The following is a 56,069-nucleotide window of genomic DNA, read 5'->3' as shown; positions in this document are numbered from 1 at the left end:
GCGCGACCGTCCCAGAGGATCGGAAGCAGTGCCTAAGCATAGTGGCGCCGAACCAGCCCAGCCGTGAGATCGCGTGTTACTTCGACGTTGCAGTTGGCAGGTACATCTTCGGTGAGAGCAAGGAATCCCTTGTCCGATGGCTTCGGAATTTCGGGCTGAATCCGGCAGACAGGGAGATCTCTCCGACGTGGCTACTGAAGCTTTCTCGCCCATGGGTTCCTCAGGAGTTCCCAACGCTGGGACGGGATATCGCAAACGCCCTGCCGTCAGAAGTACAACGTCGCGTCTTCGTCGCTGGTAGAGCTACCGCCCTCCTATTCGAGGCGACCACGGAAACCGGGCCTGTTTTTGCTTCCGTTGTTCTTGAGGGCGCAAAGGAGCGCGAACTCTCGAATGGTTTTAGACACATCAGCCGGGTACCACTTGAGAACATCGTCGGATCCTTCTCGGCACGCGCCGTGAGTCGAATTCCGGTTTCGCGCGCAGACGGGGCGTGGATTCATGGGAGAGATCACAACCCTTCATACACCGTCCTCGCAACACGAATGGTGGCGATTGTCGGCTGCGGCGCAGTTGGCGCGGCTGTCGCCAAACTGCTCGCGCAAGCTGGCGTGGGGAAGATGCTCTTGATCGACCACGATAGTCTCACCACGGCGAACGTCGGACGACATCCGCTTGGTATCGAATACGCCGGTCTGAACAAGGCCATGGCCCTTTCGGCCGCGCTCCGCAAGAGCTTTCCGCACCTGCAATTCGACGATATCTTTCCAAAGCGTTTTGAACGCCTCTCTCGTCCCGACCGAGAGAAGCTGGGGAGTGTGGACCTGATCGTGTGCGCCGGCATCGACTTTGATGGGGAGTCCGCCCTCGATGCCTGGCGAACCAGCCTCGATCAACCGCCCGCCTTGGTGAGTACTTGGGCGGAAGCCTTTGGTACCGCAGGGCACGCCGTGCTTTTGTATGGCAAAACATCTATTCGTCCCGCCTTCGACGAGTCGGAACTGCCGCTCATGCGCCTTACCGATTGGCCTGACGGTAGCGGTACTTTGATCGTAGAAGCTGGGTGTGGGAACGTGTTTCAACCCCACGGCGTGGTCGACCTGCATCCAGTCATAGGCATGGCGGCAAGCCTGGTCGTGGATGCCCTCACCAACAGAGCACCTACGTCCTGCCGGCGCTATTGGCTTGGCGATCGAACTCAGGTTCTGTCAAACGGAGGTACGCCACTGCTCGCGTTCAACGAAAGCAAGGTAGTTCGGGAGGTGGCATGGTGATAAGCCGGCTTGGACGCAAGTTGCAACCTACCGGGGACGTTACAGCAACCTGCCCCGCGACCGACCAGCGAATCATCCTCCAAGTACCGGTGGTCGCGTACGTTCAGCGTCACCGCCAGATCAGTTCGGACGCAAGCGAAGCGGGAGGTCAACTCTTCGGAACACTCTCCGCTGAAGCACTGATCATTCAAGCTGCTTCGGGCCCCTACACAGGGGACGAACGATCGAGATATCGGTATCGCTCGAATCCGCGTGCCGCCCAAGAGGCGATCGAGCAGCACGCAAGGCTCGGCCGTCTATATCTCGGTGAGTGGCACACCCACGCCGAGGATAGGCCGAGTGCATCCTCACTGGATGTTGACGCCATGAAGCGGCTGATCGCGAATTCGGGCCTCAACAGCAGCGCTCTGTTGATGCTCATCGTGGGTCGCAGAAAAGGCGCCGAAGGACTTGCTCTTTGGACCGCGACGCGGGGCGGAGAGACCCAGTGGACCATTTCCAGCTAGTTCGCAGAACTCGACGCCTTGAAGGCGCCCGGCGCGCAGACCGCCTCCTTCCGATCTGCCCTACTAGGTGTTTGCTCAATGAGACTCCGCAATGGCCATGGCCCAGACACGGCTCATCGGGACTCCCTGTTCCAGGGCGATCCGCGGCGACAGCCCGTTCAGGGCCGACGCCGGAGTCTCCATGAAGCTGAGCACCTGCCATCCATCCGTCGTTCCGAGCTCATTACCGACAACTTGGATCGCGGGCCAAACCAAGGGATCGAACTGCCAGCGCGGGAAGGCCATCGCTCGTCCAAGAATTCCGATGCACCTCCCGGTTCGAACCCAGCCGACGACCGTCGACTCATCTATTTCCATCAACGACGCTGCTTCGCCAAGGCCGATCATGTCTGCGGCGCGCAGCCGATCGCGTTGGTACCGGCGCCCTGCCCGGAGCAATCCAGCGGTCGTCTTGGTGGTCGCGTAGAGATCTTTGGCAGCCATTGCGGCTCCTGAAAGTGCCGACGAACTGAAGACTACAACCGTGCCGGCCGCTGCAAGACTCTTTTTTGGGCGCACACAGCCCTAAGCGCAAGATGTCATCGCGCTCGTAGGGTCATCGGAGCCCAGACGTTCATCACGACAATTCTTCTTATTTATCAACCACTTAGAAGCGTCGTCGTCAAATTTAGGGCGTAAATTTGATGGATTTCCGGCCTAACTTTGAACGAACTCACCCGGTGAGATCTCGCTCGCGCACCACGGCGTGCTGTTCCTCGACGAATTCCCCGAGTTCTCGCGCACGGCGCTCGAGGCCCTGCGCGAGCCGCTGGAGACCGGCACCATCACGATCGCCCGCGCCGCGCGGCGCTCGGAATTCCCGGCGCGCTTCCAGTTGATCGCGGCGATGAACCCCTGCCCCTGCGGCTACCTCGGATCGACGCTCAAGGCCTGCCGCTGCACGGCGGATCAGGTGTCGCGCTACCAGGGCAAGCTCAGCGGGCCGCTGCTCGACCGCATCGACCTGCACATCGAGGTACCCGCGGTCTCGGCCGAACAGTTGCTGGGCACGCCTGCCGGCGAATCGACCGGCGCGATCCGCGAGCGCGCCGTCGGTGCGCGCGAGCTCGCGCTGGCGCGGCAAGGCAAGACCAACCACGCGCTGCAGGCCGCCGAGATCGACCGCCACGCGTCGCTCGCGCCCGACGCGCTGAAGTTCATGCATACGGCGGCGGCGAAGCTGGGCTGGTCGGCGCGCAGCACGCACCGGGCGCTCAAGGTGGCGCGCACGATCGCGGATCTGGCCGGATCGGAAGCCATCGAGGTCGCGCACGTCGCGGAGGCGGTGCAATACCGGCGCGCGTTGCGCGCTGCAGCTTAGTTAGGCGGCGGGGCCGCTAAAGTCGGCAGCCATGGGCTCGCCCGCAACGACAACCTCCGCATCCATCCCCTACGACCGCCGCCTCGTCGCCCTGCTCTCGGTGGGCCAGCTCATCACCTGGGGCAGCGTCTTCTACATCTTCGCGCTGCTGATGGAGCCGGTGGAGCGCGAACTCGGCCTCGGGCGCGCCCAGTCGTCGCTGGCCTTCAGCCTCGCGCTGCTGGCCGAAGGCGTGATGGCATGGCCGGTGGGCCGCTGGATCGATCGCGGCCACGAGCGCGCGGTGATGACCGGGGGCTCGCTGTTGATCGCCGTCGGCCTGCTGCTGCACAGCTTCATCGACAGCGCTGCCGCGTTCTACGCGGTGTGGCTGCTGCTCGGCGGCGCGCTGGCGGCCACCCTGTACAACCCGGTGTTCGCGATCGTGACGCGGCGCTTTCCGAATGACTTCCGGCGCGCGATCATCACGCTCACCTTTCTCGGCGGACTGGCCAGCACGGTCTTCATTCCGCTCGGCGCGTGGCTCATCGCGCAACTCGGCTGGCGGCACGCGCTGTGGGTGCTGGCGGCGATCCATCTCTGCCTCTGCGTCCCCTTGCACGCGCAAGTGCTGCGCGATGCGCCGAGGCCTGCGCATCGACCGGCTTCCGGCCCGGCCGCCACGACGCGCCCGGCTGCACACTACCTGCGCAGCCTTCCGTTCCTGATGGTGGGCCTCTTCACCGTGCTGCTGATGGCGGTGACCGCCGCGCTGCCGCCGCACATGGTGAGCCTGCTGCGCGGCACGGGGCTGCCCGAGGCCTGGGCGATCGCGGTGCCGGCCAGCATCGGGCTGGTGCAGGTGCTCGGGCGCGTGCTGCTCTTCTTCTTCGAGCATCACTTCGACCTGCATCTCGCGAACCGGGTGATCCCCTGCCTGATTCCGCTCGGCCTCGTCACGCTGATCGCGGGCGCGGGGCATCCCGGGGCGGCGCTGTGGTTCGTGCTGTTCTACGGCATGGGCAACGGGATGCTGACGATCGTCAAGGGCACGGCGATCGCGCAATACGTCAATCGCGAGCATGTGGCCACGCTCAATGGGGCACTCGGGCTGCCGAGCGCGATCGCCCGCGCGCTCGCCCCGTTGCTGCTCGGGCTGCTGTGGACGCCCGCCGGTGGCTACACGACCGGCCTCTGGATCCTGCTCGTGGCGAGCGTGATCGCGGTCTTCGCGCTGCTCGGTGCGCAGCGCTGGCGCCTGCGCCAGGGCCTGGGGCTGAGCTAGATCAGCCCTCGCCCCGCCAGATTGCGCATCAGCGCGCCGATGCCGAAGGTCCAGCGCGCCGCGTTTTCGGCATGCACCACCCGGTTCTCCAGCGCGCCGAGTTCGGGCGCGGAGATCGTGACCCGGTCGCCCACCACGTGCGTGAAGCCTTGACCGGGGCCGTGACGGTCCTGAGTGGGCGCAAACATCGTGCCGAGGAACAGCATCAGCCCATCGGGATAGGCATGGTGCGGGCCGATGGCCTGCGACACCAGGTCGAGCGGGTCGCGGCTGATCTTCGAGAGCGAGCTCGACCCGTCGAGCGTGAAGCCCTCGGGCCCGACGACGCGCAAGCCCACCGTGATGCGGCGCACGTCCTCGATGCCGAAGTGCTCGTCGAAGAGCCGGATGAAGGGGCCGATCGCGCAGGAGGCATTATTGTCCTTGGCCTTGCCCAGCAGCAGCGCGCTGCGGCCTTCGAAGTCGCGCAGGTTGACGTCGTTGCCCAGCGCCGCGCCGAGCGTCTGGCCGCGGCTGTTGACCGCCAGCACCACCTCGGGCTCCGGGTTGTTCCACACCGAGCCCGAATGGATGCCGACGTCCGCGCCGGTGCCCACCGCCGACAGCACCGGCGCCTTGGTGAAGATTTCCGCGTCGGGGCCGATGCCGACCTCCAGGTATTGCGACCACGCGCCCTGCGCGATCAGCACGTCCTTGACCTTCGCGGCCTGCGGCGAGCCGGGCACGATGCCCGCGAGGTTGTCGCCGAGCAGGGCGCCGAGCGCCGCGCGGATCGATTCGGCCTTGGACGCGTCGCCGCGCGCCTGCTCCTCGATCACGCGCTCCAGCAGGCTCGCGATGAAGGTGACGCCGCTGGCCTTTAGCGCCTGCAGGTCGCAGGGTGCGACGAGCCACGGGTGCCGGCTGTCGCGCTTCGCTTCGTCGCTGTTGGCGAGCGCGGCTTCCAGCGAGGCGACGCGCTGGGTCATCTCGTCGCGCAAGGCCTGGCGCACCGCGCCGAGCGGATCATCCTGCTCCAGCAGCTGGCTCATCGTCGCCGCGACACGCGACAGATCGTGCAGGCCGCCCTCGCGCACCGCCACCAGCACCGGGCCGATGCCGGGCATCCAGAGCCGGCCGACGAGGGTGGCGCGGGCGGCATCGCGAGGCAGGGACTGGGCGGACGAAAGCGGCGAGGTCATGCGGGAGTCTCCAGAAGTGATGGGCCGGTGCTTCGGCCTCTTGCGTTTGCGGATCGTACGGGAGAGCGCCGATTTCGTGGCGCCTCATGGTGCTTCATGGCGCCGCGTGGGCACCGCTGGCCGCACGCACCCGAGCGACGCTGCCGCGCAGGTCTTGCCATGGCGGCTCCTGCGGCGCGAAGCGCGCGCGCATGTAGCCGGCGAGTTCGGCGATCTGCGCATCGTCGAGCACCTCGCGAAAGGCCGGCATGAAGCCGATGTCGCGTGCGGCCGGCTCGCGCACGCCTTCGAGGATGGCTTGCACCAGGTTGTCGGGCCGTACGCTCGTCAAGTTGCTGTTGAGCGCGAGCGGCGTGTTCACGCCCAGCAGCGTGGGGCCGTCGCCATCGTGATGGCAGGCGGCGCAGGCGCCCTCGAACATGCGCTGGCCGGTGCCGAGCAGCTGAGCTTGCCCGGCAGCCGCGCGGGCAACCGCCTGCTGCGCCTGCGCGGACGCGGCCTCGTCCGACAGCCTGGGGTTGAAGGACGCGAGATAGGCCGCCATCGCGCGGATGTCCGAATCGGGCACGGCCGCGAGCTCGCGCACCACCTGCGCCATCGGGCCGCCCGCGACGCCGTGATGCCGGGCGTGGCCATGGCGCAGATAGCTGTAGAGCGCATCGGCATTCCACGGCACCGCCGAGGTCGAGAGCGCGCTCAACGCTGGCGCTTCCCAGCCTTCCACCATCGCGCCCGACAGGAAGGCCGCGCCGCCCTGCTCCGCGCCGAGCGCATTGCGCGGCGTGTGGCAGGCGCCGCAGTGGCCGAGGCCGTTGACGAGGTAGGCGCCGCGATTCCACTCGGCGCTCTGCGCCGCCACCGGCTGCATCGGCAAGGGATCGTGGAACAGCGCATTCCATCCCGCCATGAGCGGGCGGGCGCTGAACGGGAACTTCAGCTCGGCCGCCGGTGTTTCGGCCCGCACCGCCGGCAGCGACATGAGGTACGCGTAGAGGGCCTGCAGGTCGTCGTCGCTGGTCCTGGCGAAGGCGGTGTACGGAAAGGCGGGATACAGGTGATGGCCATCGCGCGAGATGCCTTCGCGCATCGCGCGCTGGAAGGCGCTGAAGGACCAGCGGCCGAGGCCCGTCTCTGCATCCGGCGTGAGGTTGGTGGTGTAGATCGTGCCGAAGGGCGTTTCCATCGCGCGACCGCCGGCGTTGGGCGCACCGCCCGGCGCGGTGTGGCAGACCGCGCAGTCGCCGAGCGCCGCGAGCATGCGGCCGCGCTCGATCGTCGCGTCGCTGTAGGCCGGCGCGCTGAACGACACCGGCGCGATCGCCGGGCGCCATCCGAGCAGGCCGGCGACGGCGCCGATCGCGCCGACGAGCAGCGCGCCGGCGCCGGCCCAGAGCCCGCGTCGGCGCGGCCATGGCGCATCGGCGGGCACCGCGCGCGGCTCAGCCTCGTGCGGTTCTGCTTCTGCGGGCGGCGGCAGCGGATGGAGCGCCGCCCGCACCACCTCCGGCGTGAACGGCGGCGCGCGAAAGCGCACACCCGTCGCATCGAAGATCGCATTCGCGATCGCCGCCGTGCCCGGCACCGATGCCGATTCGCCCGCACCCAGCGGCGGCTCGCCGGGCCGCTGCATGTGCACGACCTCGATGACCGGCACTTCGCGGAAATTGATGATCGGGTAGTTGCCCCACTCCCGGCTTGCAACCACGCCCGGGGGCGAGACGCCGGGCTGCAGCTGCGTGCCCGGCTCGGCCTGTTCCGCGAAGCGCACGCGCTCCTTCAAGGCGCGGCTGGTGGTCTGGATCACGTTGCCGTGGATCTGGTGCTCGACACCCGCCGGATTGACCATCAGCCCCGCGTCGTGCCCGACCACCACCCGGCGCACATGCACCTCGCCGGTCTTGCGATTGACCTCGACATCGGCGACCCACGCCGACCACGCGGCGCCGAAGCCGGGCCACTTGCTGTGCACGTAGCGCGCATAGGCGAAGCCCTGGCCGAAGAGGATGTCGCCGCCGGGCCCCACGCGCGCGTCAGCGCGCCTTGAAGGGTGATCGCCATCGGCATCCTCCTGCGGCCCGGTGCGCATGCGCCAGCCGGCCTTCTGCGCGGTCTCGCGCACCAGGTCCGCCGCGCGCGGATCGTGCAGATGGCGCAGCCGGAACGCGACCGGATCGACGCCGGCCGCGGTCGCCAGTTCGTCGATGTACGACTCGTGTGCGAACGAGCTCGGCAAGGCCGAGACGCCGCGCAGCCACGAGGCGCGCACGATCGGCGCCATGTCGTTGACCTTCACGCGCAGGTTGCCGTACGAATAGGGAGGCCGCGCGGTGCGGTCGCCCATCTCGAAGGCCTGCGCGACGGGTTCGACGGTGCGTGTCAGCAGCAGCGCGAGCGTCGGCGCGCCGTTCGACGGATAGGAGGTCTCGTAGTCGTAGCCGGCGACATTGCCGTCCGCATCGAGCCCGCCGCGCACCTGCATCAGCTGCGCCGCACCCTTGGGCTCCCAGGCATGCTCCTGCTCGCGCGTGAGCTGCACCCGCACCGGCGCGCCGACCGCACGCGACAGCAGCGCAGCGTCGGCCGCGACGTCGTCGGCGCCGTTGCGGCCATAGCAGCCGGCGGCCTCCATGCGCACCACGTCGATCTGCACGTCTTCGAGCCCCACGAGCTTGGCGAGATCGGCGCGCAGCACATGCGGGTTCTGCGAACCGGCCCACACGCGCAGCCTGATGCCACCGCCATCGCCGGGCTCCCAGTGCGCGAGCGCGCACGAGGGGCCGATCGACGCATGCATCTGGTAGGGCCAAACATAGGTGCGCGGCATCGGCTGCGCGGCCTGGGCGAGCGCGCCGTCCACGTCGCCTTCGTCGACCAGCAGGCGCTGCGTCGCGGGATTGGCGCGCAGCGCGCCTTCGAGGTCGTCGAGCGATGGAAGCCCGGGCCAGGGCTTCCACTGCACGCGCAGGTCGCGCAGCGCCTGTTCGGCCTCTTCCTCGCGCTGTGCGACGACGCCGACGAAGTCGCGAATGACCACCACCGCGCGAATGCCGGGGATGTGGGCGATCGACGATTCGTCGACCGACTCCAGCGTGTTGCCGATGAAGTCGCCATGGTCTGCGCCGGCGTACGGCGGCCGCACCACGCGCCCGTGCAGCATGCCCGGCACGCGCATGTCGTGCACGAAGACGAGCTCGCCCGCGAGCTTGGCCGGGATGTCGACACGGGGAATGCGGCTGCCGACGATGCGGTAGTCGGCCGGGTCTTTCAGCCGCGAAACGGTGTCGAGTTCGAGCACGGTGCGCGCATCGGCGACCAGTTCGCCGAAGCCGAGGCTGAACGCCGGATCGTCGCCCGCATGCACGCGACCATCGCGTACCGCGAGCAGCGAAGGCTGCACGCCCAGCCGCTCCGAGGCCTGCGCGACGAGCCATGCGCGCGCCTGCGCCGCCGCGTGGCGCAGCGGGCCGGCGTGGATCTGGATCGATGCGCTCGCGATCGTCGCGCCCTGGTTGGGCGCGCGCGCGGTATCGCCGAGCACCATGCGCACCTGCGCCAGCGGCACGTCGAGTTCCTCGGCCACGATCTGCGACAGCGCGGTCTGGATGCCGGTGCCGAGGTCGACATGGCCGTTCAGTGCGGTGACGCTGCCGTCGTCCCAGACCGCGAGCAGCACCTCCGGCCCCTCGGCCGGATTGCCGGCGATCAGCGCGGGCTGGCCCTTGGCCTGCGGCGGCGCGGGCGGCGTCTCGCGCATGATGACGAGCACGCCATCCGCATCCAGGAATTCGCTGCGCGTGCGTGGCAGGTCGGCGCGCCGCGTCACGAGTCGGCGCCTCCGGCCAGCGACAGTGCGGCGCGCTGCACCGCGGCCACGATCTCCACATGCGTGCCGCAGCGGCACAGGTTGCCCGAGAGTTCGCTGCGGATGCGCGCTTCGCTCGGATTCGGCTCGCGCGCGAGCAGCGCGGCCGCCTGCATCACCATGCCGTTCAGGCAATAGCCGCATTGCGCGGCCTGTGCATCTTCGAAGGCCTGCTGCACCGGGTGCCAGCGTTCGCGCGGCCGCGCCGCCGGGCCGCCCCAAGGCGCGGCAGCCCCCTTGGGGGGTGGCGAGGACACGAGAGTGCCGAGCTTGGGGGCCACGTCCGGAAGTCCTTCAAGGGTGGTGATTGCGCGGCCGGCAACGCAACGCGCCGGAATCACGCAGGCGCGCGCGGCCACGCCATCGACCCACACGGTGCAGGCCCCGCATTGCCCGAGCCCGCAACCGAATTTGGGGCCGTTCAGCCCCAGGTCGTTGCGCAGCACATGCAAAAGCGTCGCCTCGCGGGACGCGGGGAGATCGACGCTGCGTCCGTTGACCCTCACACGGTTTCGATGTCGGCGGACTGGATGCGCTTGACGCCCTTCGCGTTCATCTGCTTCCACGCGGCGGCCAGCGAGCCGTTGAGATCGATCGCGCGCGTGGCGTCCTCGATCACGTAGACGTCGAAGCCGGCCTTGCGCGCGTCCATCGCGGTCCAGGCCACGCAGAAATCGGTCGCGAGCCCGGTCACGAACACGGTCTTGATGCCGCGCCCCTTGAGGTAGCCGGCGAGCCCGGTCGCTGTCTTGTGGTCCGCTTCCTCGAAGGCCGAGTAGCTGTCCATCCCCTTGTGGAAGCCCTTGCGGATAATGAGCTGCGCGGTCGGCAGCTTCAGGTCCTTGTGGAGCGCGGCATCGTCGGTGCCCTGCACGCAGTGGTCGGGCCACAGCACCTGGTTGCCGTAGCTCAGCTTGGTGGTTTCGAAGGGCTTCTTGCCCTCGTGCGCGCTCGCGAACGACGCATGGCCTTGCGTGTGCCAGTCCTGCGTGACCACGATGTTCTCGAACGAACCCGCGAGCTTGTTGATCAGCGGCACCACCTCCGCGCCGCCCTTCACCGGCAGCGTGCCGCCGTCGACGAAGCAGTTCTGCACATCGACCACGATCAGCGCCGCATTGGCGCCGGGCTTGATCCTGGCCGCCGCGAACAACGGCGCCGAAGCGCCGAGACCGCCGAGCAGCCCCAGGGCTGCGGCCGACTTCAAGAGGGATCTGCGTTGGGTGTCGTGCATGTTTCGCTCCTCGGGTTGATGAAAAAAGAAATCAGACGCTCAGGTAGGCACGCCGCACTTCGTCGTTCGCGGCCAGCTCGGCCATCGTGGCCTGGTAGCGAATCTGGCCCTTCTCCAGCACATACGCGCGGTCGGAGACCAGCTCGGCGAAATGCATGTTCTGCTCCGACAGCAGGATGCTCACGCCCTGCGCCTTGAGCTCCAGGATCATGTTCGCCATCTGCTCGACGATCACCGGCGCGACGCCTTCGGAGGGTTCGTCGAGCAGCACGAGGTACGGGTTGCCCATCAGCGTGCGCGCCACGGTCAGCATCTGCTGCTCGCCGCCGCTCATGCGGCCGCCCGGGCGATTGGGCATTTCGCCGAGGTTCGGGAAGAGCTTGAAGAGGCGCTCGGGCGTCCACAGCGGCGCATCGGCGCCATCGCTCCAGCGGCGTGCGGCCTGCTTGCCGACTTCGAGGTTCTCCATCACGCTGAGGTCGGTGAACACGCGGCGGTCTTCCGGCACGAAGCCGAGACCGAGGCGGGCCGCCTGATGCGGCTCCGCCTTCGAGATGTCGTGGCCGAGGAAGCGCACGGCGCCGCGGCGCTTGGCAAGCATGCCGATCAATGCCTTGAGCGTGGTGGACTTGCCCGCGCCGTTGCGGCCCATCAGGGCAACGACTTCGCCGCGACGCACTTCGAGATCGACGTCATAAAGGATCTGCGCCGCGCCGTACCAGGCGCACAGCGCCTTGGCTTCGAGCAGGACTTCATGTGAGCTCATGCTGCTTCTCCCACCGCGGCATTCACTGCGGCCGCCTTCTCGGCGATCTTCTCGAAGGTCTTTCCGCTGCCGAAATAGACCTCCTGGACCTTCGGATGGTCGCGGATCTCCAGCGGCTTGCCCTGCGCGATGAGGCGTCCGCGCGCCAGCACGATCATGCGATCGGCATAGGCGAACACCACATCCATGCTGTGCTCGGTGAAGAGCACCGCCATGCCGCGGTCGATGACGAGCTGCTTGGTCAGCGCCATCAGCGAGTTGCGCTCCTTGGGCGCCATGCCGGCGGTGGGTTCGTCCATGAGCAGCAGCTTGGGGCTGTTGGCCATCGCGATCGCGAGCTCCACGCGCTTGACGTCGCCGTAGGCGAGCACGCTGCATGGGCGGTCGGCCTGCGACTTCATGCCGACCTGGTCGAGCAGCGCGAGCGCCTCCTCGCGCTTGTGGTCTGCCGCGCGGCGCCAGGTGGAGAACAGCCTGTGGTCGTGCGACAAGAGCGCCATCTGCACGTTCTCGACCACGGTGAGCGAGGCGAAGGTCTCGGCGATCTGGAAGGTGCGGCCCACGCCCAGGCGCCAGATCTCGCGCGGCTTCTTGCCGACGAGTTCCTCGCCACCCAGCAGGATCGAGCCGCGATCGGCCTTCAGCTGCCCGTTGACCATGTTGAAGGTGGTGGACTTGCCCGCGCCGTTCGGCCCGATGAGCGCCAGCAGTTCCCCCGGCGCGAGATCGAAGCTGATGCCGTCGACAGCCTTCACGCCGCCGAAGGACTTGCCGAGTTCTGCAACTTTGAGGAGGCTCATGCCTTCGCTTCCTTGAGTTCGGCGGCTTCCGCGGCATGCCGCTTGCGGTCGAAGAGCTGCTTGGCGAACCCCGCGATGCCCTGCGGGAACAGCAGCACGAGCAGCAGGATGATGCCGCCCAGCATCGCGCGCCAGTAGTCGGTGTTGCGCGCCACGGTGTCGTGCAGCCAGGTGAAGGTCACGGCGCCGACCACCGGGCCGGCCAGCGTCTGGATGCCACCGAGCAGCACCATCACGAGGCCATCGACCGACTTGCCGACGCTCAGCGATTCCGGCGAGATGCTGCCCTTGGAGAAAGCGAACAACGCGCCCGCCAGACCGGCGGCGATGCCGGCGATCACGAAGGCGGCCCATTGCATGCGCTTGACATCGATGCCGATCGCATCCGCGCGCAGCGCCGAGTCGCGCCCCGCGCGCAGCGTGTAGCCGAAGGGCGAGAACAGCACGCGGCGCAGCCACAGCACGCCCGCGCCGACCAGCAGCAGCGTGAGCCAGTAGTAGGCCCGCTTGTCCGCGAGCCATGCCGACGGCCAGACGCCGGTCAGGCCGTTGCTGCCGCCGGTGAAGCTGTCCCACTGGTAGGTGACGGCCCAGGTGATCTGCGAGAAGGCCAGCGTGAGCATCGCGAGGTAGACGCCCGAAAGGCGCACCGCGAACCAGCCGAAGACGAAGGCGCCGACCGCGGCCACCAGCGGCGCGACGATGAGCGCGAGCTCCATCGGCATGCCGCTCGCGCGCACCAGCAGCGCCGCGCCGTAGGCGCCGAGGCCGAAGTACGCCGCGTGGCCGAAGGAATGCATGCCCGCCGGACCCATGATGAAATGCAGGCTGGTCGCGAACAGAGCGGCGATCATCAGGTCGATCATCAGCACCGTGGTGTAGGGCGAGTCGGCCGTGACCAGCGGCATCGCGGCCAGCACCAGACCGAACACGCCGGCCGCGACGAGGTAGGTCCTGCTGGGACGGCGCAACGGCTCCTCCTGCATGCCCACGTAGCGGCTCGGCGCCTGCGGCCGGCCCATGAGCCCCCACGGGCGCCACACGAGCACCACCGCCATCACGAGGAAGTCGACCACCAGCGTGAGCTTGGAGAACGAGATGCTGAGGCCGAACACATCGACCACGCCGAGCCAGATGCAGATCGCCTTGATCTCCGCGATCAGCAGCGCGGCAACGTACGCGCCGGGAATCGAGCCCATGCCGCCGACCACCACGACGACGAAGGCGGCGCCGATGGTGTTGAGGTCCATCTCGAGCGTGGCCGGTTCGCGCGGCAGTTGCAGCGCGCCGCCGAGCCCCGCCAGCAATGCGCCGAGCGCGAACACCGCCGTGAAGAGCCACGCCTGATTCACGCCGAGCGCGCTGACCATCTCGCGGTCCTGGGTCGCGGCGCGCACCAGCGTGCCGAAGCGCGTGCGCGTCAGCAGCATCCACACGAGGCCGAGCACCACCGGCCCGACGACGATCAGGAACAGGTCGTACGAAGGAAACTGGCGCCCGAGGATCGACACCGATCCCGCGAGCCCCGGCGCGCGCGGGCCGAGCAGTTCGTCCGGCCCCCAGAGCCACAGCACCGCGTCCTTGATGACGAGCACGAGCGCGAAGGTCGCGAGCAGCTGGAAGAGCTCCGGCGCCTTGTAGATGCGGCGCAGCAGCACCACCTCGATCAGCGCGCCGAGCACGCCGACCGCGAGCGCCGCGAGCACCAGCGCAGGCCAGAAGCCGAGGCCGCCGCCCAGCCGGTCGACCAGCGTATAGGCCACGTAGATGCCGACCATGAAGAACGAGCCATGCGCGAAGTTCACGATGCGCGTGACGCCGAAGATCAGCGACAGACCCGCCGCGACGAGAAACAGCGACGACGCGCTCGCCAGCCCGTTGAGAAGCTGGACGATGAAACCGGAAAAGCTCATGACCCGTTCGCCTCAGTTGCTCAGTCAGCCCGGCCCTTCTTGATCTCGGCAGCGGAAGGCTGGTACTTCGCATCCGCGCCGTCGAGGTAGACGTAATCGACCATCACACCCTTGCCGCCTTCGTTCTTGGTGCGGCCGACGAACGCGCCCATGGTGGACTGGTTGTCTTCCGGGCGATAGGTGATCTTGCCGAACGGCGTGTCCACCTGCAGGCCCTTGAAGGCCGCGACCAGCTTTTCAGGCTCGGTGCTCTTGGCCTTCGCGATGCCCGCGGCAGCCGACTTGACCATCGTGTAGCCCACCACCGAGCCGAGGCGCGGATAGTCCTTGAACTTGGCCTGGTAGGCCTGTTCGAACTTCTTGTGCTCCGGCGTGGTGATGCCGTACCACGGGTAGCCGGTCACGATCCAGCCGGTGGGCGCTTCGTCCTTCAGCGGGTCCATGTACTCGGGCTCGCCGGTCAGCACGCTGACCACGTCGCGGTCCTTGAACAGGCCGCGCGTGTTGCCCTCGCGCACGAACTTCGAGAGGTCGGCGCCGAAGAGCACGTTGAAGATCGCATCGGGCTTGGCATCGGCGAGCGCCTGCACCACGCTGCCGGCATCGACCTTGCCGAGCGGCGTGGCCTGTTCGGCGACGAACTCCACATCGGGCTGCGCAGCCTTGAGCAGCTGCTTGAACGCCGCGACTGCCGACTGGCCGTACTCGTAGTTGGGGTAGACCACCGCCCAGCGCTTCTTCTTGAGCTTGGCCGCCTCGGGCACCAGCATCGCAGCCTGCATGTAGGTGCCGGGACGCAGGCGCACGGTGTAGGCGTTGCCGCCCTGCCAGGTGAGCTTGTCGGTCAGCGGCTCGCCGGCGAGGAAGAAGAACTTCTTTTGCTTGGCGAAGTCGGCGACGGCGAGGCCGGTGTTCGACAGGAAGGTGCCCGCCAGGATGTCGACCTTCTCGCGCGACACCAGCTCTTCGGCCACGCGCACCGCATCGCCGGGGTTGGCGTTGTCGTCGCGGCTGACGAGCTCGATCTTCTTGCCGTTGACGCCGCCTTGCGCGTTGATCTCGTCGATCGCGAGCTCCATGCCCTTCTTGTAGGGCTCGAGGAAGGCGGGCTGGGCCTTGTAGCTGTTGATCTCGCCGATCTTGATCACGCCCTGCGCATGCGCGGGAACGAGTGCGGTGACGAGCGTGGCGACGGCAGCCGCGGTGAAGGCGAAACGCAGTGGGGTCATCGGGAACTCCTCGAGGTCGATTGCAAAGAAACGAATGGTGGCATGCGGCTCAACGGAGGCCGTCGACGCCCTTGATCTCGGACACTTGCAGGCCGCCGATGCGCGGCAGCGGACGGCCGCTGTCGGTCACCGCGACCGCGACGACGATCTCGTTGGCGCGCGGCGCATCCGACACGCGCGCTTCGACCGCGTCGAAATGGCTGCGCACGAAGGCGGCGTCCTTGTGGCCCAGCGGCACGTCGATCGCGGTGCCGAGCGTGCCGCGCTTCTTGGCCGAGGGCACGAGCGCTGCGCCCTTCTCCACCGCCGCGCGCAGCGGTGCGCCGAGCTTGGGATGCAGGATCGCCGCAGCATGTTCGAGCTCGCCGGCCTCGCCGACGATCGCGGCCTTGCCGTAGCTTTGCGCCTGGCCGGGTTCGATGCCGAGCGCGGCGACCGCCTTCCGGCCGAGCAAGGCACCGAGTTCTTCGCCGATGTCGATGAGCTCGTCGAGCGATTCGCTGTAGCGGCCCGCGTACGGATTCTCGATCACGGCGATGGCGACGGCGCGGCGCGTCGGCGGCTCGATGGTCTTGCCCATTTCCTTGCGGGTCTCATCGACCTGGATGACGAGCTTGCGGATGTTGGCGGTCATGGTTTTCTTCCTTGTGTCTCTTGGATGCGGAACGGCGCGCTCAGCGCAGGCCATCCCATTTGCTGATGTCTTCGGCACGCAGACCACCGACGCGGTCGTGCACGCGGTAGCCGGTGCTCATCGCGAGGATGAAAACGATCTCGTCGGCCGCCGGTGCACCGGGCACACGCACTTCGAAGGCATCGAACTGGCCGCGCACGTAGCTGGCATTGATGTTGGTCAGCGGCACGTCGAGCGTGGCGCCGGGCGCGCCGACCTTCTTGGTGGACGGCACGATCGCGAGCGCATTGCCGGGCTGGCCGGTCTTTTTGGCGCCGGGCCGCCCCAAGGCAAAAGCGGCCCCCTCGGGGGGCAGCGAGGACACGGAGTGCCGAGCGTGGGGGCTCGCATCCTCGGCCTTGCCCTGGCGGTACGCATCGCGGTCGCCTTTCCAGCCGAGCAGCTCGCGCATCGCATAGCCGCCGGGCACGTGCCACAGCGCGCCGTGCTCGAGCTCGCCGGCCGCGCCGACGATCGCGCCCTTGCCGTAGGTGGCGATCCGTTCGACCGGCACGTCCATCGCGGCGCGCAGCCGGTGCGCCATCTCGAGGCCCACTGGATCGAGCAGCTTCATCATCGGAAGGATGTCGGGCTCGTAGCGGCCCGCGAAGGGATTGGTCAGCACCGCGGCGATCGCGCCACGCACCAGCGGCGTCGCGGCGCGGGGTCCGAACTCATGGTGGATGGTCTCGACCTGGGTGAAGACACGGCGTATATCGATCATGAAAACAAGTCCTGCTTTTCGTTAAGCAAATACTGAACCAACTGCATCGCCGGCGCCAGCGGCCGCCCTCTGCAGCGGCAGTGCCGTCGCCCGCGAGCTTAAGGGCTGAACCAGGCGCCATTGCCCCTGGCAAACCAGCACCGCCGACGCCACCAGACCCATGCGCTGCAAGGCCTCGGCACGTGCAACGCCCGCATCCAGTGCGCGCTGCACCTGGGCGGGCGCGAGGGCCTCGACGTCGCGCGTGACGAGCAGATCGCGAAGGTCGCTGTCGTCCTTGCATTCGTTGGCCGGAAGACGGTGGATGCCACGGTCCTCGACGTTCACCGCGTTCGCGATCACGGTCGCTGCGGCATCGGCTTCGGCCGCCGTGGCGGCGAGCACGGTCACGCTGTCCGCGATGCCGAGCGAGAAGCTGCGCCCGCGCCAGCCGCTGGTCGCGACGCCGCGCACCGGCATGTCCGCAGTGACCTCGAACTGGCCGTCGGTCGCGAGCGGACCGGTGTCGCGCAGATCGAATCGCGCGAGGTCCGCGAACAGCCCGACGCGCACCGAATGGCCCGGCGCGAGATGGAGCGCGATGTCGCCGCCGTTGTTGATCCATGCGCGCTCGATGCCCGGGCGATGAAAGAAGGCGATGAGTTCCTGCGCGACCGCCCCCGCCACCGCGGCCATCGGCGTGATGAAGCCGGCGCTGAACGGCGCGCAGGCCTGCCACATGCGTTGCGCGATGGGTCCGCGAAGCGGGCATTGCGCATCGACCGGCTGGCGCAGCAGGGCGAGCTCGCCGACGAGCTCATCGAGCACGGTGCCAAAGCGCCGCCACGCGAGCTCGTGCGCCACCGCCACTTCCACCGCATCGCCATGCGCTTCGGCCACGATGTCGATGGGGCCGTGATTCAGATGCCAGCGGCCACCATCGAGCGCGGTGCGTCGTGCGCTCATCATCAACCCAGCATGGGAGGTTGGCCGAGCGGCCACGGATTGGCCGCGTCGATGCGCTGCCACTGGCGCGCGAGCGGCGCGCCATCGTTGTGCCAGGCGCCGCGCGCCAGCGCCTGCTCGATCGAGAACACATGCTCCATGTGGCCGCCGAGCGCCTCGTAGTCGCCGCGCCGCATGCTGAACTCGATCGGCGCAACGATCGCCGGCGTCGGCACGGTGCCGAAGCTGTTGTCGGGCATGCGCATCACGTCGACCATCACCGTGATGCCGCCGCCGGGCCACACGTAGGCCGGCGCGCCGCCGCAGGTCACGTTGACCAGCGCGCGCTTGATGGCGCGCGTGAGCAGCACCGGGTTCTCGGTCACGCCCGCGCGCAGGCTGCCGCCGGCGCCACCCAGGAACAGCACGGTGCACAGCGAGGGCTCGCAGTTCTCGCCGATGCGGTCGACGATGCGGCGCACTTCCTCGGGCATCTCCTGCTCGACGGGGTGCAACTGCTCGTCGAGCACGTACCACTGCGCATGCTCGCCGGTGGTCGAGGTCATCAGGAGCTTGAGGCCCGGGCGCGCGACGCCCTCTTCCCAGCCTTCGATGATCGACAGCGGATCGCTGATGTCGGTGCCGCCCCATCCGGTGCCCGGATTCGCGACCTGGAAGTAGCGCCCCGGCGTCGATTTGCGCCCGCGCATCCGGATGCCCGAGGCCGGCATGTCGAGGCAGCGCCCGGCCTGGTGCTCGGTGAGCACGCCGGTGATGTGGTCGTCGACCACCACGACCTCGTCCGCATGGCCGAAGAGCTGGCGCGCGAAGATGCCGATCGCCGCCGAGCCGCAGCCCACGCGCATGCGCTGCTCCAGGACGCCGTTGACGATCGGCGCGCGGCCGGCCTGGATCACCATGCTGGCGCCGCCGTCGATCACGCATTCGACCGCCTTCTTGTTGCCGAGCAGCTGCATCAGCTCCGCGGTCATGCGGCCTTCCTTCTTGCTGCCGCCGGTGAGGTGGTGCACGCCGCCGAGCGAGAGCATCTGCGAGCCGTATTCGGCGGTGGTGACATGGCCGACCACCTCACCCTTGTAGCGGACGTTCGCCTGCTCGGGACCGAGGAAGCGGTCGGTGTCGATCTTCACCTTGAAGCTGCAGTAGCTGAAGATGCCCTCGGTCACCACGGTGACCATGTCCACACCCTGGGCCTTGGACGCGACGATGAAGGGCGCGGGCTTGTAGTCGGGGTAGGTGGTGGACGAGCCCACGCCGGTCACAAAGACCTCGTCGGTATGGAGGAGATCGCCGTTCCAGTCCGGCGACTTTTCGCCGGCGCCCGCATCGCCGGCGGCCTCGGCGCCGGCCTGCGCGAAGGGCACGAGCACCGGCGTGTCGCCGGACAGCTCGCGGCGCAGCAGCACCACCGGATCGATCCGCACCAGCACGCCCTCGCGGTTCGCGTAGCGGTCGCAGGCACCGGTGCGCCCCTCGGAAATCTGGCACAGCACGGGGCAGGCATTGCACTCGACCTTGCTCGCGCTCATGCGCTCGTTGCGCAGCGGCGAGCGGCCGGTGGCCTCGGGCAGCACGGGCATGTCCATGCCGGGCAGTCCGTCTGTTTTCGTGTGTTCGGTCATCGCGGGCTTCTCTTGAAAATCAGGCCGGCGGGAGTGCAACAACCGTGCCCGATACCCGCTTGTGCCGAAGGTGGCGTTTGTGTAGCATTCCCTAAACTTTCATGTGGCAAACACTACATTGAAGGTCAATGTAGCAAACGGGCCCGATGCTTGCAATGGTGTTTTCGTGAGCCTTGCCCGCGAGCCGACGGGCGTCGCCGACAATAGAGGGTTCGCTTCTTTTCAGTCCTTCACCATTTCCGACCCTTATGAGTGCATTCAGCGAAGAACGAGTGTTGAGCGTCCACCACTGGACCGACCGGCTGTTCACCTTCACGACCACGCGCGACCCGGCGCTGCGTTTCTCCAACGGCCACTTCACGATGATCGGGCTGAAGGTCAACAACAAGCCGCTGCTGCGCGCCTACAGCATCGTGAGCCCCAACTACGAGGAGCACCTCGAGTTCCTGAGCATCAAGGTGGAAGAAGGGCCGCTCACCTCGCGGCTGCAGCACATCCAGGTGGGCGACACCGTCATCGTCGGCCGCAAGCCCACGGGCACGCTGCTCATCGACTACACGCTGCCGGGCAAGCGCCTGTACCTGTTCGGCACCGGCACCGGGCTGGCACCGTTCATGAGCATCATCCGCGACCCCGAGACGTACGAGAAGTACGAAAAGGTCATCCTGGTGCACGGCGTGCGCCAGGTGGACGAGCTGGCCTATCACGACCTGGTGATCGACCACCTGCCCAAGCATGAATTCCTCGGCGAGATGGTCGAGAAGCAACTGCTCTACTACCCGACGGTGACGCGCGAGGAGTTCCGCAACATGGGCCGCATCACCGACCTGATCGAGAGCAACAAGCTCACCGACGACCTCGGCCTGCCACCGCTCAACCCGGCCGAAGACCGCGTGATGCTCTGCGGCAGCCCGGGCCTTCTTGTCGACTTGAAGCACATCCTCGAGGGACGCGGCTTCAAGGAAGGCAATACGAGCACCCCCGGCGACTACGTGGTGGAACGCGCCTTCGCCGAAAAGTAAATCGTCTGCCGCGAATGTCCGAGCGCAAGGCCACGACCGCCCGCCCCCAGCGCCGCACCGGCGTACGCGAAGCCGCGGCGCAGGCCACGCGCGAGAGCATCCTGCGCGCGGCGACGAAGGTGTTCGCCAGGTACGGCTACGACGGCGGCAGCGTCGAGAAGATCTCGAAGGCCGCGAAGTCGTACGACCGGATGATCTACTACTACTTCGGCAGCAAGGAAGGCCTCTTCATCGCGGTGCTCGAAGGCATCTACCGGCGCATGGACGAAGCCGAGGCGGCGCTGGACCTCGACGCCTCGCGGCCGGTGGAAGCGCTCACCGCACTGATCCGGTTCGTGCTCGGCTACTACCGCAAGAACCCCGACTTCGTCACGCTGCTCAACACCGAGAACCTGCACAAGGGTCGGCACATCGCGAAGTCGCTGCGCGCGCGCGAATACTCGTCGCAGGCGATCTCGATCATCCGCGAGATCATGGCCAGCGGCGTCGCGCAGGGCCTGTTCCGCGCCGACGTGGCACCGCGCGACCTCTACCTGCTGATCGCGTCGACCGGCTACTTCTACATGTCGAACCGGCACACGCTCACCGCCTTCCTCGGCGAGCCGCTCGAAACGCAGGAAGCCGTCGCGCATTGGGAAGACTTCGTGATCGAGACCGTGCTGCGCACGGTCGATGCCGGAGCCCCTGACGAAGCATCAGTTTCACCTCACGATCAGGAACAGAAATGGCAGAAGTCGCAAGCACCGCAAAGTCAGGCAAGGTCGTCATCCGGAACATAGGTCTGCTGCTCTCGGGCGACATCGACAAGCCGATCCTCGATGCCGACACCATCGTCGTCAACGACGGGCTGATCGTCGCGGTCGGCAAGGAGAAGGACTGCGACACCGAAGGCGCGAAGACCCTCATCGACGCGAAGAAGACCTGCGTCGCGCCGGGACTGATCGACAGCCACGTGCACCCGGTCGCGGGCGACTGGACGCCGCGCCAGAGCCAGCTCAACTGGATCGAGTCGAGCCTGAACGGCGGCGTGACCACCATGATCTCCGCCGGCGAGGTGCACTACCCCGGCCGGCCCAAGGACATCGTGGGCCTGAAGGCGCTGGCCATCACCGCACAGCGCGCCTTCGACGCCTTCCGCCCGGCCGGCGTGAAGGTGCTGGCCGGCGCGCCGGTCATCGAGAAGGGCATGGTCGAGAGCGATTTCAGGGAACTCGCCGAAGCCGGCGTCGGCCTGCTCGGCGAAGTCGGGCTGGGCTCGGTGAAGGCCGGCTACGAGGCCAAGGAGATGGTCGCCTGGGCGCGCAAGTACGGCATCCAGAGCACCATCCACACCGGCGGGCCGTCGGTGCCGGGTTCGGGCTACATCGACAAGGACACGGTGCTGGAGGCCGACGCCGACATCATCGGCCACATCAACGGCGGCCACACCTCGCTGCCGGAGGCGCATGTGTGCGAGCTGTGCGAGAAGAGCTCGCGCGGCATCGAGATCGTGCACAACGGCAACGAGCGCACCGCCGTGGCCGCGGCCAGGGCGGCGATCGACCTGAAGTGCCCGCACCGCGTGATCCTCGGCACCGACGGGCCGGCGGGATCGGGCGTGCAGCCGCTGGGCATCCTGCGGATGGTGTCGCTGCTGTCGTCGTTCGCGAACATCCCGGCCGAGCTGGTGTTCTGCTTCGCCACCGGCAACACGGCGCGCATGCGAAATCTGAACTGCGGCCTGATCGAGGCGGGCCGCGCGGCCGACTTCGTGTTCCTGGATCGCGCACAGCACACCGCCGGCAAGACCCTGCTCGAAAGCGTGCAGCTCGGCGACATCCCCGGCGTGGGGATGGTGATGATCGACGGCATCGTGCGCTGCGGCCGCAGCCGCAACACGCCGCCGGCCACCGAAGTTCCAGAGGTGGTTTCAGGCGCGCACTGAGGCGCCTCTCCCCCTGTTCAGTGCTCGCGCGCGGCCCGGAAGACGAAGTACCGGGCCGAGAGGAAGTTCACCACCAGCCCGGCCCCGCTTCCGACCGCCACGCCGAGCGCCGGACCCCACGAGCCGCTGACCCAGTGCAGCGTGAGCACGTAGGCCGCGTAGTTGACCAGCGCGCCGCCGAGCATCGTCAGCATGTAGTGCGCATATTCGCGCACGATCGAGGCGCCTGACTGGCGCGCGCGGAAGGTGTAGTGCCGGTTGAGCAGCCAGGTGGCGGTCGCAGCCGCGATCCAGGACAGCACCCGCCCGCCATACCAGCCCAGATGCGGCGATGCGAGGTAGAGCACGCCCACGTCGACGACGAAGCCGATCGCACCGACGACCGCGAAGGCCAGGAACTCCTTGCCGATCTTCATGGCTGCACGCGGTGCCGCACGCCCGGGATCGAGAGGTAGCGCAGCCGCTTGGCCTCCTGCCGGCCGATGGTCACGGTGTGCAGCACGATGCCGCAGACGAAGGACAGCATCGCCATCAGCATGGTGCCGGTCACGAGCACGGCGGTCGGAAAGCGCGGGACCAGGCCGGTCTGGAGGTAGGTGACGACCAGCGGCTCGGCCAGCACGAGCGAGATCAGCACCAGCACGGCCGCCACGCTGCTGAAGAACTGCAGCGGCCGTTCGCTCACGAACAGCTTGAAGATGGTCCGCAGGATGCGCCAGCCGTCGCGGTAGGTCGACAGCTTGCTCTCGGAGCCCTCGGGGCGCGAACGGTAGAGCCCCGGCACTTCCGCGAAGGGCATGCGCAGTTCGAGCGCATGCACCGTGAGCTCGGTCTCGATCTCGAAGCCCTTCGACACCGCGGGGAACGACTTGGCGTAGCGCCGCGAAAACACGCGATAGCCCGAGAGCATGTCCTGAAGGCGCCCGCCGAAGAGGCGCGCGACCGCGCCGGTCAGCAGGCGGTTGCCGAAGCGGTGGCCCGGGCGATAGGTCTGCGAATCGTCGCCCGCGTCGACGCGCGAGCCGACCACCATGTCGAGGTTGCCTTCGACCATCCGGTCGATGAGGCCGCGCACGCCGCCGAGGTCATAGGTCGCATCGCCGTCGACCATGACGTAGATATCCGCCTCGACGTCCGCGAACATGCGGCGCGCGACGTTGCCCTTGCCGCGCAGCGGCACGTGGGTGACGAAGGCGCCGTGCGCGCGCGCCACGGCCGCCGTGTCGTCGGTCGAGTTGTTGTCGAACACATGGATCTCGGCCTCGGGCAGTGCCGCGCGGAATTCGTCGATCACCTGCCCGATCGCCAGCGCCTCGTTGAAGCACGGGATCACTGCGGCAATGCGCAGCGGTGGCAGATCAGGGTGTTCTGTCATTTCGATACTGGCGAATGCGATAGGCCTTTGCATTGTCTTTCTCGTACATGAGCGCGAATTGCTCGTGGAAGCCCGGCTGGGCCTCGAGGTAGGTCGCCGTGGGCAGCGACACGGCGATGGCCTCGAAGCCCTTCTCGGCAAGCTTTCGCGCATAGTCCGCGGGCGGGAAGAGGATGAAGTCCGAGTAGCGCCACGGCCCGATCGTGTCGCCCCAGACCGGGCTCGGCCCGTAGTAGGTCGCCTCGCTCAGCGCGATCTGGTAGACGTGGCCCGTCGCATGCTCGCGCAGGTAATTCATCACCGCGTAGCCCGGCACGTTCTTGCGCAGGAAGGCTTCGCGCTGCTGTGGCGTGACCGCGATCATCGACACCTTTTCGCGCGTCTTGTGAAAGACAAGGCCTACGCCGGCTGCCAGCAACAGGATGGCGAACCAGCGGCCTGCACGGTCGAGTCCACCGCTGCGGTCGTGCTCGGGCATCTTCCGGCGCAGCCTGGCGGCAATGCCGCCGAACACCGTCTGCCAGCCCACCGCGGCCGTCAACGCGAAGAGCGGAAAAGCCGAGGTCAGGTAGCGCGGATAGCGCGAGGTCAGGCTCCAGACGAAGAGCGAGTAAAGGCAGAACACCGCAGCGGCCCGCAAGGCGGCGGAGCGCTTCCAGTGCGCGCTGAAGGGCACGGCCAGCAACGCCCAGATGAGCGGGCTCGGCAGCGCGGCGTGGTCGCGCACGTCCTGCAATTGCAGGCGATAGTCCGCGGCGTTCCAGTTGGTGAAGCCGAAGACGCGCGCGCCGATCGGGTTGAAGGGGTCGCCGGTCATGATCGCATTGCGCGCGTACCAGTACACGCAAGGGATCAGGAAGCACAGCAGCGCCAGCGCCAGCACGCGCGGACGGCGCTCGTGCCAGAGAACGAACACACCGACGAGCGGCAGCACCGTGAGCGCCTGGTACTTGGACCCGGCCGCGATGCCGAGAAAGAAGGCCGCGAGCGCGAGCCAGCGTGAACCATGGGGCGGCGGCGCTTCGCGCCACCACCACAGCGCCGCGCAGGCCGCGAGCACGAAGAGCGCCACGCTGGTGTCGATGAGCGCGCCCGTGTAGTCGCCCATGGCGAGCCAGATCGCCGCGCCCACGCAGGCCACCACGCGGTTGACGTGCAGCACGCCGAGGCGATAGACGATCAGCACCGAAGTCCAGCCCGCAAGCGCATTGATCAAGTGCGGAAAGACGTCGTTGCCGACCATCAGCGCGCCGGCATAGAGCAGGTTGTAGTTGTACGGGAACCAGGGATAGCGCAGCCACTCGTAGACGCCGAGCCTGCCGCTGCCCGCAACCTCGCGGGCGTACGGCAGGTGGTACATCAGTTCGTCGAACGCGGCCGGCGGCGCGAGCGGCGCGGCCAGCGTGGTGACCGCAACCAGCGCGAGCGCGATCATCCCCATCTTCTCGAGCCACGACAGCGCGGGCGGCACCTCGCGCATGCGCAACTGCCGCAGCCACGCCGGAAGCTGCGCAATCGCCACGGCGACGCCGAGCGCGACCATCGTCACCACGACCGTGGGCGTGAACCGGCCCGCGATGCCGAAGGCCTGGAAGAGGCAGATGAAGATGCCGAGGCCGGTCGTGACGGCCATCGCGGCCTCGAGCCAGACGTCGCTGCGCACGGGCGTGCCGAAGCGCGCGAGCACCGCCCGCCCCAAGCCCCAGCAACTGGCGACGAAAACGGCCAGCGCCGCGTAATGCGCGGCTGCAAAGATGATCATTAGGCTCGCCCCCAGGCTGCGCGCACTTCGTGTCGCTTCGCCAACCCCCTACCGGGGGCGCTGCCGGTGGCCCGGCAAAGCCGGTTCCACGGCAGCCTGCGAACGGGCGCGCGCTTCGCGCCGCCAAGAACAGGAACGGTCATCCTAGGTTCGAAGCCAGCAATCGCTGCAGGTCCGCCTCGCTTTGCTTGCGGCGCGCGGCCTGGTCCTGCAACTGGTCATGCCCGATTTTGCCGACGTTGAAGTAGGTCGCGTCGGGATGGCTCAGGTAGAAGCCGCTCACGCTCGCGGCCGGCAGCATCGCCAGGCTTTCGGTCAGCGTCATGCCGATCTCGGCGCAGTTCAGCAGTTCGAACATCGGCTGCTTCACGCTGTGGTCGGGGCAGGCCGGATAGCCCGGCGCCGGGCGGATGCCGCGGTACTTCTCGGCGATCATCTCGTCGTTGCCCAGCGACTCGTCGGGCGCGTAGCCCCACAGGTCGGTCCGCACGCGATGGTGCATCGCCTCGGCGAAGGCCTCGGCCAGCCGGTCGGCCAGCGCCTTGAGCATGATCGCCGAATAGTCGTCGAGGTCGTCGATGAAGTACTTCTCCTTCTTGTCGACGCCGATGCCGGCGGTCACCGCGAACAGGCCCACGTAGTCCTTCAGGCCGCTCTCGCGCGGCGCGACGAAATCGGCGAGGCAGCGGCTCGGGCGCATCACGCCATCGACCATCTGCTTCTCGGTCTGCTGGCGCAGGCCCCACCAGGTGAGGGCGGCCTCGGCGCGCGACTCGTCGGTGTAGAGCGTGATGTCGTCGTCGTTCACGGTGTTCGCCGGCCAGAAGCCGACCACGCCGCTCGCGGTGAGCCAGCGGCCTTCGATCAATCGCTTGAGCATGCGCTGGCCGTCGCCGTACACGCGCACCGCCTCGGTGCCGACGATCTCGTCTTTCAGGATCGCGGGGAAAGGCCCGGCCAGGTCCCAGGTCTGGAAGAACGGCCCCCAGTCGATGTACTTCGCGAGCTCGCTCAGGTCGAAGTTGCGGAACACCCGGCGGCCGGTGAACTTCGGCACCGGCGGCACGTAGCCCGACCAGTCGATCGGCGTCTTGTTGGCGCGCGCCTTCGCGAGCGGCCACAGCGGCACCTGCTTCTTGTTGGCGTGCAGTTGCCGGACCTTCTCGTAGTCGACGTTGATCTCGTCGATGTAGCTCGCCGCCTGCTCCGACAACAGCGACTGCGCCACGCTGACGCTGCGCGAGGCGTCGGGCACGTAGACCACCGGGCCCTCGTAGTTGGGCGCGATCTTCACCGCGGTGTGCACGCGGCTGGTGGTCGCGCCGCCGATCAAGAGCGGGATCTTGCGCACGCGGAAGTGGTCGTCCTTCTGCATCTCGCCGGCCACGTACTGCATCTCCTCGAGGCTCGGCGTGATCAGGCCCGACAGGCCCACGATGTCCGCGCCCTCGACCTTGGCGCGCGCGAGGATCTCGTGGCACGGGACCATCACGCCCATGTTCACCACCTCGAAGTTGTTGCACTGGAGCACGACCGTGACGATGTTCTTGCCGATGTCGTGCACGTCGCCCTTGACGGTGGCGATGATGATCTTGCCCTTGGTCCGCACGTCGCGGCCGGCGGCTTCGTCCTGGCGCTTTTCTTCCTCGATGTAGGGGATGAGGTGCGCCACGGCCGACTTCATCACGCGGGCCGACTTCACCACCTGCGGCAGGAACATCTTGCCCTGGCCGAAGAGGTCGCCCACGATGTTCATGCCGTCCATCAGCGGACCTTCGATCACGTGCAGCGGGCGGCCGCCCTTGGCGATCATCGCCTGGTAGGCCTCCTCCGTGTCCTCCACGATGAAGTCGGTGATGCCGTGCACCATCGCGTGCGACAGCCGCTGCTGGACCGACACCGGATGCTCCGCCGTGCCGCGCCATTCGAGCTTCTTGCCTTCGTCCTTGGCGCCGCTCTTGGCGCTTTCCGCAACTTCGACCAGCCGCTCACCGGCATCGGGACGGCGGTTGAGCACCACGTCCTCCACGCGCTCGCGCAGCTCGGGCTCGAGGTCGTCATAGACGCCGACCATGCCAGCGTTGACGATGCCCATGTCCATGCCCGCCTTGATCGCGTGGTACAGGAACACCGTGTGGATCGCTTCGCGCACCGGGTCGTTGCCGCGGAAGCTGAAGCTCACGTTCGACACGCCGCCCGACACCTTCGCGCCCGGCAGGTTCTGCTTGATCCAGCGCGTGGCCTCGATGAAGTCGACCGCGTAGTTGTTGTGCTCCTCGATGCCGGTGGCGATCGCGAAGATGTTGGGGTCGAAAATGATGTCCTCGGCCGGGAAGTCGACCTCGTCGACCAGGATGCGGTAGGCGCGCTCGCAGATCTCGATCTTGCGCTCGTAGGTGTCGGCCTGCCCCTTCTCGTCGAAGGCCATCACCACCGCCGCCGCGCCGTAGCGGCGCAAGAGGCGCGCGTGCTGCCTGAACTGGTCGACGCCCTCCTTCATGCTGATCGAGTTGACGATGCCCTTGCCCTGGATGCAGCGCAGGCCGGCCTCGATCACCTCCCACTTGGAACTGTCGATCATGATCGGCACCCGCGCGATGTCGGGCTCGCTCGCGATCAGGTTCAGGAAGCGCACCATCGCGGCCTTGCTGTCGAGCATGGCCTCGTCCATGTTGATGTCGATCACCTGCGCACCGTTCTCGACCTGCTGGCGCGCGACGGCCAGCGCGTCCTCGAACTGGCCGTTGAGGATCATCCGCGCGAAGGCCTTGGAACCGGTGACGTTGGTGCGCTCGCCGATGTTGACGAACAGTGCGCCCTCCCCGATCTGCACCGGCTCCAGGCCGGAAAGCTTCATGGGAGGAACGAGGATGGAAGAGGATTCGGAAGACATGCGCTCACCTGCGGAAACGAAATCAGGCGAGCGTCGTTGAACCCAAGCCTGACGCCTCGCCCTCGCGCGCAGCGCGAGGGGCGGTGGCGCTGCAACGCTCCTTGGGGAGCGCGGATTTTACGCCGGCTGGGCTTCTCCGGTCGCCGCTGCGGGCAGGCCGAACACCATGTCGAACGCCCAGTTGAAGACGAAGGTGTAGACGAGGAAGAACACGACGAGCCCCAGGTCCATCATCAGCGCCTCCCACAGGCTCACGTTCAGCCACCACGCGAACACCGGCACCAGGAAGGCCACCAGGCCGCCCTCGAAGCCGATCGCGTGCGCGATGCGGCGCCTGACGCTGCGGCCGCGCACCGCCTGGCGGGATTCCCAGCGCTCGAACAGGGCATTGAAGCCCAGGTTCCACAGCACCGCGATGACCGACGCCAGCGCCGCCACCACGCCCGAGTGGCCCATGCCCTGGCCCGACATCAGCGACAGGCCGGCGCTGGCCGCCACGATGGCGATGCCCTCGTAGAGGGTGATATAGACCACGCGACGCTTGAGCCCTTGCATGAAATCGATCCTGTTCTGGTTGCTGTCGGGCTGGACTTTATGTTTCGACGACTGACATATAAAGTCATCTTCTTTCAGTTTCATTGAAAGATCGACGCCATGAGCTTTTCGAGCGAGAACGTGGAGGTCTTCCTGGCGGTCATCGACCATGGCTCGTTCTCGGCCGCCGCGCGGGCGCTGGGCCGGGTGCCGTCGGCGGTCAGCATGGCCATCGCCAACCTCGAGGCGGAGCTCGATCTCCCCCTTTTCGACCGCAGCGGCCGCGAACCGCAGCCGACCGCTGCGGCACGCTCGCTGGAGCCGCAGGCGCGGCTGCTGGCCGCGCAGCTCAAGCAGTTGCAGGTGCAGGCGCTGGCCCTGACCCAGGGGCTCGAGAACCGCCTGACGCTCGCCATCGCCCCTGAGCTGCTGGCCGCGCCCTGGAGCGGCGCATTGGCCGCGCTGGCACAGGAATACCCGCTGCTGGAGGTCGAGGTGCTCGCCGCGCCGCAGGCCGACGCGCTGGCGCTGCTGCACAGCGGGCGCGCGCAGCTCGCGCTGGTCTTCGAGCGGCCCAGCCTCGATGGCCGCGAGGGTTTTCAGGAGGTGGCCAACGACACCATGGTGGCGGTGATGGCGCCCGACCACCCGGTGCTGGCGGCGGCCGGCGGGCGGCTGCGCGAGGCGCACCTGACGACCACGCGGCAGATCGTGGTCGCGGGGCGCGATCTGGCGACCAGCGATCCGCGCTTCGTCTTCGCGCGCCACGTCTGGCGCACCGACAACGCGCTCGCGGCGCTGAGCCTGATCACCGCCGGGCTCGGCTGGGGCTGGCTGCCGCGCAATTTCGCGCGTCCGCATGTCGCGGCGGGTGCGCTGGTCGAGATCCCGTTCGAGAACCTCTCGAACGGACTCGATCTGTGGGTCGACGTGGTGTGGTCCCGCGAGCGCCCGCTGGGACTGGGCGCCCAGCGCTTCGTCGAACTGATCGCGCGCAAGAAGACCTGAACTCGCGAATCAGCGGTCGCCGTGTCCGCGCCCCTGGCCGCGGTCGCCCTGATCGCCGCGGCCGCCGCCCTCGCCATGCCCGCGATGGTTGCCTTGGTCACCACCGCGGCCATGCCCGCCACCCTGATCGCCCCGCGGCTGACCGGCATTCCAATCCGGACGGCCCGGCCCACCCGCGCGGAAGCCGTGATCCGGCGCCGGAGGACGTATCCCGACAGGCGGTGACGGCGGCCGGTGACCCGGATCCACCGGCGGACGGATCCCCATCGGCGGCGCGGGCCTGAAGGCCGCTGCCGGCGGCCGGACCCCTGCGGGCGGGTGGCCACCCGGGCCGAACCCCGGCCAGGGATTCGGCCGCCATGCCGGCACCGGCGCCGGCAGCGGACGCCACCCGGCCACCGGCGGCGGTGGCGGCCTGCCGCCCCACCAGCGCGGCTGGCTGTACCAGGGCCGATCGCGGTAGTAGTCGCCCCAGTAGTTGCCGATCACGAAGGTCACGATCGGCACCCCGATCACCGCGCCATAGGCGGCCAGCGGTACGCGCTGTTCCTCGTAGGCGTAATCGAGGCTGCCCGCATAGGCCCAGCCGCGAAGCCCATCCGGCAACACGACGTCGCACCATCCGAAGCCGGCGGTGCAGCCCATCACCTGCAGCGGCTGGCCCGGCCCCAGCAGCGCGACCAGCGGATAGGCGCTCGAAGGGCCGGCCCGCAGGTTGACGCTGCCCCGCGTGAAGGCCTGTTGTGCCGCCGCAGCGAGCGGAAGCGAGAGTGCGATGGCGCCGATGCCGATCCACCGCCGGGTCAGTTTGTGCATGTATGCGAATCCTTTGCGAAAGCAGGTTAGGTGGGCCGCATTGCCGCTGTCAATCGGACGCGGCCGCCTGCGCCTCCTCAAGCCGCTTCGCGATAGAAGCCGGCGGGATTCAGCCGGCGCCCCGGCACCGGCGACACCGCCTGTCCGATCGCCGCGATGTGCTCGGGCGTGGTGCCGCAGCAGCCACCCACGATGTTGACCAGCCCTTCGGCCGCGAACTCGTGCAAGAGGCGCGAGGTCACCTCCGGCGTCTCGTCGAAGCCGGTCTCGCTCATCGGATTGGGCAGGCCGGCGTTGGGATAGCAGCTGATGAAGGTGTCGTCCGCGACGCGCGCCAGTTCCTGGATATAGGGCCGCATCAGCGCCGCGCCGAGCGCGCAATTGAGGCCGATCGCCAGCGGCTGCGCATGGCGCACGCTGTGCCAGAAGGCGGTCACGGTCTGGCCGCTCAGGATGCGGCCGGAGGCATCGGTCACGGTGCCGCTGATGATGATCGGCAGGCGCTCGCCGCTGGCCTCGAAATACTCGTCGATCGCGAACAGCGCGGCCTTGGCGTTGAGGGTGTCGAAGATGGTTTCGACCAGCAGCACGTCGGCGCCGCCCTGCACCAGCGCCTCGACCTGTTCGTAGTAGGACTCGCGCAGTTCCTCGAAGCTCACGTTGCGCGCGCCCGGATCGTTGACGTCGGGGCTGATGCTCGCGGTCTTCGGCGTCGGGCCGAGCGCGCCGGCCACGAAGCGCGGCTTGTCGGGCGTGCTGAACTTGTCGCAGGCGGCGCGCGCGAGCCTGGCGGATTCGAAATTCATCTCGCGCGCGAGATCGGCCATCTTGTAGTCCTCCTGCGCGATGCGGGTGGCGCCGAAGGTGTTGGTCTCGACGAGGTCGGCGCCGGCAGCCAGATAGCCTTCATGGATGTCGCGGATCACGTCGGGCCGTGTCAGCGACAGCAGCTCGTTGTTGCCCTTCACGTCGCGCGGGAAGTCCTTGAAGCGCTCGCCGCGGTATTGCGCCTCGGTAAGCTTGAAGCGCTGGATCATCGTGCCCATCGCGCCGTCGAGGATGACGATGCGTTGGGCGAGGATCTCGGGCAGCTTCTGGGCGCGGGTGTAGGCGATGGGCTTCATGGACGCGATTGTAGAAAGCGCCCCTTCGCCCGCGACGGCGGCGGGTCTTGTCGCTACGCGCCGAGGATCTCGCGCAGCGCTGCAACGAAGCGCGCGTTGTCGTTGGCGCTGCCGATCGAGACGCGGATGAAGTTCTCGAAGCCCGGCTCCTTCCACGGCTTGACGATGATGCCGCGCGCGAGCAGCGCCTCGTTGACCGGCCCGTTGGGTCGCGCCAGATCGATGAAGAGGAAGTTCGCCGCCGAGGGCGCGATGCGCATGCCGGGCACGGCCATGGCACGCAGCGCGCGTTCCATCGCTTCGCGCTCTTTCACCGTTTCGGCCACCGCCTGCGCCATGAAAGACGTATCGGCCCAGGCCGCCTGCGCGGCGGCCTGGGCGGCCTCGTTGACGTTGAACGGCGTGCGCACGCGATCGAGCCATTGGATCAGCGCGGCGTCCGAAGCGATGCCGTAGCCGACGCGCAGCCCCGCGAGCCCCCAGGCCTTCGAGAAGGTGCGCAGCACGATCCACGGACGCGACTGCTCACGCAGCATCGCCAGCGCGTCGGGGAAGCCGCTCGCGAGGCGGGCGTATTCGTAATAGGCCTCGTCGACGACCAGCAGCGTGCCGGCCGGCGTGGCTTCGAGCAAACGCGCGAAGGCTTTCGCATCGAACATGCAGCCCACCGGGTTCGAGGGATTGGCGATCATCGCCATCTTCGTTCCGCGCGCCAGCGCCTCGCACCAGGCATCGAGGTCGAACGCCAGCGTGGGCGTGAGCGCCAGCAGCTCGACCTGCGCGCCCATCATGCGCGGATAGATCTCGTGCAGGCCGAAGGCCGGCCGCTGGGTGAGCACGCGGTCGCCGGGCGACAGGAAGGCCTGGCAGAGCATCTGCAGGATCGACTCGGAGCCGTTGCCGATGACGATCTGTTCGGCACGCGCCCCCGTGCGCTCGGCGATGGCCGATCGCAGCGCGGTGCAGTTCGCGTCCGGGTACGTGCCCACGCGCAGCGCGAGATCGGCCAGGGCACGGCCCACCAGCGGGCTCGCGCCGAAGGGGTTCTCGTTGCTCGCAAGACGCGCGATGTCCAGGACGCCATAGCGCGAGCGCACGGCTTCCGACGACAGGCCGGCGTTGTAGGGCGGCAGCCCCGGCACTTCGGGACGGACGAGTTCCTGGATGGCGGATGCGTTCATGGGTGGAGAGCCTTTGCGAGCGTTCAGGACCGGCGCGCTTCGACGAACTGCAGCACCGCTTCGAGCATGCGTCGCACATGCGGCTGCACGCGCGCCGCGACCTCTGGCAGGTAGTCGAAGGGCAAGGCCTCCTGCATGTAGCTGCACTGCGTCATCTCGAGCTGCACCGCATGCACGCCCTCTGCCGGCTGGCCGTGGTGGCGCGTGATGTAGCCGCCGGTGAAGCGGCCGTTGAGCACGCTGGTGAAGCCGCTCGCTTGCTTCGCGATGCCGAGCAGGGTCTGGGCGAGCGCCGGATCGCAGCTCGCACCCTGCGCGGTGCCGAGATTCAGATCGGTCAGCCGGCCTTCGAAGAAGCGCGGCAGCACCGAGCGGATCGAGTGCGCATCCCACAGCGCCGCGATGCCGTGCTGCGCCTTGATGCGCGCCAGCTCTTCGGCGAGCTGCCGGTGATAGGGCTGCCAGATGGCTTCGCGGCGCGCGGCGATCTCGGCCTCGTCCGGAACGTCGCCGGCGGCATAGAGCGGCGTGTCGTCGAAGGTGTCGACCGGGCAGAGGCCGGTGACGCTCTGGCCCGGATAGAGGCTCGCGCCATCCGGCGGCCGGTTCAGGTCGACCACATAGCGCGAGTGCGTCGCGACCAGCACCGAGGCGCCCAGTTCGTCGGCGAAATCGTAGAGGCGTTCGAGGTGCCAGTCGGTGTCGGGCACCTGCCGGGCTTCGTCGGTCAGGCGTGCCGCGAGCTGCGGCGGAACATGCGTGCCGACGTGCGGCATCGAGATCAGCAGCGGGCGTGTCCCGCGGCGGAAGCGGAACGGCGGTTCGGTGGTGGTGAAAGGCATGGGATCAGTCCTTGGCAAGAAGTTGGCTGCGTACCGCCACGAAAGCGGCGGCCGCCTCGCGGTGCAGCGCGTGGCGGGCCGAAGTGACGCGCGGCTGGCCGCCGACGAACACCGCATCGAGCGCACAGCTGCGATGGCTCGCGAACACATGCGACGACAGCATCTCCGGCGCCGCGAGCCCCTGCAGCGCGACGTGCGATGCATCGAGAACCACGAAGTCGGCCTGCTGCCCCACCGCAAGCCCGCCAACCGGACGGCCCGCGGCCTGCGCGCCACCCTGTAGCGCGGAAAGCGTCAGCGCGGTCGCGACCTCGCGATGCACGGCATCGGCGCCCACGTTGCGTTGGCGTGTGGAGAGGCGCTGGCCGTACTCCAGCATCATCAGTTCCTCGGCCGCGTTCACGCAGGCATGGCTGTCGGAGCCCACGCCCCAGCGGCCGCCGGCCGCGCGCCACGCATTGAAGTCGAAGATGCCGTCGCCGAGATTGGCCTCGGTGGTCAGGCACAGGCCCGCGACCGCGCCGCTGGCCGCCGCACGCCGGTATTCGTCGGCATCCATGTGCGTCGCATGGACGAGGCACCAGCGCGCATCGACCGGCGCGTGGTCGAGCAGCCAGGCCACTGGACGCTGGCCGCTCCAGGCGAGGCAGGCATCGACCTCGGCCGTCTGTTCGGCGATATGGATATGCACCGGCGCGGAAGGGTCGATCGCATCGAGGCCTGCCAATGCATCGCGCAGCCCCTCGGGCGGCACCGCACGCAGCGAATGCGGCGCGAGGCCGAGGCGTGCGCCCTGCGCCTCGCAGGCGGGGCGCAGGCGTTCGAGCAGCCGCAGCATCGAATCGGTCGAACGGATGAAGCGCCGCTGGCCTTCGCTCGGCGCCAGGCCGCCGAAGCCGCTGGCCTGGTAGAGCACCGGCAGCAGCGTGAGCCCGATGCCGGCGCGCCCGGCGGCCCGCAGCAGCGCGAGCGACAACTCGGCGTCATCGGCGTACGGCCGGCCGTCGGCATCGTGATGCAGGTAGTGGAACTCGCACACCGAGGTGTAGCCCGCTTCGAGCATCTCGACATAGAGCCAGGTCGCGATCGCCTCCACCTGCCCGGGCGAGATCTTCGCGGCGAAGCGGTACATCCGCGTGCGCCAGCTCCAGAAGCTGTCCTGCCCCTCGCCGCGAAATTCGGTGAGGCCGGCGAAGGCGCGCTGGAAGGCATGCGAATGCAGGTTGGGCATGCCGGGCAGCACCGGACCGGCAGCGCGCGGCGTGTTGCCCGTCGGCGCGATGCCGGGCGTGACCGCCAAGAGCTTGCCCGCGGCGTCCCATTCGATGAGCACGTCGCGCGCCCAGCCGGTGGGCAGCAGCGCATCGGCTGCGAAGAGCCTCTGTGCGGTGTCAGCCAAGGGTGACCTCCTTCTTCGCGATGCGCCCCTGCCGGACGATGGTGCGCGCAGGCTGCTGGCCGAACCAGTACGCGAGCTCCGCGCTGTCGCGCAGTTGCCAGAGCACGAAGTTCGCGGGCCGTCCGACGCCGATCGCGCCGTGCGTGTCCTGCAGGCCCAGCGCGCTCGCCGCGTGCCGCGTGATGCCGGCGATCGCTTCGGGCACGGTCAGGCGGAACAGCGTGCAGGCCATGTTGGCCATCAGCAGCAGGCTCAGCGCGGGCGAGGTGCCCGGGTTGTGGTCGGTGGAAACGGCCATCGGGACACCGGCAGTTCGCAGCGCCTCGATGGGCGGCAGGTGCGTGTCGCGCAGCGTGTAGTAGGCGCCGGGCAGCAGGACGGCGACCGTTCCGGCCTCCCGCATCGCCGCGATGCCCTCGGCCGACAGGTGCTCGATGTGGTCGCACGACAGGGCGCCGTAGCGCGCCGCGAGGGCGGCGCCGCCCATGTCCGACAGCTGCTCGGCGTGCAGCTTGACCGGCAGCCCCAGCGCTTTCGCGGCCTGGAACACGCGCTCGGTTTCCTGCAGCGAGAAGGCGATGCGCTCGCAGAACACATCGACCGCATCCACGAGCCCTTCGGCCGCCAGTGCGGGCAGCATCTGCTGGCAGACGAGCTCGACGTACTCGCCTTGTCGGCCGGCGTATTCGGACGGCAAGGCGTGCGCACCGAGGAAGGTCGTGCGCACCGTCACGCCATAGGCTTCGCCGAGCCGGCGCGCGACGCGCAACTGCTTGCGCTCATGTTCGAGCGCGAGGCCATAGCCCGACTTGATCTCGATCGCGCAGACGCCTTCGGCCAGCAGTTGTTCGAGCCGGCCGGCCGCTTGCGCGTAGAGCATGTCCTCGTCCGCTTCGCGCGTGGCGCGCACCGAGGACACGATGCCGCCGCCGGCTTTGGCGACTTCCTCGTAGGTCGCGCCGGCGAGACGCATCGCGAATTCGTTGGCACGTTGTCCGCCGTAGACCAGATGCGTGTGGCAATCGACGAGGCCGGGGGTGACGAGCGCATCGCCGCCGTCGAAACGCGGCAGCGCGGCGAACTGGGCCGGCACGGCGTCGCCGCGGCCGACCCACGCGATCGTTCCTTGGGCCACGACGATTGCTGCATCGCCATCGATGGCCGGGCCGTCCGCCAGCGCGCCGGGCGCGACGCGCAGCCGCTGCCAGACGCCATCGGCCGAGGGGAGTTCGGAGTGCTTCATGGGGTTCAGCTCCCTGACGTGGTGAATCGCACCGCGACCAATGCGGCGCCGGAATCGAGAGGATCGGCCTGCCATTCCGCAGGCTCGCCATCCCACCAGACACCAGCGCCCGCTTCGCAGTCGATGTCGTTCAATCGCCACGCGCCGCGAAGCGCCAACAGAAGTCCGTGCGCTGCGACTGCGACGTCGCCGCGTTCCTGCAGCACGCGCACATCGGCGCGCAGCCGGCCCCGCCGCGACATCACGTTGAAGTCGGTCGACGGGCCGCCCAGCAGTTCGCCATCGAGCGCCACGCCGCCATCGAAGGCGAACGGCGCATGCGGCACGTCGAGCCGATGATCGATGCGGCCGTCCCGCGAGCGCAGCCGCACGCCCGCACCGTCCAGCAGCATGATCACGCGGTCCACGCCGTCGAAGGCCGAGAACGGCCCCGCCCGATCGATGGTCGCGATGCTGACGCGCCAGTCGAAGCGCTCCATGCCCGCGCCTGCCGGCGAGCACACGATCTCGCGCGTGACGCCGCCGCCGTTCTTCCACGGGCTGGCGGCGAGCGAAGCGATGTCGAAGCGGTGGACGGCCACGTGCTTACTTGATCATCGGCAGGTTCAGGCCCTGCTTCTTCGCGGTCGCGATCGCGATCTCGTAGCCGGCATCGGCATGGCGCATCACGCCGGTGGCCGGGTCGTTGAACAGCACCCGCTCGATGCGCCTGGCCGCCGCATCGGTGCCATCGCAGACGATCACCACGCCGGAGTGCTGCGAATAGCCCATGCCGACGCCGCCGCCATGGTGCAGGCTGACCCAGGTGGCGCCGCCCGCGGTGTTGAGCAGCGCGTTGAGCAGCGGCCAGTCGGAGACCGCATCGGTGCCGTCCTTCATCGCCTCGGTCTCGCGGTTGGGGCTGGCGACCGAGCCGGTGTCGAGGTGGTCGCGGCCGATCACGATCGGGCCCTTGAGCTCGCCGTTCTTCACCATCTCGTTGAACGCGAGGCCTGCCTTGTGGCGCTCGCCCAGGCCCAGCCAGCAGATGCGCGCCGGCAGGCCCTGGAATGCGATGCGCTCGCGCGCCATGTCGAGCCAGCGGTGGGTGTGCTTGTTCTCGGGGAACAGTTCCTTGATCTTCGCGTCGGTCTTGTAGATGTCCTCCGGATCGCCCGAGAGCGCGACCCAGCGGAACGGGCCCTTGCCTTCGCAGAAGAGCGGACGGATGTAGGCCGGCACGAAGCCCGGGAAGTCGAAGGCGTTCTTCACGCCTTCGTCGAACGCGACCTGGCGGATGTTGTTGCCGTAGTCGACCGTCGGGATGCCCATCGCCTGGAAGTCGAGCATGGCCTGCACGTGCACCGCGCAGGACCTGGCTGCCGCCTGCGTGAGGCGCGCGTGCTCGGCCGGGTCCTGCTGCGCGGCCTTCCATTGGGCCACGGTCCAGCCGATCGGCAGGTAGCCGTTGATGAGGTCGTGCGCCGAGGTCTGGTCGGTCACGAGGTCGGGCCGGATGCCGCCGGCCTCCGCGCGCTTCACCAGTTCCGGCAGGATCTCGGCCGCGTTGCCCAGCAGCGCGATCGAGACCGCTTCCTTTTTCGCCGTGTGGTGCTGGATGAGCGCGATCGCGTCGTCGATGTCCCTGGCCTGCTTGTCGACATAGCGGGTGCGCAGGCGGAAGTCGATGCTCGACTGCTGGCATTCGATGTTCAGCGACACCGCGCCCGCGAGCGTGGCGGCCAGCGGCTGCGCGCCGCCCATGCCGCCGAGGCCGGCCGTGAGGATCCACTTGCCGCTCAGGTCGTTGTCGTAGTGCTGGCGGCCGGCTTCGACGAAGGTCTCGAAGGTGCCCTGCACGATGCCCTGGCTGCCGATGTAGATCCAGCTGCCGGCCGTCATCTGGCCGTACATGAAGAGGCCCTTGCGGTCGAGTTCGTTGAAGTGCTCCCAGTTGGCCCACTTCGGCACGAGGTTGGAGTTGGCCAGCAGCACGCGCGGCGCATCGGCATGCGTCTTGAACACGCCCACCGGCTTGCCCGACTGGATCAGCAGCGTCTCGTCGTCATCGAGTTCCTTGAGCGTCGCGAGGATCTGGTCGAAGCATGCCCAGTCGCGCGCCGCGCGGCCGATGCCGCCATAGACCACGAGGCTCTGCGGGTTCTCGGCCACGTCGGGGTCGAGGTTGTTCTGCAGCATGCGGAACGGCGCCTCGGTGAGCCAGCTCTTGCAGTGGAGCTGGCTGCCGCGCGGCGCGCGGATCACGCGGGTCGGATCATGACGGGGGTCGGCGGGCTTGGCGGCGAGGAACTTGTCGGGAGCGTTCATGGCATGGTGTCCTTTCGTGTGACGGAGCTTGTTCGTTGAATCAGGCTTGGCTCGGCAGCATCGAGCGCACGGCCTCGGGCCAGTCGCTGCGGCGCGCCCAGCTGCGCATGGCTTCGATGGAGGGCGCGAGGAAGCGGTCCTGGTCGATGAAGGCGACGCGCTCGCGGATGGCGGCGAATTCGGCTTCGAGCAGCGGGGAAGACTTCGGACCGCGCTTGAGCTCGATGCCCTGCGCGGCGGCCATGGCTTCGATGCCCACGACGACGGCGGTGTTCTGCACCATGTCCGCGAGGCGGCGGCCGGCGAAGGTCGCCATCGACACATGGTCCTCCTGGTTGGCGGAAGTCGGCAGGCTGTCGACGCTGGCCGGATGCGCGAGCGACTTGTTCTCGGACGCGAGCGCCGCGGCCGTGACCTGCGCGATCATGAAGCCCGAGTTGACGCCGCCGTCGCGCACCAGGAAAGGCGGCAGGCCCGAAAGGCCGCTGTCGAGCAGGAGCGCCATGCGGCGCTCGGAGATCGCCCCGATCTCGGCGACCGCGAGCGCGATGATGTCGGCCGCGAAGGCCACCGGCTCGGCGTGGAAGTTGCCGCCCGAGATCACGTCGCCGGCACCGGAGGTGCCTTCCGGCCCAGCGAAGACCAGCGGGTTGTCCGAAGCGGCATTGGCTTCGGTGCGCAGCACCCGCGCCGCATGCGCGAGGTTGTCGAGGCAGGCGCCCATCACCTGCGGGACGCAGCGGATGGAATACGGGTCCTGCACGCGGCCGCAATCGGCGTGCGACGGGACGATCTCGCTGCCATCGAGCAGCGCGCGCATCGCGGCCGCCACCGCGATCTGGCCCGGCTGGCCGCGCGCGATGTGGATGCGCGCGTCGAAGGGCTTGACCGACCCCTGGATGGCTTCGAGCGACAAGGCGCCGGCCATGATGCCGGCCGCGAACACGTCCTCGGCGCCGAAGAGGCCCGCCAGCGCCAGCGCGGTCGACACCTGCGTGCCGTTGAGCAGCGCCAGGCCTTCCTTGGGGCCGAGCACGAAGGGCGCGATGCCGATGCGCTTGAGCGCTTCGGCGCCGCCGATCACCTCGCCCTGCGGCGTCGTGACTTCACCTTCGCCGATGAGCACGCAGGCCAGATGCGCGAGCGGCGCCAGGTCGCCCGACGCGCCGACCGAGCCCTTCGACGGAATGCGCGGCGAGAGACCCGCGTTGCACAGCGCCAGCAGCGCATCGACGATCTCCGGGCGCACGCCCGAATGGCCGCGCGCCAGGCTCACCGCCTTGGTCGCGAGCACCAGACGCACCACGCCGGCATCGAGCGGCTCGCCGGTGCCGCAGGCGTGCGAGAGCACGAGGTTGCGCTGCAGCTCGGCGAGGCGCTCGGTCGGGATGATGGTCTGCGCGAGCTTGCCGAAGCCGGTGTTGATGCCATAGACCACGGCCCCGGCATCGATGATCTTGCGGACCGTGGCCTGCGCGGCGACCAGGCCGGCACGCGCGGACGGCGCCAGTGCGAGCTGCACGCCGCCGGCATGCACGCGGCGCAGCGCCGCGAGATCGACCTCGCCGGGCGTCAGCACGATGGGTGCGGTGGTGAGAGAAGCGTTGTCCATACGATGATCCTGTCTATACAAGTAGGTGCGTCAAAAACTGGCGGCCGGGGATGCGCGGCCTAGCCGATGCTCGGATTGCCGTCGGCGCGGAATCGGCTGCCGAGCCGATAGCGCGAGGCCGGGTGCAGGCAGCGCACCATCGTCACGGGGACGGTGCGCGTCCAGGTGCGGCGCGTGAGCAGCAGGCAGGGGTCGCTCGCCGGCATGTCGAGGCGCTCGGCCTGCTCGGGCGTGGGCAGGACCGCATCGACCACATGTTCGATCTGGTCGAAGGGCACGTTGCGCACGAGGTATTCGCTCGGCGGGATCTCCGAGAAGTCCTGCTCCAGAAAGTCCGGCACCACGCGCGGATTGACATAGCGGTCCTCGAGCTGCACCGGCACATCGTTCTCGAGGTGCAGGCACACGGTATGGAAGACCGACTCGCCGGGCCGCAGGTCGAGCCACACCGCGATATCGGGCGATGCGGCGATGCGCTCGGCCACGAGGAACTCGCAGCGGTAGTCGTGGCCGCGCGCGCGGATCTCGCTCGCGATGTTGGCGATCTGCAGCAGCGTGGACTGCGGCTTGTCCTCGGCGACGAAGCTGCCCACGCCGGCCACGCGCACGATGCGGCCCTGCTCCACCAGCTCGCGCAGCGCGCGGTTCACCGTCATGCGGGCGACGCCGAACTGCGCGACCAGTTCGCTCTCCGAAGGCAGCCGATGGCCTGCCACCCACGAGCCGTCCTGGATCTTGTGCGTGATGAAGGACTTGATCTGCTCGTACAGCGCCATCGCGGGCTGCGCCGAATTCGCTGCAGCGCGCGGCTCGGCCCCCGCATGGCGGGTGGCGGTCGTGCGTGCATCGGCGGGCTTGCGAAGGCTGGAGGCGGTCATGGCTGTGGTTTCGTGAATGCGGACGGATCAGTGCTCGGCCGCGGCCATGGATTCGGCGCGGATCTCCTCGGTGAGGCGGGCCTTGATTTCCATGAACTCGGGCGAGGTCTTGATTGTGTAGTGGCGCGGATGCGGGAAGTCGACCGGGATCTCGGTCTTGATGCGGCCCGGCCGCGCGCTGAACACCGCGACCCGGTTGGCCATGAAGATCGCCTCGTCGATGTCGTGGGTCACGAAAAGCACCGTCTTGCGCGCCGATTCCCAGATCCCGAGCAGCAACTCCTGCATCAGCACGCGGGTCTGGTTGTCGAGCGCGCCGAAGGGCTCGTCGAGCAGCAGCATCTTGGGGTCGTTGGCGAGCGCACGCGCGATCGCGGTGCGCTGCTGCATGCCGCCCGAGAGCTGCTTGGGGAAGTGGTTCTCGAAGCCGCGCAGCCCCACCTTGGCGATGAAGAAGTCGCTGCGCTCCTTCTGCTCGGCCTCGCTCATGCCGCGCTCGCGCAGCCCGAAGCGGATGTTCTGCGCGATGGTGAGCCACGGGAAGAGCGTGTAGCTCTGGAACACCACGCCGCGGTCCGCGCCCGGCCCTTCGATGGTCTGGCCGTCGAGCAGCACGCGCCCTTCGGTCGGGTAGTCGAGCCCGGCGACGATGCGCAGCAAGGTGGACTTGCCGCAGCCCGAGGGGCCGAGGATGGTGACGAAGTCGTTCTCGCGCACTTCGAAGTCGATCGGCAGCAGCGCCTGCGTGGTCTGGCCGCGCGTGCCGGTGAAGGTGCGCGCGACACTGCGAATGGAAAGCTGGTTCATCAGATCGTGCTCCAGGCGAAGAGGCGGCGGTTGATGGCCTTGAATGCGAAGTCGGAGATGAGGCCGATCACGCCGATGACGATGATCCCGAAGATGATCTGCCCGGTGTTCAGCAGCGCCTGGCTGTCGGTGATCATGTGGCCGATGCCGGAGGACGAGCCGATCAGCTCGGCGACGATCACGTAGGTCCAGGCCCAGCCGAGCACCAGCCGAAGCGTCTCCGCAATGCCCGGCGCGGCACCCGGGATCAGCACGCGCAGCACGATGCCGCGGCTCTTGGCGCCCAGCGTGTAGGCCGCCTCGACCAGGTCGCGCCGCGCGCTGCCGACGGTGACCGCCACCATCAGCGTGATCTGGAACACCGAGCCGATGAAGATCACGAGCAGTTTCTGCGCCTCGCCGATGCCGGCCCAGAGGATCAGGAGCGGAATGAAGGCCGAGGCCGGCAGGTAGCGGCAGAACGAGACGAAGGGCTCGAAGAAGGCCTCGACGCTCTTCCAGGTGCCCATCGCGATGCCCAGCGGCACCGCGATGATCGCCGCGAGCACGAAGCCGCCGAGGACGCGCCACACGGTCATGCCGATGTCGTGCGAGAAGTTGAACTCGGTGAACAGGCTCACGCCTTCCTTCAGCATCGTGACCGGGCTGGCCAGGAAGGTCGGCGACACGAAGCCGCCGAGCGTGAAGAAGCCCCAGACGACCACGAAGGCCACGAAGAAGCCGAGGCCGAGCATCCAGCGCGCACGCGCGCTGACGGGCTCCAGCGGGGCCAGCGCCCGGCGCCGACGGGGCGCCGCCGCAGCGGCGGCGGACCCGGCAGCGATCACCGGCTTGGATGAGTTCATGACAGGCGTCGCGCTCATGATGATGCCGCTCTTTACTTGATGAAGCTGGTGTCGAAGGTGGCGTTGAGGTCCTCAGGCACCTTGCGGATCACGCCGGCCTCCAGCAGGATGCCTTCCGCGTCCTTCATGAAGGGCACGATGTCGCTGGCGAAGAACTTCTGGTTGGCCGCCTTGTCGGACCAGCGCAGGTAGGCCGAGGACTTGGCGAACTGCTCGCCCGACTGCTTCACGGCCGCGCCCATGATCTCGTTGGACTTGGCCGGATCGGCCTTGATCATTTCCACCGCTTCGAAGTACGAATCGGCCAGCGCCTTCGCGGCCTTGGGATTGGCCTTGAGCCACTTCGGCGCGCAGCCGACGGTGTCCATCACCATCGGGTAGTCGAGCGTGGTGGCGAGGATCTTGCCGGCGGTCGGGTTGGCGCGCACGGTCGAGAGGTACGGCTCGTAGGTCATGGCCGCGTCGTTCTGGCCCGCGACGAAGGCCTGCGCGGCCGGTTGCGGCTCGAGCGAGACCAGCTTCACGTCCTTCATGCTCATGCCGTTCTTGTTCAGCATCCAGGCGAGGCCGAAGTACGGCGCGGTGCCCGGCGCGCTGACGCCGATCGCCTTGCCCTTGAGGTCGGCGAAGTTCTTGACGTCGTTGCGCACCGCGAGGCCGTCGGCGCCGTAGGACTTGTCCATCTGGAAGATCTGCACGATCGGCACGCCGTTGGCGTTCCAGGCCACGTGCGTTTCGACGGTGGTGGCGGCGCACTGGATCGCCTCCGAGGCCAGCGCGAGGTGGCGGTCCTTCTGCGGAATCATGCGCAGGTCGACGTCGAGGCCGTTCTTCTTGAAGATGCCGGCCTTGTCCGCGAGCGTGAGCGGCGCGAAGCCGGTCCAGCCGGACATGCCGAGGGCGAGCTTGGTTTCCTGTGCATGGGCGCTTGCCGCCATGCCCGCGATGCATGCCGCTGCAGCGACCAGCGAAGCGATTTTTCCGACCGACTTGACCATCGAGGTTCTCCTGTTGCGTTTCAAAGGGTTCGGCTGGCTGGAGGCCGACGACGGGCGATTCCAGCAACGGGGCCGAGTTTCATTCCCTGCGATGCACCTGTATATACAGGTTAACCCGAAAAGCCCCGAAAGATCAAGAGCCGTTTCGCCCCTTCCCGGTGCGGGAAAGCGGTTTCACGCACCGAAAGTTGTCTAGACAGGATTGTCGCAACGAATTGCTTCCGACTGCGCAAGCCCCGTGCCAGAGATTCGGCGCGGCTCTTGCAGGGCCGCTCGCGTTCGCGATGCTTCGGAGACAATGGCGGTCGCGCGCACGGGAGGTGCGCGTGCGCTCGCGGTCCTCCCCGGCGCACAACCAAAGAATCGCCGCCACCGTGTCCGCCCAGCTCACACCATCCCCTGCCGTCGCGCCTGCACGAATCCTCCACGACGTCTTCGGCTACGCGCAGTTCCGCGGCCCCCAGCAGGCGATCGTCGATCACGTCACGGGCGGCGGCGACGCGCTGGTGCTGATGCCCACGGGCGGCGGCAAGTCGCTGTGCTACCAGATCCCGGCGATCGCGCGGCACCGCGCCGGCCAGGGCGTGACGGTGGTGGTGTCGCCGCTGATCGCGCTGATGCACGACCAGGTCGGCGCCTTGCATGAAGCAGGGGTGAGCGCGGCCTTCCTCAACTCCACCCTGGATTGGGAAGAGACGCAGGAGGTCGAGCGCCGGCTGATGCGCGGCGAGATCACGCTGCTCTACGCAGCCCCCGAGCGCGTCACCACGCCGCGCTTCCTCTCGCAGCTCGACACGCTCAACGAGCGCGGCAAGCTGTCGCTGTTCGCGATCGACGAGGCGCATTGCGTGAGCCAGTGGGGCCACGACTTCCGGCCCGAGTACCGCGCGCTCACGGTGCTGCACGAACGCTATGCCGGCGTGCCGCGGATCGCGCTGACCGCCACCGCCGATGCGCTCACGCGCGCCGACATCATCGAGCGACTGCAGCTCGAGGAGGCACGCCAGTTCGTCTCCAGCTTCGACCGGCCGAACATCCGCTACACCATCGTCGAGAAGAAGGACGCGACCACGCAGCTGCTGCGCTTCATCGAGCGCGAGCACGAAGGCGATGCCGGCGTCGTCTACTGCCAGTCGCGCAAGCGCGTCGAGGACCTGGCGCAGACGCTGTGCGACGCGGGCCTCAACGCCCTGCCCTACCACGCCGGCCTCGACGCCGCGGTGCGGCAGAAGAACCAGGACCGCTTCCTGCGCGAGGAAGGCATCGTGATGGTCGCGACCATCGCCTTCGGCATGGGCATCGACAAGCCCGACGTGCGCTTCGTCGCGCACCTGGACATGCCCAAGAACATCGAGGGCTACTACCAGGAAACCGGCCGCGCCGGCCGCGACGGCGATGCGGCCGACGCCTGGATGGCCTACGGCCTGCAGGACGTGGTGAACCAGCGCCGCATGATCGACGAGAGCCCCGCGGGCGAGGAGTTCAAGCAGGTCATGCGCGGCAAGCTCGATGCGCTGCTCTCGCTCGCCGAGGCCAGCGATTGCCGGCGCGTGCGCTTGCTCGGCTACTTCGGCGAGACGAGCAGGCCCTGCGGCAACTGCGACAACTGCATCACGCCGCCCCAGGTGTGGGATGGAACCGATGCCGCGCGCAAGCTGCTTTCGACCGTCTACCGCGTGCAGCAGCAAAGCGGCATCAGCTTCGGCGCCGGCCACATCATGGACATCCTGCGCGGCAAGACGACCGAGAAGGTCACGCAGTACGGCCACGAGCGCATCAGCACCTTCGGCATCGGCAGCGATTTCACCGAGCCGCAGCTGCGCGGCGTGCTGCGGCAGTTGATCGCGACCGGCGCGCTGTCGGTCGACGCGCAGGCCTACAACACGCTGCAGCTCACCGCGGGATCGCGCGCGGTGCTGCGCGGCGAGACGCAGGTGATGCTGCGCGAATCGGTCTCGCAGCCCGCGCAGCGCAAGAAGCGCGAGAAGACCTCCCGCGGCGTGCCTTCACCGGCCGCCGCGATCCTCGATGCGGCCGGCCAGGCGCGCTTCGCCGCCCTCAAGGCCTGGCGCGGCGAGGTCGCGCGCGAGCACAACCTGCCGGCCTACGTGATCTTCCACGACGCCACGCTCGCGGCCATCGCGGAACGCGCGCCCGCAACGCTCGAGGACCTGCAGGGCATCAGCGGCATCGGCGCCAAGAAGCTCGAGGCCTACGGCGCGGACGTGCTGCGCGTCTGCGTGGCGTTCTAGGGCGCGTTCGCCGGCGGCGACACAAGCCGGATTTCGCGCACCGGCGAGCGCACCAGGTACGGCGTGCCGCCCGCTTCCGCCTTGCTGCGCGTGATGTCGGCCTTGCTCGCCCCGGCGGCCGGGCAGGCGCCGGTGCCTTGCAGCGTCAATGCCGCGGCCAGCCTCCCCTCGGCCGGATCGCCCAGCGCATGGTCGAAGTCGTCCGCCACCGCGCAGGTCGGCGCAAAGCCATCGCCATAGTCGCCGAAGCCTTGCTGGTTGACGCCCTGGAACTGGATCGCGAAATAGGTGGTGCCGCAGTTGTCCTGCGGGAAGAAGCCGTAGGGCTTGCCGCAGGTCGCGCCGCCGACCAGGTTCACCGTGACGCCGACGCCGCGCAGGCTGTTGACCACCGATTCGCTCGCGGAACAGGTGTCGGGCCCGGTCAGCACGGTCACGCGCGAGAGGCCGAGCTTCGGCAGCGGCTGGCCCGCCGGCACCGAGTAGCCGCGCGAGGTCGAATAAAAGGGCAGCGTCGCCTGCGCAGGCGTCACGTGAAAAGGATTCTTGCGGTTGAACTGCATGCGCTCGAAGACGGTGCCGTTGGTCGCGGCGTCCGGCGCGACCATGTAGGCCAGCTCGCTCGCCACATCCAGGTAGCCGCCGCCGTTGTAGCGCATGTCGATCACGAGATCGGCGATGCCGGCGCTCTTGAGCTGATTGACCGCGCCGACGAGCTGCACCTCGGCCGTCGCGAGGTGTTCGTTGAAGAGCATGTAGCCGACCGGCCCACCGGCGGTCGCGATGGTCTTCACGTTCTGCACCGGGGTGCGCGTGATGCTCGTCGCGGTGAGGCTGAGGGCACGCTCGCTGCCGTCGGGCGCGCGCAAGCTGAAGCTGTGCGTCTCGCCCACCTTGGCAGGGTTGAGGGCGGCATTGAGGCCGGCCACATCCGTTCCGGCGGCGACGTCGATGCCGTCGATCGTGATGAGCTTCGTGCCGCGCACGATGCCCTGCTGCGCCGCCGGCGAACCGGGCTCCAGGAAGGCCACGCGCACGTCGCGCGGCGGTGCCGCGCTGAGCAAGGCGAGCTCGAAGCCGTAGCCGATGTCGATGCCGCTCTGCGTCAGCGCGCGATAGCTCGCGGTATCGGCAGTGAAGTGAAAGCGGTCCTTGGGCCGCCCGCTGGCGGTCAGCGCAGGGGTCTTGAGGACATTGAAGTAGTCGATCGGCGTGGCGTAGTTCGCCGCCACCAGATTGGTCGGCACTTCGTCGAACCACAGGTAGGTCTCGTCGATCCAGCCGCGGACCCAGGCCTTCTCGGTTTCGACCGAGCCCGGCTGATCGGGGAAGGCTGCGCCGGTGTCGGGGTCGACGCCGTTGCGCGGTGCGGCGCATTGGCCCGCGACGGTCGACGACGCGACGATGGGGTCGCCCGCGGTCGCGGCCGGTGCGGCGAGCGGCAACGCGACGCCGCCTCCACCACCGCCGCCACATGCGCCGAGCACTGCAAGCACGGCCAATCCCATGACGCGGCGCGCCGCGTCCCACATGCGGACACCTCTCATCGATGAATCTCCCTCTCGCAGCGGAAGCCGCGCGCGGATGGTCGTGGATGTGACGGCTTCAGTGAATGAAGCCGATGCCGCGCGATTCTCGCACCTCGGGCTTGATGCGATGTTCGGCATCGAGCTGGTCGAGGAACTCGGTCGGCGAGAACTCGGCGGCCAGGATGTCGACCTGGCGCTTCACGGCCGCGAAGTCGCCGGGGCACAGCTGGTGCAGTTTTGCGAGCCGGCCGCGGATCTCGTCCGTCATCTTCGACGCATCGCCGTCGAGCGCCTCGGTGATGAACATGCGCTCGCGCTGCAGGGCGGTGAGCGGCATGAACTTGATCTTGAAGGTGAAGCGCCGCAGCGCCGCCTGGTCGAGCCGGTCGAGCAGGTTGGTGGTGCAGACGAAGATGCCGTCGAAGCGCTCCATGCCCTGCAGCATCTCGTTGACCTCGGTCACTTCGTAGGTGCGCTGCGCGCCGCGGCGGTCCTGCAGGAAGCTGTCGGCTTCGTCGAGCAGAAGAACCGCCTTCTCCGCCTCGGCCTCCTTGAACATCGCCGCCATGTTCTGCTCGGTCTCGCCGACGTACTTGCTCATGAGGTCGCTCGCCTGCTTGATGATCAGCGGCCGGCCGATGGCCTTGGCGATGTGCTCGGCGAGCGCGGTCTTGCCGGTGCCCGGCGCGCCGTAGAAGCACATCGTTCCGTGGCCGCGCACCTTGAGCGCCTCGACGATGCGCGGTATCTCGAAGCGCGTCTCGACGTTGAGCATCTCGAGGTCGTAGGTGGTCACGCTGCGGCGCATGCCCAGGCCGTCGACATTGCCGAGCGCGAGGTCGGCATTCTTCAGCTGGCGCTCGATGAGCCGCTCCATCGAGCGGCCGTCGCTGCGCGCGAGCTCGGCGAAGCGGACTGCCGTGCGGATCTGCGCGGGCGTCAGGCCCTTGCGCGCGGCCAGCTTGGCGGTGAATTCGTCCGACACCGAAACGCCTTCGAGCGTCTTGCGCACCAGCTGCTCGCGCGCGCCCGGCGGCGGCGACTTGAGTTCGAGGTGGTAGGCGAAGCGGCGCCGGAAGGCCGGATCGATCTGCTCGATGCGGTTGGTGACCCACAGCGTCGGCACCGCGTTCGACTCGAGGATCTGGTTGACCCAGGCCTTGCCGCTCACGCTGCCGCTGGTGGGCGAAGGCACCTGCTCGGCGCGCGCCATGATCTGCGCGGCCTCGGTGCTGATCGGCGGGAAGACGTCCTCGACTTCGTCGAACAGCAGCGCCGCCTGCTCGCTGCCCTTGAGGAAGACCTGCGCGATCTGGAGCGAACGATAGCGGTCGCGGCCCGACAGCGAATTGCCGTCGCGGTCGGCGTATTCGACTTCGAAGAGCTCCAGCCCCGCGGCCTGCGCCACCACCTTCGCGAGCTCGGTCTTGCCGGTGCCCGGCGGACCGTAGAGCAGCACGTTGACGCCCGGCTCCTTGCGCGCCACCGCCGCGCGCAGCAGCGTGACGAGCATCTGCGCGTCGTCCTCGACGAAGGAGAAGTCGTGCACCGCCAACGCGCTCTTGGCCGAGGGCCGCGTGAACACCGCCATGAGTTCGTTGCGATCGCGGTATTCACGCATCAGCACCGGCGGCAGCTTCTCGCTGACCTTCATGAGATCGGCCAGGTCGGTGATGTTGTGCTCGGAGATCAGGTTCTCGACCAGCCCGATGCGCTCCAGCCGTGAACCGGCGCGCAATGCCTCGCCGACCTCGCTCGCATTGACGCCGGCCACCTCCGCGATCGCGGCATAGGCTTCGGGCGCGTTGTTGACCTTGAACTCCACGAGCAGCGAACGCAGGTCACGCTGGTAGCGCGCGAGCGTGCCGTACAGCAGCAGCGCGCGTTCGGCCTTGTTGAGCTGCAGCAGGCCCGCGAGCGCATCGATGTTCTTCTCGACCAGCGTCGACTGCTTGCGCAGCGCATGCGTGAGCCAGTCGCGGGTGACCGAGAGAACCGACAGCAGGTCCTTGGGCTGGTCCTTGGCGTACTCGTCGAGGTAGAAGAACAGCGTGCCTTCTTCATAGGGGCCGCGCCACACGCCGTGCCGCTCCAGCAGCGTGCGGCCGTCGTATTCCTCCACGCCCCTCCAGACGTCATTGCCCAGGCAGCGCCGCGCCAGGAATTCGCGCAGCCGCTGCAGCACCGGCAGGGGCCAGACCAGATGGCGCCCCGTCAGCGACAGGAGCCCGTTGAGGTCGCGGCGGATGTTGAAGCGCGGCCCCTGCTTGGCGGCCAGCGTGAGCACGAAGTGCGAACACATGAGCTCGAGCACCGGCGCTTCCTTGAGTCCGGGCGAAGGCAATGCATGGCCGCGGGAACCCGCAGCCACGACATCGACGCCGGAACGCTTGACCATCGGGCACCCTCCAGGGGGAGAAACTGAATCTGGAGCGACCATAGCGCAGACTTTTGGCTTCGTGAAGCCTGAGGCGGATTAAAAATCCCGAAGTTGCAATTCCGTCCACAATGCCCGCAATGGTTGAAATCCAAGACATCGAACGGGCTGCGCGGCGCCTCCTGGGGCAAATTCTCGAAACCCCCTGCGTCGAATCGCGCACGCTGTCGGAAATCGTGGGTGCCCAGGTCTTCCTCAAGTTCGAGAACCTGCAGTTCTCGGCTTCGTTCAAGGAGCGCGGCGCCTGTAACAAACTCGTCGAGCTCTCCGAGGCCGGCACACGCGGCGTGATCGCGATGTCGGCCGGCAATCATGCCCAGGGCGTGGCCTATCACGCGCAGCGCCTGGGCCTGCGCGCGCTGATCGTGATGCCGCGCTTCACGCCCGGCGTGAAGATCGAACGCACGCGCGGCTTCGGCGCCGAGGTCGTGCTGCACGGCGACACGCTGGAGGGCGCGCGCGCCCACGCGCTCGAACTGGCAGAGCGCGAAGGCCTGACCTTCGTGCATCCGTACGACGACGAGCTCATCATCGCGGGGCAGGGAACGATCGCCCTCGAGATGCTCGACGCGGTGCCCGACCTCGACACGCTGGTCGTCTCGGTCGGCGGCGGCGGCCTGATCGCCGGCATGGCCGTGGCGGCCCGGGCGCGCAAGCCGGACATCGAGATCATCGGCGTGCAGACGACGCGCTTTCCGGCCATGGTGAACGCGGTCAAGGGCACGTCGTACCCGCAGGGCACCAACACGATCGCCGAGGGGATCGCGGTCGGCACGCCGGGCGTGCTGACGCGGGACATCATCGCCAGGCTGGTGGACGACCTCGTGCTGGTCGACGAGGGCGACATCGAGCAGGCGGTGTTGATGCTGCTCGAGATCGAGAAGACGCTGGTCGAAGGCGCGGGCGCGGCCGGGCTCGCGGCGCTGATCCGGCATCCGGAGCGGTTCCAGGGCAAGCGGATCGGGCTGGTGCTTTCGGGCGGGAACATCGATCCGCTGCTGCTGGCGGCCATCATCGAGCGCGGCATGGTGCGGGCCGGCCGGCTGGCGCGGATCCGCGTGAGCGCCCGGGACGTGCCGGGCTCGTTGGCACACATCACGGCCACCGTGGCGCAAGCGGGCGCTAACATCGATGAGGTGCATCACCAGCGGGCGTTCACCCTGCAGACGGCGCAGAACGTGGATGTCGAGCTGGTGCTGCAGACCCGCGGGCGCGAGCACCTGTCGAGCGTGCTCGACGCACTCCGGGCCGCCGGATTCGAAGCCGACGAGCAGCACTGAGGGTCTCGCAACCCCCTAGACGCGCTATTGCAACCCGGCCGGTAAAATAGCGCGAGTCCCGAGAACCCGAGAATCCGAGGAAGAACATGTCCCAGACCACCCCCGTTGAGCCCGGTCACGCGGCCGCCGTCGAAAAAGACGCGGTCGAGTCGGTCGTCCACCTCATGCCCCTGGTGTTGCCGATCGCCGGCGGGGTCCTGATGCTGCTCCTGGCATCCATCGCCATCTACGTGGCCTGATTCTTCCGCGCGGGGCACTTCGTTCCCGCTCCGCGCTCCAAAAGAAGCGAGAGGCCGACAGACGGCCCTCGTTCAGGCGGGCATAACCGGCTGGTTGCGACCCCGGCTCCTCTCCCTAGACTGAAACGTTTTCTCCGATGGATCTCGCCGCGCTAGAGGCCGAGTCCCCTTTGAAAAGACGATTTTCAACTTAGGAGATATTGATGAACGCACCGCTGAAGGGTCTTGTCATGCAGGCACCTTCCTATGTCAGGAACGCAAAACTGATCGCCTGGGTGGCCGAAATGGCCGCGCTGTGCAAGCCCGCCGCGATCCACTGGTGCGACGGCAGCACCGAGGAATACGACCGCTTCTGCCAGCAGATGGTCGACGCCGGCACCCTGAAGCGGCTCAACCCGGCCAAGCGCCCCAATTCCTATCTCGCGACTTCCGACGCCAGCGACGTCGCCCGCGTCGAGGATCGCACCTTCATCTGCTCGGCCAGGAAGGAAGACGCCGGCCCGACCAACAACTGGATGGCCCCGGCCGAGATGCGCGCGACGCTCCAGCCGCTGTTCGACGGCTGCATGCAGGGCCGCACGATGTACGTGGTCCCGTTCAGCATGGGCCCGCTGGGTTCGCCGATCGCGCACATCGGCGTCGAGCTTTCGGACAGCCCCTACGTGGCCGTCAACATGAAGATCATGACCCGCATGGGCAAGGCCGTGTACGAGGTGCTCGGCGATGACGGCGAATTCGTGCCGTGCGTCCACACGGTCGGCGCGCCGCTCGAGGCCGGCCAGAAGGATGTCGCCTGGCCCTGCAACAAGACGAAGTACATCGTCCACTATCCCGAAACGCGCGAAATCTGGAGCTACGGCTCGGGCTACGGCGGCAACGCGCTCTTGGGCAAGAAGTGCTTCGCGCTGCGCATCGCCTCCAACATGGGCCGCGACGAAGGGTGGCTCGCCGAGCACATGCTGATCCTCGGCGTGACCAGCCCAGCGGGCAAGAAGCACCACGTCGCGGCGGCTTTCCCGAGCGCCTGCGGCAAGACCAACTTCGCGATGCTGATCCCGCCGGCCGGCTTCGACGGCTGGAAGGTCACGACCATCGGCGACGATATCGCCTGGATCAAACCCGGCGCCGACGGCAAGCTCTACGCGATCAACCCCGAAGCGGGCTACTTCGGCGTCGCCCCCGGCACCAACCTGAAGACCAATCCGAACTGCATGGCCAGCCTCGACCGCGACGTGATCTTCACCAACGTGGCGCTGACCGACGACGGCGACGTCTGGTGGGAAGGCATGGGCGAGCCGCCGGCCCACGCGATCGACTGGCAGGGCAAGGACTGGACGCCCGCCATCGCCAAAGAAACCGGCGCCAAGGCCGCGCACCCGAACGCGCGCTTCACGGTCGCCGCGACCAACAACCCGGCCCTCGACGAAGCCTGGGACGACCCGAAGGGCGTCGCCATCGACGCCTTCATCTTCGGCGGCCGCCGCTCCACCACCGTGCCGCTGGTGACCGAGGCCCGCGACTGGGTCGAAGGCGTGTACATGGCCGCGACGATGGGCTCCGAGACCACCGCCGCCGCCGCCGGCCAGCAAGGCGTGGTGCGCCGCGATCCATTCGCGATGCTGCCGTTCGCCGGCTACAACATGAGCGACTACTTCCAGCACTGGCTGAACCTCGGTCAGAAGCTCGCCGCTTCCGGCGCGAAGCTGCCGAAGATCTACACCACCAACTGGTTCCGCAAGGGCGCCGACGGCAAGTTCGTCTGGCCCGGCTACGGCGAGAACATGCGCGTGCTGAAGTGGATGATCGACCGGATCGAGAACCAGGCCCAGGGCGCCGAGCACGTCTTCGGCGTCAGCCCGCGCTACGAGGACCTCAACTGGACCGGCCTCGATTTCAGCGCCGCGCAGTTCGAGACCGTGACCAGCATCGACAAGGCCGCATGGCAGGCCGAGCTGAAGCTGCACACCGAGCTGTTCCAGCAACTGGCGCACCATCTGCCGAAGGAGCTGCCCGCGACCAAGGCCGCGATCGAGCAGCGCCTCGCCGCCTGAGCTCCGCCGAAGCAAACAAAAAGCCGCCCTCGGGCGGCTTTTTTCATGGGCCCGCGCGAGGCGGGCACGCGGCGATCCGGCTCAGCGCTGCGCGGTGGCCAGGGCCGCCTCGTGGCGGGTCGCGATCGCCTGCAGGTCGCGCAGGATGCGGGGATCGAACTTGGCGTAGGCCAGGAACTCCGCGTCGGCGCGGGCGGCGGCACGGCGGCGGGCGCTGTTGCGCGCGGCGACGAGCAGGCGGTCGGCCAGCTTGCGGGCGGTGCCGGCGAACAGCGCGATGGCGACGAAGGCCACGGCCCACAGCACGGCCCAGACGACCAGCAGGCCGCCCTCTTCCGTGGTGGACATGAGGCGGTCGGCGGCGACCAGCAGCGACGAAACGATGGCGGCCAGCAGCAGCGCGGCCAGGCCGCGGGCGCCGCCTTCGCTGCGACGGGCGGTGCGGACGCGCTCGATCACGGTCTCGGCGCGAACGACGCCGGGATGGGTGGCAGGAGTCTGTACGTGGACGAAGCTTGTCATGATGGTTCCCTCCAAAGTGGACGAAGGTCCGGAAATCGATGCTGGGATCTTAGGGGAAACCCTAGTGTTTTTCCACTTTATCTTCTTGATGTTTACCATTCATAGATGTGATGGACGTCAACTTTCGCACCCTCGACCTCAACCTGCTCCGCGTCTTCGACGAGGTGATGGCCGAGCGCAACCTCACGCGGGCCGCGCGGAATCTCGCCATCACCCAGCCCGCAGTCAGCAACGCCCTGCGGCGCCTGCGCGAGGTGCTGGGCGACGACCTTGTGCGCCGCTCGGGCGCCGGTGTCGAGCCCACGCCGCGCGCGCTGGCGCTGTGGCCCGCGGTGCGCGACGCGCTGCGGCAGTTGCAGCACACCCTGGCGCCCGGGGAATTCGATGCCGGCGTCGCGGACACCACCTTCCTGCTCGCGATGGCCGACGCCACGGCCGCGGAGCTCATGCCGGGCCTGGTCGAGATCGTCGAATCCGAGGCGAGGGCCGTGTCCCTGCGTGTGCTGCCGCTGACCACGCGCGATCCGCGCCGCATGCTCGAGAACGAGGAAGTGGACATGGCGATCGGCTACTTTCCGGCCGTGGTCGCCAGCCTCGCCGCCCGAGGCCAGTCGGAGGTCGCAGCGCCGTTCGAGACCATGCGCCTCTATGTCGGCGAGTACGTCTGCGTGATGCGCAAAGACCATCCGCTGGCGTCGGCGCCGCTGACGCTCGACGCCTATTGCGCGGCGCGCCACCTGCTGGTGAGCTTTTCAGGACGGCCCTACGGCCTCATCGACCAGACGCTCGGCGCGCTCGGTCGCGAGCGGCGCATCGTGGCCACGGTCAACCAGTTCTTCACCGCCGGTCGGGTGGTCGCCAATTCGGACCTGCTCACCGTGATGCCTCGCCACTTCGTACGCGTGACCGGCATCCAGGATCAACTGGTCCTGCGCGACCTGCCCTTCGAGCAGCCGCAGGTGCATGTGGACGCGCTCTGGCACCGGCGCGCGCAGCAAGGGCACGCGCATGAGTGGCTGCGCCAGGCCCTGTTGCGATCCGCCGCCGCGGCCTTCGCGGGGACGGCACCGCTATCGAGAAACCCCGCTTAGCGGATGACGCTCAGCCAGGCGCTGGCGGCTGCGCGCAATTCCTGCGCATGATGGGCGTCCATGCCGGCACGGCCGTCGGCGGCTTCCATCAGCGTGGTGGCCAGGTTGGCATTCGCCGGGCCGGAAGAACGGAAGAAACGTGCCACGTAGGCAAGCAAGCTGAACATGATGGTGCGCGATGACGCGCCCTGAAGAATGATGATGATTCATAGATTAAGGGTTTTCCCTAAATTTTCAAACCCCAATCTATGCACTCCATGCATAACAACCTCTTCTAGACTGCATTCATGAAGCTCCAGCTCCTCTCAGACCTGCATATCGAAGTCCATCCGAGGCTCGAGATCGCCCCGGCACCGGATGCCGACCTGCTGGTGCTCGCGGGCGACATCGGCTCCTACCAGCCGGGCTCGCGGCTCCTGGAAGCCGATTTCGGCCTCGCCCGGTTCTCGCCGCGTCACGGCTGGCCGGTGCCGGTGATCTACATACCGGGCAACCACGAGTACGACGCCGCTGATTTCGACGAGGTCCACAGCCGGCTGCGCGAACTCTGCGACGCGCTGGACATCGGCTGGCTCGAACGCGAAACCCGCGTCATCGATGGCGTGCGCTTCATCGGCACCACGCTCTGGGCCGATTTCGATGCCCTGGTCGAGCCGGCCGACACGATGACCGAAGCGCTCACGAAGCGCGGCAAGGCGATGCGCGCGGCCAACTTCTACCTGGAGAAAGCGGCCACGGTCCGGCA

The 56,069-nt window shown here is 68.1% G+C and carries 48 protein-coding genes, 1 pseudogene and 1 riboswitch (1 of these 50 only partly in view); of the genes and pseudogenes, 14 read left to right on the top strand and 35 right to left on the bottom strand.

The annotated features are described in order from the left end of the window. Positions 1–545: 545 nt before the first annotated feature. Both VAR608DRAFT_RS01020 and VAR608DRAFT_RS01015 read left to right on the top strand, forming a co-directional pair. Entirely contained in the window at positions 546–1,274 is a 729-nt protein-coding gene (locus VAR608DRAFT_RS01020; RefSeq protein ID WP_088952375.1) for a ThiF family adenylyltransferase, read from the top strand. Next, positions 1,268–1,780: a Mov34/MPN/PAD-1 family protein gene (locus VAR608DRAFT_RS01015; protein WP_088952374.1), complete on the top strand. Its 513-nt coding sequence runs from the start codon at positions 1,268–1,270 to the stop codon at positions 1,778–1,780. Before VAR608DRAFT_RS01020 ends, VAR608DRAFT_RS01015 begins: the two co-directional genes overlap by 7 nt. Before the next feature lie 75 nt (positions 1,781–1,855). On the opposite strand, the gene VAR608DRAFT_RS01010 is transcribed toward VAR608DRAFT_RS01015, so the two are convergent. After that, positions 1,856–2,263, bottom strand: a complete 408-nt coding sequence (locus VAR608DRAFT_RS01010; protein ID WP_088952373.1) for a hypothetical protein — start codon at positions 2,261–2,263, stop codon at positions 1,856–1,858. Positions 2,264–2,495: 232 nt separating this feature from the next. Here VAR608DRAFT_RS01010 and VAR608DRAFT_RS01005 point away from each other — a divergent pair. After that, positions 2,496–3,140 (top strand): annotated as a pseudogene (locus tag VAR608DRAFT_RS01005) (ATP-binding protein); the annotation flags it as partial. Between the two features lie 31 nt (positions 3,141–3,171). Further along, positions 3,172–4,404 carry an MFS transporter gene (locus VAR608DRAFT_RS01000; RefSeq protein ID WP_088952372.1) on the top strand — a complete coding sequence of 411 codons (1,233 nt, stop codon included), beginning with the start codon at positions 3,172–3,174 and terminating at the stop codon, positions 4,402–4,404. Here the strand turns inward: VAR608DRAFT_RS01000 and VAR608DRAFT_RS00995 are convergent. The 12 genes from VAR608DRAFT_RS00995 to VAR608DRAFT_RS00940 all read right to left on the bottom strand — a co-directional run bounded on the left by VAR608DRAFT_RS00995 (position 4,401) and on the right by VAR608DRAFT_RS00940 (position 19,353). Further along, positions 4,401–5,585, bottom strand: a complete 1,185-nt coding sequence (locus VAR608DRAFT_RS00995) for a fumarylacetoacetate hydrolase family protein (protein WP_088952371.1) — start codon at positions 5,583–5,585, stop codon at positions 4,401–4,403. The two genes, VAR608DRAFT_RS01000 and VAR608DRAFT_RS00995, sit on opposite strands and share 4 nt — an antisense overlap. 94 nt (positions 5,586–5,679) lie before the next feature. Next, positions 5,680–9,408, bottom strand: a complete 3,729-nt coding sequence (locus VAR608DRAFT_RS00990; RefSeq protein ID WP_088952370.1) for a molybdopterin cofactor-binding domain-containing protein — start codon at positions 9,406–9,408, stop codon at positions 5,680–5,682. Continuing rightward, positions 9,405–9,953, bottom strand: coding sequence for a (2Fe-2S)-binding protein (locus VAR608DRAFT_RS00985; protein ID WP_088952369.1), 549 nt, complete (start codon positions 9,951–9,953; stop codon positions 9,405–9,407). The genes VAR608DRAFT_RS00990 and VAR608DRAFT_RS00985 overlap by 4 nt, the downstream gene beginning before the upstream one ends. After that, a complete protein-coding gene (pncA, locus tag VAR608DRAFT_RS00980; RefSeq protein ID WP_088952368.1) occupies positions 9,950–10,681 on the bottom strand; it encodes a bifunctional nicotinamidase/pyrazinamidase in 732 nt (243 codons plus the stop codon). The genes VAR608DRAFT_RS00985 and pncA overlap by 4 nt, the downstream gene beginning before the upstream one ends. 31 nt (positions 10,682–10,712) lie before the next feature. Further along, entirely contained in the window at positions 10,713–11,447 is a 735-nt protein-coding gene (locus VAR608DRAFT_RS00975) for an ABC transporter ATP-binding protein (protein WP_088952367.1), read from the bottom strand. Then, positions 11,444–12,247 (bottom strand): ABC transporter ATP-binding protein, encoded by an 804-nt coding sequence (locus VAR608DRAFT_RS00970; RefSeq protein ID WP_088952366.1) that lies wholly within the window; start codon positions 12,245–12,247, stop codon positions 11,444–11,446. The genes VAR608DRAFT_RS00975 and VAR608DRAFT_RS00970 overlap by 4 nt, the downstream gene beginning before the upstream one ends. Continuing rightward, a complete protein-coding gene (locus VAR608DRAFT_RS00965; RefSeq protein ID WP_088952365.1) occupies positions 12,244–14,160 on the bottom strand; it encodes an ABC transporter permease in 1,917 nt (638 codons plus the stop codon). The genes VAR608DRAFT_RS00970 and VAR608DRAFT_RS00965 overlap by 4 nt, the downstream gene beginning before the upstream one ends. Before the next feature lie 20 nt (positions 14,161–14,180). Beyond that, complete coding sequence (locus VAR608DRAFT_RS00960) at positions 14,181–15,389, bottom strand: ABC transporter substrate-binding protein (protein ID WP_088952364.1); 1,209 nt, start codon at positions 15,387–15,389, stop codon at positions 14,181–14,183. A gap of 49 nt (positions 15,390–15,438) precedes the next feature. Then, complete coding sequence (locus VAR608DRAFT_RS00955) at positions 15,439–16,023, bottom strand: amino acid synthesis family protein (RefSeq protein WP_088952363.1); 585 nt, start codon at positions 16,021–16,023, stop codon at positions 15,439–15,441. A gap of 40 nt (positions 16,024–16,063) precedes the next feature. Continuing rightward, positions 16,064–16,786: an amino acid synthesis family protein gene (locus tag VAR608DRAFT_RS00950; RefSeq protein WP_088952362.1), complete on the bottom strand. Its 723-nt coding sequence runs from the start codon at positions 16,784–16,786 to the stop codon at positions 16,064–16,066. A 21-nt stretch (positions 16,787–16,807) separates the two neighbouring features. Next, positions 16,808–17,731, bottom strand: a complete 924-nt coding sequence (locus VAR608DRAFT_RS00945; RefSeq protein WP_088958536.1) for a UPF0280 family protein — start codon at positions 17,729–17,731, stop codon at positions 16,808–16,810. A gap of 2 nt (positions 17,732–17,733) precedes the next feature. After that, on the bottom strand, positions 17,734–19,353 hold the full coding sequence (locus VAR608DRAFT_RS00940; RefSeq protein ID WP_088952361.1) for a 6-hydroxynicotinate reductase: 1,620 nt from the start codon (positions 19,351–19,353) through the stop codon (positions 17,734–17,736). Positions 19,354–19,601: 248 nt separating this feature from the next. Here VAR608DRAFT_RS00940 and VAR608DRAFT_RS00935 point away from each other — a divergent pair, with 248 nt between their 5' ends. Genes VAR608DRAFT_RS00935 through VAR608DRAFT_RS00925 form a run of 3 tightly spaced genes read left to right on the top strand, consistent with a single transcriptional unit; the run spans position 19,602 to position 22,299 of the window. Next, positions 19,602–20,375 carry a ferredoxin--NADP reductase gene (locus VAR608DRAFT_RS00935; RefSeq protein ID WP_088952360.1) on the top strand — a complete coding sequence of 258 codons (774 nt, stop codon included), beginning with the start codon at positions 19,602–19,604 and terminating at the stop codon, positions 20,373–20,375. Between the two features lie 14 nt (positions 20,376–20,389). Beyond that, on the top strand, positions 20,390–21,154 hold the full coding sequence (locus VAR608DRAFT_RS00930) for a TetR/AcrR family transcriptional regulator (RefSeq protein ID WP_088952359.1): 765 nt from the start codon (positions 20,390–20,392) through the stop codon (positions 21,152–21,154). After that, positions 21,100–22,299: an amidohydrolase family protein gene (locus tag VAR608DRAFT_RS00925; RefSeq protein WP_088952358.1), complete on the top strand. Its 1,200-nt coding sequence runs from the start codon at positions 21,100–21,102 to the stop codon at positions 22,297–22,299. Before VAR608DRAFT_RS00930 ends, VAR608DRAFT_RS00925 begins: the two co-directional genes overlap by 55 nt. A 17-nt stretch (positions 22,300–22,316) precedes the next feature. On the opposite strand, the gene VAR608DRAFT_RS00920 is transcribed toward VAR608DRAFT_RS00925, so the two are convergent. The 5 genes from VAR608DRAFT_RS00920 to VAR608DRAFT_RS00900 form a co-directional block, all read right to left on the bottom strand. Then, positions 22,317–22,715: a GtrA family protein gene (locus VAR608DRAFT_RS00920; protein WP_088952357.1), complete on the bottom strand. Its 399-nt coding sequence runs from the start codon at positions 22,713–22,715 to the stop codon at positions 22,317–22,319. Further along, positions 22,712–23,674, bottom strand: a complete 963-nt coding sequence (locus VAR608DRAFT_RS00915; protein ID WP_088952356.1) for a glycosyltransferase family 2 protein — start codon at positions 23,672–23,674, stop codon at positions 22,712–22,714. Before VAR608DRAFT_RS00915 ends, VAR608DRAFT_RS00920 begins: the two co-directional genes overlap by 4 nt. Then, positions 23,658–25,436 (bottom strand): ArnT family glycosyltransferase, encoded by a 1,779-nt coding sequence (locus tag VAR608DRAFT_RS00910; protein WP_231973100.1) that lies wholly within the window; start codon positions 25,434–25,436, stop codon positions 23,658–23,660. The genes VAR608DRAFT_RS00915 and VAR608DRAFT_RS00910 overlap by 17 nt, the downstream gene beginning before the upstream one ends. A 139-nt stretch (positions 25,437–25,575) precedes the next feature. Further along, complete coding sequence (gene metH / locus VAR608DRAFT_RS00905; RefSeq protein ID WP_088952355.1) at positions 25,576–28,329, bottom strand: methionine synthase; 2,754 nt, start codon at positions 28,327–28,329, stop codon at positions 25,576–25,578. 21 nt (positions 28,330–28,350) lie between these two features. Further along, positions 28,351–28,436, bottom strand: a riboswitch (S-adenosyl-L-homocysteine riboswitch). A gap of 10 nt (positions 28,437–28,446) precedes the next feature. Further along, on the bottom strand, positions 28,447–28,884 hold the full coding sequence (locus VAR608DRAFT_RS00900) for a PACE efflux transporter (protein ID WP_088952354.1): 438 nt from the start codon (positions 28,882–28,884) through the stop codon (positions 28,447–28,449). A gap of 99 nt (positions 28,885–28,983) precedes the next feature. On the opposite strand from VAR608DRAFT_RS00900, the gene VAR608DRAFT_RS00895 reads away from it, so the two are divergent. After that, positions 28,984–29,871, top strand: a complete 888-nt coding sequence (locus tag VAR608DRAFT_RS00895; protein ID WP_088952353.1) for a LysR family transcriptional regulator — start codon at positions 28,984–28,986, stop codon at positions 29,869–29,871. Positions 29,872–29,880: 9 nt separating this feature from the next. Here VAR608DRAFT_RS00895 and VAR608DRAFT_RS00890 read toward each other — a convergent pair whose 3' ends face one another. From VAR608DRAFT_RS00890 to VAR608DRAFT_RS00830, 13 genes are all read right to left on the bottom strand, one after another. After that, positions 29,881–30,687 carry an SH3 domain-containing protein gene (locus VAR608DRAFT_RS00890; RefSeq protein ID WP_088952352.1) on the bottom strand — a complete coding sequence of 269 codons (807 nt, stop codon included), beginning with the start codon at positions 30,685–30,687 and terminating at the stop codon, positions 29,881–29,883. Between the two features lie 77 nt (positions 30,688–30,764). Then, positions 30,765–31,811, bottom strand: coding sequence for a homocysteine S-methyltransferase family protein (locus VAR608DRAFT_RS00885; protein ID WP_088952351.1), 1,047 nt, complete (start codon positions 31,809–31,811; stop codon positions 30,765–30,767). Between the two features lie 53 nt (positions 31,812–31,864). After that, positions 31,865–32,992, bottom strand: a complete 1,128-nt coding sequence (locus VAR608DRAFT_RS00880; RefSeq protein ID WP_088952350.1) for a histidinol-phosphate transaminase — start codon at positions 32,990–32,992, stop codon at positions 31,865–31,867. Between the two features lie 23 nt (positions 32,993–33,015). Next, positions 33,016–33,834, bottom strand: coding sequence for an N-formylglutamate deformylase (hutG, locus tag VAR608DRAFT_RS00875; RefSeq protein WP_088952349.1), 819 nt, complete (start codon positions 33,832–33,834; stop codon positions 33,016–33,018). A gap of 4 nt (positions 33,835–33,838) precedes the next feature. Then, positions 33,839–35,233: a formimidoylglutamate deiminase gene (locus tag VAR608DRAFT_RS00870; protein WP_088952348.1), complete on the bottom strand. Its 1,395-nt coding sequence runs from the start codon at positions 35,231–35,233 to the stop codon at positions 33,839–33,841. After that, positions 35,226–36,476 carry an imidazolonepropionase gene (hutI, locus tag VAR608DRAFT_RS00865; RefSeq protein WP_088952347.1) on the bottom strand — a complete coding sequence of 417 codons (1,251 nt, stop codon included), beginning with the start codon at positions 36,474–36,476 and terminating at the stop codon, positions 35,226–35,228. The genes VAR608DRAFT_RS00870 and hutI overlap by 8 nt, the downstream gene beginning before the upstream one ends. A 5-nt stretch (positions 36,477–36,481) precedes the next feature. Continuing rightward, positions 36,482–37,057, bottom strand: coding sequence for a HutD/Ves family protein (locus VAR608DRAFT_RS00860; RefSeq protein WP_088952346.1), 576 nt, complete (start codon positions 37,055–37,057; stop codon positions 36,482–36,484). Positions 37,058–37,061: 4 nt separating this feature from the next. Beyond that, positions 37,062–38,783, bottom strand: a complete 1,722-nt coding sequence (gene hutU, locus VAR608DRAFT_RS00855; protein ID WP_088952345.1) for a urocanate hydratase — start codon at positions 38,781–38,783, stop codon at positions 37,062–37,064. Positions 38,784–38,823: 40 nt separating this feature from the next. Further along, a complete protein-coding gene (gene hutH, locus VAR608DRAFT_RS00850; protein WP_088952344.1) occupies positions 38,824–40,395 on the bottom strand; it encodes a histidine ammonia-lyase in 1,572 nt (523 codons plus the stop codon). Between the two features lie 59 nt (positions 40,396–40,454). Beyond that, positions 40,455–41,171 carry a histidine utilization repressor gene (hutC, locus tag VAR608DRAFT_RS00845; RefSeq protein ID WP_231973635.1) on the bottom strand — a complete coding sequence of 239 codons (717 nt, stop codon included), beginning with the start codon at positions 41,169–41,171 and terminating at the stop codon, positions 40,455–40,457. Between the two features lie 129 nt (positions 41,172–41,300). Continuing rightward, positions 41,301–42,080 carry an ABC transporter ATP-binding protein gene (locus VAR608DRAFT_RS00840; RefSeq protein ID WP_088952342.1) on the bottom strand — a complete coding sequence of 260 codons (780 nt, stop codon included), beginning with the start codon at positions 42,078–42,080 and terminating at the stop codon, positions 41,301–41,303. Beyond that, entirely contained in the window at positions 42,080–42,925 is an 846-nt protein-coding gene (locus tag VAR608DRAFT_RS00835) for an ABC transporter permease (RefSeq protein WP_088952341.1), read from the bottom strand. The genes VAR608DRAFT_RS00840 and VAR608DRAFT_RS00835 overlap by 1 nt, the downstream gene beginning before the upstream one ends. A 32-nt stretch (positions 42,926–42,957) precedes the next feature. After that, positions 42,958–43,923 (bottom strand): ABC transporter substrate-binding protein, encoded by a 966-nt coding sequence (locus VAR608DRAFT_RS00830; RefSeq protein ID WP_088952340.1) that lies wholly within the window; start codon positions 43,921–43,923, stop codon positions 42,958–42,960. Positions 43,924–44,297: 374 nt separating this feature from the next. On the opposite strand from VAR608DRAFT_RS00830, the gene recQ reads away from it, so the two are divergent. Continuing rightward, positions 44,298–46,175: a DNA helicase RecQ gene (gene recQ / locus VAR608DRAFT_RS00825; RefSeq protein ID WP_231973098.1), complete on the top strand. Its 1,878-nt coding sequence runs from the start codon at positions 44,298–44,300 to the stop codon at positions 46,173–46,175. On the opposite strand, the gene VAR608DRAFT_RS00820 is transcribed toward recQ, so the two are convergent. Beyond that, on the bottom strand, positions 46,172–47,722 hold the full coding sequence (locus VAR608DRAFT_RS00820; protein WP_088952338.1) for a S41 family peptidase: 1,551 nt from the start codon (positions 47,720–47,722) through the stop codon (positions 46,172–46,174). The genes recQ and VAR608DRAFT_RS00820 overlap by 4 nt on opposite strands. Before the next feature lie 58 nt (positions 47,723–47,780). After that, positions 47,781–50,102, bottom strand: a complete 2,322-nt coding sequence (locus VAR608DRAFT_RS00815; RefSeq protein ID WP_088952337.1) for an ATP-binding protein — start codon at positions 50,100–50,102, stop codon at positions 47,781–47,783. A gap of 119 nt (positions 50,103–50,221) precedes the next feature. Between VAR608DRAFT_RS00815 and VAR608DRAFT_RS00810 the strand changes: the two genes are divergently transcribed. From VAR608DRAFT_RS00810 to VAR608DRAFT_RS00805, 3 genes are all read left to right on the top strand, one after another. Beyond that, positions 50,222–51,421, top strand: coding sequence for a threonine ammonia-lyase (locus VAR608DRAFT_RS00810; protein ID WP_172843786.1), 1,200 nt, complete (start codon positions 50,222–50,224; stop codon positions 51,419–51,421). An 86-nt stretch (positions 51,422–51,507) separates the two neighbouring features. Then, positions 51,508–51,660 (top strand): hypothetical protein, encoded by a 153-nt coding sequence (locus VAR608DRAFT_RS37375; protein WP_172843785.1) that lies wholly within the window; start codon positions 51,508–51,510, stop codon positions 51,658–51,660. A 203-nt stretch (positions 51,661–51,863) separates the two neighbouring features. Next, positions 51,864–53,711, top strand: coding sequence for a phosphoenolpyruvate carboxykinase (GTP) (locus VAR608DRAFT_RS00805; RefSeq protein WP_088952335.1), 1,848 nt, complete (start codon positions 51,864–51,866; stop codon positions 53,709–53,711). A gap of 81 nt (positions 53,712–53,792) precedes the next feature. On the opposite strand, the gene VAR608DRAFT_RS00800 is transcribed toward VAR608DRAFT_RS00805, so the two are convergent. Further along, a complete protein-coding gene (locus VAR608DRAFT_RS00800) occupies positions 53,793–54,233 on the bottom strand; it encodes a hypothetical protein (RefSeq protein WP_088952334.1) in 441 nt (146 codons plus the stop codon). A 110-nt stretch (positions 54,234–54,343) separates the two neighbouring features. Here VAR608DRAFT_RS00800 and VAR608DRAFT_RS00795 point away from each other — a divergent pair, with 110 nt between their 5' ends. Continuing rightward, complete coding sequence (locus VAR608DRAFT_RS00795; protein WP_088952333.1) at positions 54,344–55,324, top strand: LysR family transcriptional regulator; 981 nt, start codon at positions 54,344–54,346, stop codon at positions 55,322–55,324. On the opposite strand, the gene VAR608DRAFT_RS37370 is transcribed toward VAR608DRAFT_RS00795, so the two are convergent. Further along, positions 55,321–55,491, bottom strand: coding sequence for a hypothetical protein (locus VAR608DRAFT_RS37370; protein WP_172843784.1), 171 nt, complete (start codon positions 55,489–55,491; stop codon positions 55,321–55,323). The two genes, VAR608DRAFT_RS00795 and VAR608DRAFT_RS37370, sit on opposite strands and share 4 nt — an antisense overlap. Positions 55,492–55,611: 120 nt before the next feature. On the opposite strand from VAR608DRAFT_RS37370, the gene VAR608DRAFT_RS00790 reads away from it, so the two are divergent. After that, a protein-coding gene (locus tag VAR608DRAFT_RS00790; protein ID WP_088952332.1) for a metallophosphoesterase crosses the window boundary here: on the top strand, positions 55,612–56,069 show its 5' portion. 367 nt of this gene lie beyond the right edge of the window; 458 of the gene's 825 nt are visible here — the first part of the coding sequence; it begins with the start codon at positions 55,612–55,614; its stop codon lies off the right edge, out of view.

It is taken from the genome of Variovorax sp. HW608, from assembly GCF_900090195.1.
GTDB lineage: Bacteria > Pseudomonadota > Gammaproteobacteria > Burkholderiales > Burkholderiaceae_C > Variovorax.
This window is presented reverse-complemented; position numbering and strand designations above follow the sequence as displayed.

Bases quoted from the DNA above. Each gene is read 5' to 3' on its own strand.
- VAR608DRAFT_RS01020 (WP_088952375.1), top strand. From the start codon at position 546: ATGGTGGCGATTGTCGGCTGCGGCGCAGTTGGCGCGGCTGTCGCCAAA.
- VAR608DRAFT_RS01015 (WP_088952374.1), top strand. From the start codon at position 1,268: ATGGTGATAAGCCGGCTTGGACGCAAGTTGCAACCTACCGGGGACGTT.
- VAR608DRAFT_RS01010 (WP_088952373.1), bottom strand. From the start codon at position 2,263: ATGGCTGCCAAAGATCTCTACGCGACCACCAAGACGACCGCTGGATTG.
- VAR608DRAFT_RS01000 (WP_088952372.1), top strand. From the start codon at position 3,172: ATGGGCTCGCCCGCAACGACAACCTCCGCATCCATCCCCTACGACCGC.
- VAR608DRAFT_RS00995 (WP_088952371.1), bottom strand. From the start codon at position 5,585: ATGACCTCGCCGCTTTCGTCCGCCCAGTCCCTGCCTCGCGATGCCGCC.
- pncA (WP_088952368.1), bottom strand. From the start codon at position 10,681: ATGCACGACACCCAACGCAGATCCCTCTTGAAGTCGGCCGCAGCCCTG.
- VAR608DRAFT_RS00975 (WP_088952367.1), bottom strand. From the start codon at position 11,447: ATGAGCTCACATGAAGTCCTGCTCGAAGCCAAGGCGCTGTGCGCCTGG.
- VAR608DRAFT_RS00970 (WP_088952366.1), bottom strand. From the start codon at position 12,247: ATGAGCCTCCTCAAAGTTGCAGAACTCGGCAAGTCCTTCGGCGGCGTG.
- VAR608DRAFT_RS00965 (WP_088952365.1), bottom strand. From the start codon at position 14,160: ATGAGCTTTTCCGGTTTCATCGTCCAGCTTCTCAACGGGCTGGCGAGC.
- VAR608DRAFT_RS00960 (WP_088952364.1), bottom strand. From the start codon at position 15,389: ATGACCCCACTGCGTTTCGCCTTCACCGCGGCTGCCGTCGCCACGCTC.
- VAR608DRAFT_RS00955 (WP_088952363.1), bottom strand. From the start codon at position 16,023: ATGACCGCCAACATCCGCAAGCTCGTCATCCAGGTCGATGAGACCCGC.
- VAR608DRAFT_RS00950 (WP_088952362.1), bottom strand. From the start codon at position 16,786: ATGATCGATATACGCCGTGTCTTCACCCAGGTCGAGACCATCCACCAT.
- VAR608DRAFT_RS00945 (WP_088958536.1), bottom strand. From the start codon at position 17,731: ATGAGCGCACGACGCACCGCGCTCGATGGTGGCCGCTGGCATCTGAAT.
- VAR608DRAFT_RS00940 (WP_088952361.1), bottom strand. From the start codon at position 19,353: ATGACCGAACACACGAAAACAGACGGACTGCCCGGCATGGACATGCCC.
- VAR608DRAFT_RS00935 (WP_088952360.1), top strand. From the start codon at position 19,602: ATGAGTGCATTCAGCGAAGAACGAGTGTTGAGCGTCCACCACTGGACC.
- VAR608DRAFT_RS00930 (WP_088952359.1), top strand. From the start codon at position 20,390: ATGTCCGAGCGCAAGGCCACGACCGCCCGCCCCCAGCGCCGCACCGGC.
- VAR608DRAFT_RS00925 (WP_088952358.1), top strand. From the start codon at position 21,100: ATGGCAGAAGTCGCAAGCACCGCAAAGTCAGGCAAGGTCGTCATCCGG.
- VAR608DRAFT_RS00920 (WP_088952357.1), bottom strand. From the start codon at position 22,715: ATGAAGATCGGCAAGGAGTTCCTGGCCTTCGCGGTCGTCGGTGCGATC.
- VAR608DRAFT_RS00915 (WP_088952356.1), bottom strand. From the start codon at position 23,674: ATGACAGAACACCCTGATCTGCCACCGCTGCGCATTGCCGCAGTGATC.
- VAR608DRAFT_RS00910 (WP_231973100.1), bottom strand. From the start codon at position 25,436: ATGATCATCTTTGCAGCCGCGCATTACGCGGCGCTGGCCGTTTTCGTC.
- metH (WP_088952355.1), bottom strand. From the start codon at position 28,329: ATGTCTTCCGAATCCTCTTCCATCCTCGTTCCTCCCATGAAGCTTTCC.
- VAR608DRAFT_RS00900 (WP_088952354.1), bottom strand. From the start codon at position 28,884: ATGCAAGGGCTCAAGCGTCGCGTGGTCTATATCACCCTCTACGAGGGC.
- VAR608DRAFT_RS00895 (WP_088952353.1), top strand. From the start codon at position 28,984: ATGAGCTTTTCGAGCGAGAACGTGGAGGTCTTCCTGGCGGTCATCGAC.
- VAR608DRAFT_RS00890 (WP_088952352.1), bottom strand. From the start codon at position 30,687: ATGCACAAACTGACCCGGCGGTGGATCGGCATCGGCGCCATCGCACTC.
- VAR608DRAFT_RS00885 (WP_088952351.1), bottom strand. From the start codon at position 31,811: ATGAAGCCCATCGCCTACACCCGCGCCCAGAAGCTGCCCGAGATCCTC.
- VAR608DRAFT_RS00880 (WP_088952350.1), bottom strand. From the start codon at position 32,992: ATGAACGCATCCGCCATCCAGGAACTCGTCCGTCCCGAAGTGCCGGGG.
- hutG (WP_088952349.1), bottom strand. From the start codon at position 33,834: ATGCCTTTCACCACCACCGAACCGCCGTTCCGCTTCCGCCGCGGGACA.
- hutI (WP_088952347.1), bottom strand. From the start codon at position 36,476: ATGAAGCACTCCGAACTCCCCTCGGCCGATGGCGTCTGGCAGCGGCTG.
- hutU (WP_088952345.1), bottom strand. From the start codon at position 38,783: ATGAACGCTCCCGACAAGTTCCTCGCCGCCAAGCCCGCCGACCCCCGT.
- hutH (WP_088952344.1), bottom strand. From the start codon at position 40,395: ATGGACAACGCTTCTCTCACCACCGCACCCATCGTGCTGACGCCCGGC.
- hutC (WP_231973635.1), bottom strand. From the start codon at position 41,171: ATGGCGCTGTACGAGCAGATCAAGTCCTTCATCACGCACAAGATCCAG.
- VAR608DRAFT_RS00840 (WP_088952342.1), bottom strand. From the start codon at position 42,080: ATGAACCAGCTTTCCATTCGCAGTGTCGCGCGCACCTTCACCGGCACG.
- VAR608DRAFT_RS00835 (WP_088952341.1), bottom strand. From the start codon at position 42,925: ATGAACTCATCCAAGCCGGTGATCGCTGCCGGGTCCGCCGCCGCTGCG.
- VAR608DRAFT_RS00830 (WP_088952340.1), bottom strand. From the start codon at position 43,923: ATGGTCAAGTCGGTCGGAAAAATCGCTTCGCTGGTCGCTGCAGCGGCA.
- VAR608DRAFT_RS00820 (WP_088952338.1), bottom strand. From the start codon at position 47,722: ATGAGAGGTGTCCGCATGTGGGACGCGGCGCGCCGCGTCATGGGATTG.
- VAR608DRAFT_RS00815 (WP_088952337.1), bottom strand. From the start codon at position 50,102: ATGGTCAAGCGTTCCGGCGTCGATGTCGTGGCTGCGGGTTCCCGCGGC.
- VAR608DRAFT_RS00810 (WP_172843786.1), top strand. From the start codon at position 50,222: ATGGTTGAAATCCAAGACATCGAACGGGCTGCGCGGCGCCTCCTGGGG.
- VAR608DRAFT_RS37375 (WP_172843785.1), top strand. From the start codon at position 51,508: ATGTCCCAGACCACCCCCGTTGAGCCCGGTCACGCGGCCGCCGTCGAA.
- VAR608DRAFT_RS00805 (WP_088952335.1), top strand. From the start codon at position 51,864: ATGAACGCACCGCTGAAGGGTCTTGTCATGCAGGCACCTTCCTATGTC.
- VAR608DRAFT_RS00800 (WP_088952334.1), bottom strand. From the start codon at position 54,233: ATGACAAGCTTCGTCCACGTACAGACTCCTGCCACCCATCCCGGCGTC.
- VAR608DRAFT_RS00795 (WP_088952333.1), top strand. From the start codon at position 54,344: ATGGACGTCAACTTTCGCACCCTCGACCTCAACCTGCTCCGCGTCTTC.
- VAR608DRAFT_RS37370 (WP_172843784.1), bottom strand. From the start codon at position 55,491: ATGTTCAGCTTGCTTGCCTACGTGGCACGTTTCTTCCGTTCTTCCGGC.